Origin of the sequence: Helicobacter brantae (assembly GCF_003364205.1) — a bacterium.
In the GTDB taxonomy this organism is placed as follows: Bacteria; Campylobacterota; Campylobacteria; order Campylobacterales; family Helicobacteraceae; genus Helicobacter_G; species Helicobacter_G brantae.
Window position 1 is genome coordinate 56,204 of sequence record NZ_NXLV01000003.1, and the last position, 56,280, is coordinate 112,483.

General features: G+C 39.3%; 61 protein-coding genes, 6 tRNA genes and 1 other RNA gene (2 of these 68 only partly in view). 37 read left to right on the plus strand and 31 right to left on the minus strand.

Annotation, left to right across the window (positions count from 1 at the left end):
* A protein-coding gene (locus tag CQA58_RS02495) for a trehalose-6-phosphate synthase (RefSeq protein ID WP_115569148.1) crosses the window boundary here: on the plus strand, nt 1–182 show its 3' end. 256 nt of this gene lie to the left of the window's left edge; only the last 182 of its 438 coding nucleotides appear in the window; its start codon lies off the left edge, out of view; its stop codon occupies nt 180–182.
* Here CQA58_RS02495 and CQA58_RS02500 read toward each other — a convergent pair.
* Both CQA58_RS02500 and CQA58_RS02505 read right to left on the minus strand, forming a co-directional pair.
* Entirely contained in the window at nt 174–869 is a 696-nt protein-coding gene (locus CQA58_RS02500) for a hypothetical protein (protein WP_115569149.1), read from the minus strand. The genes CQA58_RS02495 and CQA58_RS02500 overlap by 9 nt on opposite strands.
* A gap of 15 nt (nt 870–884) precedes the next feature.
* Entirely contained in the window at nt 885–1,631 is a 747-nt protein-coding gene (locus CQA58_RS02505) for a HugZ family heme oxygenase (RefSeq protein WP_115569150.1), read from the minus strand.
* A gap of 146 nt (nt 1,632–1,777) precedes the next feature.
* On the opposite strand from CQA58_RS02505, the gene CQA58_RS02510 reads away from it, so the two are divergent.
* Entirely contained in the window at nt 1,778–3,925 is a 2,148-nt protein-coding gene (locus CQA58_RS02510) for a TonB-dependent receptor (protein WP_115569151.1), read from the plus strand.
* Here CQA58_RS02510 and CQA58_RS02515 read toward each other — a convergent pair.
* From CQA58_RS02515 to CQA58_RS02525, 3 genes are all read right to left on the minus strand, one after another.
* The gene (locus tag CQA58_RS02515; protein WP_115569152.1) at nt 3,900–5,087 is read right to left on the minus strand and encodes a hypothetical protein; all 1,188 of its coding nucleotides are present in this window, start codon (nt 5,085–5,087) and stop codon (nt 3,900–3,902) included. The genes CQA58_RS02510 and CQA58_RS02515 overlap by 26 nt on opposite strands.
* Complete coding sequence (locus tag CQA58_RS02520; RefSeq protein WP_115569153.1) at nt 5,077–6,378, minus strand: CoA-binding protein; 1,302 nt, start codon at nt 6,376–6,378, stop codon at nt 5,077–5,079. The genes CQA58_RS02515 and CQA58_RS02520 overlap by 11 nt, the downstream gene beginning before the upstream one ends.
* A gap of 61 nt (nt 6,379–6,439) precedes the next feature.
* Nucleotides 6,440–8,137, minus strand: a complete 1,698-nt coding sequence (locus tag CQA58_RS02525; protein WP_115569154.1) for a hydrogenase small subunit — start codon at nt 8,135–8,137, stop codon at nt 6,440–6,442.
* Nucleotides 8,138–8,382: 245 nt separating this feature from the next.
* Between CQA58_RS02525 and CQA58_RS02535 the strand changes: the two genes are divergently transcribed.
* The 18 genes from CQA58_RS02535 (at nt 8,383) to CQA58_RS02615 (ending at nt 20,781) form a co-directional block, all read left to right on the plus strand.
* Nucleotides 8,383–8,458 (plus strand) — tRNA-Lys (locus tag CQA58_RS02535).
* A 22-nt stretch (nt 8,459–8,480) separates the two neighbouring features.
* Nucleotides 8,481–8,555: transfer RNA gene (locus CQA58_RS02540), tRNA-Glu, on the plus strand.
* A gap of 37 nt (nt 8,556–8,592) precedes the next feature.
* Nucleotides 8,593–8,668: transfer RNA gene (locus CQA58_RS02545), tRNA-Val, on the plus strand.
* A gap of 17 nt (nt 8,669–8,685) precedes the next feature.
* Nucleotides 8,686–8,762, plus strand: a tRNA-Asp gene (locus CQA58_RS02550).
* A 21-nt stretch (nt 8,763–8,783) separates the two neighbouring features.
* Nucleotides 8,784–8,859 (plus strand) — tRNA-Glu (locus CQA58_RS08210).
* A gap of 152 nt (nt 8,860–9,011) precedes the next feature.
* Nucleotides 9,012–9,551, plus strand: coding sequence for a PepSY-associated TM helix domain-containing protein (locus CQA58_RS02555; RefSeq protein WP_115569156.1), 540 nt, complete (start codon nt 9,012–9,014; stop codon nt 9,549–9,551).
* Between the two features lie 10 nt (nt 9,552–9,561).
* A complete protein-coding gene (locus CQA58_RS02560) occupies nt 9,562–10,026 on the plus strand; it encodes a DUF1104 domain-containing protein (RefSeq protein ID WP_115569157.1) in 465 nt (154 codons plus the stop codon).
* Nucleotides 10,027–10,036: 10 nt separating this feature from the next.
* Nucleotides 10,037–10,678, plus strand: a complete 642-nt coding sequence (locus tag CQA58_RS02565; protein ID WP_115569158.1) for a response regulator transcription factor — start codon at nt 10,037–10,039, stop codon at nt 10,676–10,678.
* Nucleotides 10,671–12,026 carry a sensor histidine kinase gene (locus CQA58_RS02570; protein WP_115569159.1) on the plus strand — a complete coding sequence of 452 codons (1,356 nt, stop codon included), beginning with the start codon at nt 10,671–10,673 and terminating at the stop codon, nt 12,024–12,026. Before CQA58_RS02565 ends, CQA58_RS02570 begins: the two co-directional genes overlap by 8 nt.
* A gap of 31 nt (nt 12,027–12,057) precedes the next feature.
* Nucleotides 12,058–12,783 carry a UMP kinase gene (gene pyrH / locus CQA58_RS02575; protein ID WP_115569160.1) on the plus strand — a complete coding sequence of 242 codons (726 nt, stop codon included), beginning with the start codon at nt 12,058–12,060 and terminating at the stop codon, nt 12,781–12,783.
* A 38-nt stretch (nt 12,784–12,821) separates the two neighbouring features.
* Nucleotides 12,822–13,046: a DNA-directed RNA polymerase subunit omega gene (locus tag CQA58_RS02580; protein ID WP_115569161.1), complete on the plus strand. Its 225-nt coding sequence runs from the start codon at nt 12,822–12,824 to the stop codon at nt 13,044–13,046.
* 18 nt (nt 13,047–13,064) lie between these two features.
* Nucleotides 13,065–15,179 carry a RelA/SpoT family protein gene (locus CQA58_RS02585; protein ID WP_245942747.1) on the plus strand — a complete coding sequence of 705 codons (2,115 nt, stop codon included), beginning with the start codon at nt 13,065–13,067 and terminating at the stop codon, nt 15,177–15,179.
* A 15-nt stretch (nt 15,180–15,194) separates the two neighbouring features.
* Nucleotides 15,195–16,403, plus strand: coding sequence for a tyrosine--tRNA ligase (tyrS, locus tag CQA58_RS02590; protein ID WP_115569163.1), 1,209 nt, complete (start codon nt 15,195–15,197; stop codon nt 16,401–16,403).
* A gap of 1 nt (nt 16,404) precedes the next feature.
* Nucleotides 16,405–17,493: a nitronate monooxygenase gene (locus tag CQA58_RS02595; protein ID WP_115569164.1), complete on the plus strand. Its 1,089-nt coding sequence runs from the start codon at nt 16,405–16,407 to the stop codon at nt 17,491–17,493.
* A 4-nt stretch (nt 17,494–17,497) separates the two neighbouring features.
* Nucleotides 17,498–18,622, plus strand: a complete 1,125-nt coding sequence (locus CQA58_RS02600; protein ID WP_115569165.1) for an N-acetylmuramoyl-L-alanine amidase family protein — start codon at nt 17,498–17,500, stop codon at nt 18,620–18,622.
* A gap of 9 nt (nt 18,623–18,631) precedes the next feature.
* Nucleotides 18,632–19,483, plus strand: a complete 852-nt coding sequence (locus CQA58_RS02605; RefSeq protein WP_115569166.1) for a hypothetical protein — start codon at nt 18,632–18,634, stop codon at nt 19,481–19,483.
* Between the two features lie 10 nt (nt 19,484–19,493).
* Nucleotides 19,494–19,863: a transfer-messenger RNA gene (gene ssrA, locus CQA58_RS02610) on the plus strand.
* A 60-nt stretch (nt 19,864–19,923) separates the two neighbouring features.
* Complete coding sequence (locus tag CQA58_RS02615; RefSeq protein WP_115569167.1) at nt 19,924–20,781, plus strand: DMT family transporter; 858 nt, start codon at nt 19,924–19,926, stop codon at nt 20,779–20,781.
* A 44-nt stretch (nt 20,782–20,825) separates the two neighbouring features.
* Here CQA58_RS02615 and CQA58_RS02620 read toward each other — a convergent pair.
* Nucleotides 20,826–20,916 (minus strand) — tRNA-Ser (locus CQA58_RS02620).
* Between the two features lie 117 nt (nt 20,917–21,033).
* Between CQA58_RS02620 and fabD the strand changes: the two genes are divergently transcribed.
* From fabD to CQA58_RS02660, 8 genes are all read left to right on the plus strand, one after another.
* On the plus strand, nt 21,034–21,960 hold the full coding sequence (gene fabD / locus CQA58_RS02625) for an ACP S-malonyltransferase (protein ID WP_115569168.1): 927 nt from the start codon (nt 21,034–21,036) through the stop codon (nt 21,958–21,960).
* A 9-nt stretch (nt 21,961–21,969) separates the two neighbouring features.
* Nucleotides 21,970–22,659, plus strand: coding sequence for a 5'-methylthioadenosine/adenosylhomocysteine nucleosidase (locus CQA58_RS02630; RefSeq protein WP_115569169.1), 690 nt, complete (start codon nt 21,970–21,972; stop codon nt 22,657–22,659).
* 20 nt (nt 22,660–22,679) lie between these two features.
* Nucleotides 22,680–23,111, plus strand: coding sequence for a type II secretion system protein (locus tag CQA58_RS02635; protein WP_115569170.1), 432 nt, complete (start codon nt 22,680–22,682; stop codon nt 23,109–23,111).
* Entirely contained in the window at nt 23,077–23,520 is a 444-nt protein-coding gene (locus CQA58_RS02640) for a hypothetical protein (protein WP_115569171.1), read from the plus strand. Before CQA58_RS02635 ends, CQA58_RS02640 begins: the two co-directional genes overlap by 35 nt.
* Nucleotides 23,521–23,553: 33 nt before the next feature.
* Nucleotides 23,554–24,234 carry an outer membrane beta-barrel protein gene (locus tag CQA58_RS02645; RefSeq protein WP_115569172.1) on the plus strand — a complete coding sequence of 227 codons (681 nt, stop codon included), beginning with the start codon at nt 23,554–23,556 and terminating at the stop codon, nt 24,232–24,234.
* Nucleotides 24,235–24,309: 75 nt separating this feature from the next.
* Nucleotides 24,310–25,917, plus strand: a complete 1,608-nt coding sequence (locus CQA58_RS02650) for an N-6 DNA methylase (protein WP_115569173.1) — start codon at nt 24,310–24,312, stop codon at nt 25,915–25,917.
* On the plus strand, nt 25,905–26,357 hold the full coding sequence (locus CQA58_RS02655; RefSeq protein ID WP_115569174.1) for an acyltransferase: 453 nt from the start codon (nt 25,905–25,907) through the stop codon (nt 26,355–26,357). The genes CQA58_RS02650 and CQA58_RS02655 overlap by 13 nt, the downstream gene beginning before the upstream one ends.
* 10 nt (nt 26,358–26,367) lie before the next feature.
* Entirely contained in the window at nt 26,368–27,342 is a 975-nt protein-coding gene (locus CQA58_RS02660; RefSeq protein ID WP_115569175.1) for a Gfo/Idh/MocA family protein, read from the plus strand.
* A gap of 14 nt (nt 27,343–27,356) precedes the next feature.
* On the opposite strand, the gene CQA58_RS02665 is transcribed toward CQA58_RS02660, so the two are convergent.
* The 8 genes from CQA58_RS02665 to ilvC form a co-directional block, all read right to left on the minus strand.
* On the minus strand, nt 27,357–27,971 hold the full coding sequence (locus CQA58_RS02665) for an outer membrane beta-barrel protein (protein ID WP_170126726.1): 615 nt from the start codon (nt 27,969–27,971) through the stop codon (nt 27,357–27,359).
* A 309-nt stretch (nt 27,972–28,280) separates the two neighbouring features.
* On the minus strand, nt 28,281–29,012 hold the full coding sequence (locus CQA58_RS02670) for an outer membrane beta-barrel protein (protein WP_115569177.1): 732 nt from the start codon (nt 29,010–29,012) through the stop codon (nt 28,281–28,283).
* Nucleotides 29,013–29,098: 86 nt separating this feature from the next.
* Nucleotides 29,099–29,734, minus strand: coding sequence for an outer membrane beta-barrel protein (locus CQA58_RS02675; protein ID WP_115569178.1), 636 nt, complete (start codon nt 29,732–29,734; stop codon nt 29,099–29,101).
* Between the two features lie 55 nt (nt 29,735–29,789).
* Complete coding sequence (locus CQA58_RS02680; RefSeq protein WP_115569179.1) at nt 29,790–30,170, minus strand: DUF1761 domain-containing protein; 381 nt, start codon at nt 30,168–30,170, stop codon at nt 29,790–29,792.
* A gap of 34 nt (nt 30,171–30,204) precedes the next feature.
* On the minus strand, nt 30,205–30,618 hold the full coding sequence (ruvX, locus tag CQA58_RS02685) for a Holliday junction resolvase RuvX (protein WP_115569180.1): 414 nt from the start codon (nt 30,616–30,618) through the stop codon (nt 30,205–30,207).
* Complete coding sequence (locus CQA58_RS02690; protein ID WP_115569181.1) at nt 30,608–31,369, minus strand: DNA-processing protein DprA; 762 nt, start codon at nt 31,367–31,369, stop codon at nt 30,608–30,610. The genes ruvX and CQA58_RS02690 overlap by 11 nt, the downstream gene beginning before the upstream one ends.
* Nucleotides 31,366–31,572, minus strand: coding sequence for a hypothetical protein (locus CQA58_RS02695; RefSeq protein WP_115569182.1), 207 nt, complete (start codon nt 31,570–31,572; stop codon nt 31,366–31,368). Before CQA58_RS02695 ends, CQA58_RS02690 begins: the two co-directional genes overlap by 4 nt.
* Nucleotides 31,557–32,549 carry a ketol-acid reductoisomerase gene (ilvC, locus tag CQA58_RS02700; RefSeq protein WP_115569183.1) on the minus strand — a complete coding sequence of 331 codons (993 nt, stop codon included), beginning with the start codon at nt 32,547–32,549 and terminating at the stop codon, nt 31,557–31,559. The genes CQA58_RS02695 and ilvC overlap by 16 nt, the downstream gene beginning before the upstream one ends.
* 49 nt (nt 32,550–32,598) lie before the next feature.
* Here ilvC and CQA58_RS02705 point away from each other — a divergent pair, with 49 nt between their 5' ends.
* The 8 genes from CQA58_RS02705 to CQA58_RS02740 all read left to right on the plus strand — a co-directional run bounded on the left by CQA58_RS02705 (nt 32,599) and on the right by CQA58_RS02740 (nt 39,817).
* On the plus strand, nt 32,599–34,554 hold the full coding sequence (locus tag CQA58_RS02705) for an RNB domain-containing ribonuclease (RefSeq protein ID WP_115569184.1): 1,956 nt from the start codon (nt 32,599–32,601) through the stop codon (nt 34,552–34,554).
* Nucleotides 34,523–35,551, plus strand: a complete 1,029-nt coding sequence (gene holA / locus CQA58_RS02710; protein WP_115569185.1) for a DNA polymerase III subunit delta — start codon at nt 34,523–34,525, stop codon at nt 35,549–35,551. The genes CQA58_RS02705 and holA overlap by 32 nt, the downstream gene beginning before the upstream one ends.
* A 78-nt stretch (nt 35,552–35,629) precedes the next feature.
* Nucleotides 35,630–36,055, plus strand: a complete 426-nt coding sequence (gene rpsF / locus CQA58_RS02715; RefSeq protein WP_115569186.1) for a 30S ribosomal protein S6 — start codon at nt 35,630–35,632, stop codon at nt 36,053–36,055.
* Between the two features lie 9 nt (nt 36,056–36,064).
* Nucleotides 36,065–36,574 (plus strand): single-stranded DNA-binding protein, encoded by a 510-nt coding sequence (locus CQA58_RS02720; protein WP_115569187.1) that lies wholly within the window; start codon nt 36,065–36,067, stop codon nt 36,572–36,574.
* 11 nt (nt 36,575–36,585) lie between these two features.
* On the plus strand, nt 36,586–36,843 hold the full coding sequence (gene rpsR / locus CQA58_RS02725) for a 30S ribosomal protein S18 (RefSeq protein ID WP_104723826.1): 258 nt from the start codon (nt 36,586–36,588) through the stop codon (nt 36,841–36,843).
* A 28-nt stretch (nt 36,844–36,871) separates the two neighbouring features.
* The gene (locus CQA58_RS02730) at nt 36,872–37,837 is read left to right on the plus strand and encodes a glycosyltransferase family 2 protein (RefSeq protein WP_115569188.1); all 966 of its coding nucleotides are present in this window, start codon (nt 36,872–36,874) and stop codon (nt 37,835–37,837) included.
* Complete coding sequence (locus CQA58_RS02735) at nt 37,809–38,753, plus strand: alpha/beta fold hydrolase (protein ID WP_115569189.1); 945 nt, start codon at nt 37,809–37,811, stop codon at nt 38,751–38,753. Before CQA58_RS02730 ends, CQA58_RS02735 begins: the two co-directional genes overlap by 29 nt.
* Nucleotides 38,750–39,817 (plus strand): glycosyltransferase family 2 protein, encoded by a 1,068-nt coding sequence (locus CQA58_RS02740; RefSeq protein ID WP_115569190.1) that lies wholly within the window; start codon nt 38,750–38,752, stop codon nt 39,815–39,817. Before CQA58_RS02735 ends, CQA58_RS02740 begins: the two co-directional genes overlap by 4 nt.
* Nucleotides 39,818–39,865: 48 nt before the next feature.
* On the opposite strand, the gene CQA58_RS02745 is transcribed toward CQA58_RS02740, so the two are convergent.
* The 16 genes from CQA58_RS02745 to CQA58_RS02820 all read right to left on the minus strand — a co-directional run bounded on the left by CQA58_RS02745 (nt 39,866) and on the right by CQA58_RS02820 (nt 55,171).
* Nucleotides 39,866–41,194, minus strand: coding sequence for an anaerobic C4-dicarboxylate transporter (locus CQA58_RS02745; RefSeq protein ID WP_115569191.1), 1,329 nt, complete (start codon nt 41,192–41,194; stop codon nt 39,866–39,868).
* 48 nt (nt 41,195–41,242) lie between these two features.
* Nucleotides 41,243–42,664 carry an aspartate ammonia-lyase gene (gene aspA, locus CQA58_RS02750; RefSeq protein WP_115569192.1) on the minus strand — a complete coding sequence of 474 codons (1,422 nt, stop codon included), beginning with the start codon at nt 42,662–42,664 and terminating at the stop codon, nt 41,243–41,245.
* 207 nt (nt 42,665–42,871) lie between these two features.
* Nucleotides 42,872–43,297 (minus strand): PaaI family thioesterase, encoded by a 426-nt coding sequence (locus CQA58_RS02755; protein ID WP_115569193.1) that lies wholly within the window; start codon nt 43,295–43,297, stop codon nt 42,872–42,874.
* Nucleotides 43,298–43,299: 2 nt separating this feature from the next.
* Nucleotides 43,300–44,196, minus strand: coding sequence for a tRNA 5-methoxyuridine(34)/uridine 5-oxyacetic acid(34) synthase CmoB (cmoB, locus tag CQA58_RS02760; protein WP_342767773.1), 897 nt, complete (start codon nt 44,194–44,196; stop codon nt 43,300–43,302).
* Nucleotides 44,189–45,187 carry a UDP-N-acetylmuramoyl-tripeptide--D-alanyl-D-alanine ligase gene (locus CQA58_RS02765; RefSeq protein ID WP_115569195.1) on the minus strand — a complete coding sequence of 333 codons (999 nt, stop codon included), beginning with the start codon at nt 45,185–45,187 and terminating at the stop codon, nt 44,189–44,191. The genes cmoB and CQA58_RS02765 overlap by 8 nt, the downstream gene beginning before the upstream one ends.
* 9 nt (nt 45,188–45,196) lie before the next feature.
* A complete protein-coding gene (gene metG, locus CQA58_RS02770) occupies nt 45,197–47,104 on the minus strand; it encodes a methionine--tRNA ligase (protein ID WP_211305702.1) in 1,908 nt (635 codons plus the stop codon).
* A 79-nt stretch (nt 47,105–47,183) separates the two neighbouring features.
* Complete coding sequence (locus CQA58_RS02775; protein WP_115569197.1) at nt 47,184–47,876, minus strand: outer membrane beta-barrel protein; 693 nt, start codon at nt 47,874–47,876, stop codon at nt 47,184–47,186.
* Nucleotides 47,877–48,147: 271 nt separating this feature from the next.
* Nucleotides 48,148–48,825 (minus strand): hypothetical protein, encoded by a 678-nt coding sequence (locus CQA58_RS02780; protein WP_115569198.1) that lies wholly within the window; start codon nt 48,823–48,825, stop codon nt 48,148–48,150.
* Between the two features lie 273 nt (nt 48,826–49,098).
* Nucleotides 49,099–49,818 carry a hypothetical protein gene (locus tag CQA58_RS02785; RefSeq protein ID WP_115569199.1) on the minus strand — a complete coding sequence of 240 codons (720 nt, stop codon included), beginning with the start codon at nt 49,816–49,818 and terminating at the stop codon, nt 49,099–49,101.
* A 215-nt stretch (nt 49,819–50,033) separates the two neighbouring features.
* Complete coding sequence (locus CQA58_RS02790; protein ID WP_170126727.1) at nt 50,034–50,381, minus strand: SMI1/KNR4 family protein; 348 nt, start codon at nt 50,379–50,381, stop codon at nt 50,034–50,036.
* Between the two features lie 7 nt (nt 50,382–50,388).
* The gene (lgt, locus tag CQA58_RS02795) at nt 50,389–51,219 is read right to left on the minus strand and encodes a prolipoprotein diacylglyceryl transferase (protein WP_115569201.1); all 831 of its coding nucleotides are present in this window, start codon (nt 51,217–51,219) and stop codon (nt 50,389–50,391) included.
* A complete protein-coding gene (locus CQA58_RS02800) occupies nt 51,216–51,536 on the minus strand; it encodes a hypothetical protein (RefSeq protein WP_115569202.1) in 321 nt (106 codons plus the stop codon). Before CQA58_RS02800 ends, lgt begins: the two co-directional genes overlap by 4 nt.
* A complete protein-coding gene (locus CQA58_RS02805; protein WP_115569203.1) occupies nt 51,533–52,264 on the minus strand; it encodes a pseudouridine synthase family protein in 732 nt (243 codons plus the stop codon). Before CQA58_RS02805 ends, CQA58_RS02800 begins: the two co-directional genes overlap by 4 nt.
* A gap of 248 nt (nt 52,265–52,512) precedes the next feature.
* On the minus strand, nt 52,513–53,703 hold the full coding sequence (waaA, locus tag CQA58_RS02810; protein WP_115569204.1) for a lipid IV(A) 3-deoxy-D-manno-octulosonic acid transferase: 1,191 nt from the start codon (nt 53,701–53,703) through the stop codon (nt 52,513–52,515).
* A gap of 12 nt (nt 53,704–53,715) precedes the next feature.
* Nucleotides 53,716–54,423 carry a zinc ribbon domain-containing protein gene (locus tag CQA58_RS02815; RefSeq protein WP_115569205.1) on the minus strand — a complete coding sequence of 236 codons (708 nt, stop codon included), beginning with the start codon at nt 54,421–54,423 and terminating at the stop codon, nt 53,716–53,718.
* A complete protein-coding gene (locus CQA58_RS02820; RefSeq protein ID WP_115569206.1) occupies nt 54,416–55,171 on the minus strand; it encodes a Nif3-like dinuclear metal center hexameric protein in 756 nt (251 codons plus the stop codon). Before CQA58_RS02820 ends, CQA58_RS02815 begins: the two co-directional genes overlap by 8 nt.
* A 65-nt stretch (nt 55,172–55,236) precedes the next feature.
* On the opposite strand from CQA58_RS02820, the gene CQA58_RS02825 reads away from it, so the two are divergent.
* Nucleotides 55,237–56,019, plus strand: coding sequence for a CvfB family protein (locus CQA58_RS02825; RefSeq protein WP_115569207.1), 783 nt, complete (start codon nt 55,237–55,239; stop codon nt 56,017–56,019).
* On the opposite strand, the gene CQA58_RS02830 is transcribed toward CQA58_RS02825, so the two are convergent.
* Nucleotides 56,020–56,280 carry the 3' portion of a sodium-dependent transporter gene (locus CQA58_RS02830; RefSeq protein WP_115569208.1) on the minus strand. It continues 1,071 nt past the right edge of the window, so 261 of the gene's 1,332 nt are visible here — the last part of the coding sequence; its start codon lies off the right edge, out of view; its stop codon occupies nt 56,020–56,022. It lies immediately after the preceding gene.

Below are 56,280 nucleotides of genomic sequence, written 5' to 3' on the forward strand. Positions count from 1 at the left end.
TCTTTTTTGTCATCAAAATGGCTTTGCTTCTTTTGATGTTTGCCCTTACGGCTTATTCGGTGTTTGTGGTGTATGCCCTCAAAAGAGCCGATCCATTCAAGAAAAAATCCCACCTTATCGCCCTAGTGCTTTGTGTGGGTATCATCATCTGTGCTAAGGCAATGCAAAGCTTTTCATTCTAAAATATAGCTATATCCACTTTGAGGCAAGATAATGATGCTAAGCTCTTGAGAGGCTTTTTTGAGTGTGATTGTGAGGGGTTGGGTGAGGGGTGTGGGCTCTTTGCCACAATAGGGCTTACCCAACTCATCAAAATACACTCTCCCTCCACCCCTCTCTAGGCACTTTGCCTCTCCACTTAAGCTCATCTCTTCAATCCCATACTTTTCTTTAAGTCTGACATTGGGGTGGGTGTTGTTTTTGCAATAGTCAGATACATTGGTGTTGTTGTATCCGCTTAGACATTGATTGTTTGTAGGCTCCAATGCGATAAAATCCCCACTCATCGGTCGCCCATCGTAGTTTGTGGTAGGGGAGATTCTAGGGGTGTCGTGATAAATGCTATAACTATTTTGTGTGTAAGTGCCTGTGGTGTGGAACTGAATCTGCCACATATTTTTCTGTGGAGAGCTAAGAAGCAAACTCTCATCTATGGAGGGAGAGAGGGATTTGGTTGTGGTGGTGGAAGTGGGATTGAGAAAATGGCGACTATCTTGGAGAGCTAGGTTTTGGGTGTATTTGATGTGATAGAGGAGGTTTTGGGTGGCGTGGTGGAGGGAGTAGTCGTGAGGATTGAGAGATAGAAGTGCAATCAGGCTTAGGATAAAGCAAGTAATCAGTAGTTCTAATAAACTTAAGGCTTCTCTCATAAGAGAGATTATGCCTTATTTGTGAGGGAATTTATGAGGATTATTGCCCATTGCAAATCTCACTTCTCCCCTCTCATCTATATCATAAGCCCCTCCAAAGCCCTTGACATATCGCCCTTCTTTGAAGTGCAATTCAATAAGATGAAAGTCCTGCATTCCTTTGATTGTGTTAAGCCCTCCTGCGTGGGGGTGGCTTAGCTCAAAGCTAGAGAAGATTTTTTCAAACTCACTATCTTTCTCTCTAAACTCTGCCCTTGCTTTGTATCTCAAACGCTTTCTAGCAATCACAGATTTTGCTTTGCATTCATCTTCCAAAAATAGCACCTCAATTTTCTCAGGATTGGCTTTGATAGAGTGATAATGCTCTGCCACTTCGCTGATATAGATAAAAAATCTCCCCTCATATCTAAGAAGTGGGGCATAAGAGGCGATTGCTTGTCCTTCTTGATCCACACTTGCAATCATCACAGAGCCAAAGCTTTCTCTAAAGGATAAAATTTCAGACTTTATTTTATCTTCTTCTATATCTTTCTCCACAGATTGGCAGAGTTCTATGATTGCTTCTTTGAGTTGAGGGATTGTAACTTCTTGAGGGAAATCCACTCGGATTATTTTCTCATCACAGAGGATATCTAGCCCCTTTGTATCGACATTATCCAAAGTGATTTTTTTGATCTCTTTGATTGCTCCAAACCTCTTGGCTAGGGCGATAAGTTCTTTTTGATGATGCTCATTCATATGAGAGATAATTTTTTCAATCATTTTTTACTCCTTTTTTTGATTTTACTCTTTCTTAGTCAAAAGAGAGGGGAATTATAGACAAAAAACATATATTTTGATAATCATTCTTATTTTTATAAATGATTTTATGATTATAATCCACAAAATTTTATTGAAGGATTTTTGAAATGAGAAAATTAGCAAGTGTATGTCTATCTTTTATCTCTTTGGGAGGAGTGGAAACCATAGAGATGCAGACAATCAATGTCAATGCCACTCAATACAAACTTGATGAGCTTAATCGCAACGCTTATTACACCAATCAAGAAATGATAGAGAACAAAGGGTATAGCACATTAGAGCAAGTGATGACTTATATGCCTTTTGTTACCTTTAGCAATAGTGGATTGGGACAAAATATTGACTTAAGAGGGCAGGGTGCAAGTGCCAATGTCAATACTCAAGTTTTGCTTAATGGTATAGGGCTGAATATGCTTGATTCCTCTCATGGTGTCGCACCTCTGAACTCTTTGGGAGTGGCAGAGATTGAGAGCATTGAGATTTTGGCAGGGGGAGGGGCTGTAATGTATGGGAATGGCACAAGAGGAGGGGTGGTGAATATCACGACAAAGAAGCGTTATGAGAGTTTGAGTGCAGAGATTGGAGGAGGGTATGCTTATAGTAATGGAAGCGAGGCAAAACTCAATGCCAAAATTGGAGGAAAGCTCTATGATGAGGGAAGCTCAAAACTCTATGGCAGTGCAAATGGAAGATATGATTTCTCACAAGGCTATCGCAATGGGGATTACTCTCATCTCTACAATCTTGGAGCAAATCTCACTTATGATTTTCTCTCCAATCACTCTCTAAGCCTTGATTTGGGGTATTTTAGAGGAGTGGAGGATACTACACCCTATCTTAGGTTTAGCCAAATCTCCTCTCCTAGCAAAAGTGATAGAGATAAAGCAGGAAATGGAGCAATCACAACCTTGCAAGATAGAGTAAGCACTGCTTTAATCTATGACTACAAACCTAGCACCTCTCATCATCTAAACCTCAAACTCTCTTATCATTACTACAATTCAATCTATGATAAAAACTTGCAAATAATGGATTACAACTACAATGGCTTAACCCTTGATAACACTTCAATTGACCAAAAAGGAAGCTATTTTCAAGATCAAAAGATTGCCTTTCAGACTCGCTATGACTTCAATCACACCAATGGGAAGTTCATTGTAGGGTTTGATAGCATTTATAATCTTGGGGTAAGGAATTTGGATATGGAGATTGATTGGAGTGGGAGTGTGGCAATGGGGGGCATTCCTGTTACAAGTTATTTTCACGCATTGGATTCTTATGTCAAAGCCCAAAAGTGGAGCAATGCTTTGTATGCCATAGAAAAATATGACTTCACTCAAAACTTCTCCCTCACAGGTGGAGCAAGATATGAAGTGGCGTGGTATGGGGGCTATCGCACTTTGAGTAATGATATGCTGATTTCTATGTCTTCGCCCATACCCTCTGTGCCTATCATCTATCAAAAATACAAAAATATCTCTGATTTACGCCACAACTACGCTCTAGAGCTAACCCCAAAATACAGCTTTGAGAATGCAGACTTTTATTTCAAATACGAAAGAGGTTTTCGCTCTCCCAATCCTGACAATCTCACAAGTAGAGGAAGTGGCTCAAAAAGTGAATATATGGATACCAATGTCAAATCTGAAACCTATGATACATTTGAGTTAGGCAGTAGTGCCTTTCTTGGAGAACATACCACGCTTTGGGTTGCACTCTTTTATACTCTTACACATAACGAGATTTACACTCTTGGAAGCCCTCACAATATCAGTGGGTTTGAGATAGGCAATTATGATTTCACACAAAGGGCAGGGGTGGAGATCGCAAGTGAGCAGAGTTTTTTAGATGAGAAGCTCAAGTTTTCTGAGAGTTTTAGCTATGTAGATGCAAGGATTTTGGAGAGTGGGGTGAGTGGGGTAGCCAATAATACTCCAATCCCCTATGTAAGCAATTTCAAGCTTACATTAAGTGGGAGCTATGAGTTTTATGAAGGGTTAAGCCTTTGGATTCAAAGCTCTTTTATTGGAGAGCAAAAAGATACAGCTCAAAACACAATTCCAGCCTACAATCTCACAAATATCGGAATGGATTATAAGCATAAGGGCTTGACTTTGAGCTTTGGGGTGAGAAATGTAGCAGATAGCCTTTATTATGAGTTTTACAACAAAGACAGCAGAGATGAGATTACAGGATATGCCTTTTTGATTGGAGAGGGGAGGAGCTATTTTATTGAGGCGAAGTATAAGTTTTGAGTGCGTATTCTCTGACTTTCACTCCCAAATATTGCACTTTGATTTCCCCTCCATTTTGGGGAATGAGCTGAAGTGAGGGGGAGTTTTTTATCCCATAAAATCTTAGTTGTTCTTGAAGTCTTGGGCTAGTTTGGAGGGCATAAATATCTCTAGCCTTCAATTCTTTGGCAATCTCTTTGGCATAATAGACATTGTCTAAAAAGTGGTGTTTGTCAAACAAAAAAATGATTTTATTCCCTGCAAGGAAAAAGAATTCAAACAAAAGTGGCAAAAGCAAGATATAAAATCTTCGGACATAAGAGCGTCTAAAATCTTTAAGTCTTATCCTTAGATCGTGCATAAAGACTTTGATCATCACAGGCAATCCCACAGCACTTAGAGGCAAAAAGGTATGCAAATCAATCTCTTGACGCAAAGAAAGCAAGAGAGTAAAGAGAATCGAGGTTGCTCCAATATAGAGGATAAGGGTATGCTCTTTTTTGCTGATACGATGATAGAGAGTATAGACATAATACACAAATAGCACAGGAGAGTAAAGCAAGGCCAAAAGTCCAATAGTATCAAGGAAATGTCCGCTTGGAATCCCATTGATTTGGGGATTGAAAAAATACATATTGATTCCAAAACACACTAGGGAAAAAATCAAAGTGTGATTGTGTTTGTGTCTAAAGGCATAGAGCAAAAGGGCTAGGAAAATAATGCTAAAGCTATAATCTAGGAAACTTGCAAGAAAGCAGAGTGGGAAAAATATGGCATTAAATCTTTTGATATGCAAATAGCAAAGCAAGAGGGCCAAAAAGAGGACAAAAACGCTTTTGGATACCAAAATCGCAATGACATTAATCCCAGGGAGCAAGGCAAAAATCCCCACACACAGCAAACTATCAATGGGTTTTTTAAGATAGTGATTGCAGATCCCAAAGACAAAGCAGAGATTTGCTAGGTGTGCAAGTAAAAAAGGCAATCGCAATGCAATGTCGTTTTGTCCAAACCATTGAGTGCTGATATGAGCGATAAATCCTGCAAAATTATCTTGAGAAAAAAAAGACAACGCCTCTCTGTAACTGATACTAATCTCTGAACTCATCAAAAGCAAAAAGAAGCAATCAAGCAACAAGATTGCAAAAAAGCAAATCCATATAGTGCTTTTTTTAGTTTTCATATTTTTCTCTCTCAATCTTAATGCAACGATTTTGAATAAAGCTGATATGGTGAGCTTTGGCAAGTTTTTTACTTGCTTTGTTTTTGATTCCAAGCTGTAACCAAATGGCTTTGACTTTGAGATATTTTACAATCTCTTGGGTTACACTCAAGCATTTATCACTTGCTCTAAAGATGACAACCATATCTATTTTTTGATTGCTTAACTCCTCGATACTTCTATACACCTTCTCTCCCAAAATCTCCTCTTCTTTGGGATAGATTGGGAAGATTTTGTATCCCATTTTTTGCAAATAAGAAGCCACTTGATAACTCTCTTTACTAGGGTTGGGGGAGAGTCCAAAGATTGCAATATTTTCACACTCAAAAAGAAGCTTTTTGATTTTTTTCCCTCTTTTAAGCTCTCTAAAATCTTTGATAAATACAGGTAGGGCAATCAAAAGTCCAGAAACGATAATCAATGCGATACCTAGAGAGGTTTGAGTATCAGGCAAGGAATCCCCAAGCCAGATTCCAAAAAGAAGACTAAAAATAATTTTTGCATAATCAATGGGAGAGATGATTCCTGCAGGTGCAAGCATAAATGCTCTAGTCATAAAATACTGCCCCAAGGTTCCAAAAATCCCCATAAGAGCGATATATAACCATAAATCTTTTGAAATGGGTTCCCACGCAAAAACCTCTAAGGGCATAAAGATTCCAATCCCCAAACACACTAGACTAATCAGCACTGAGATAAATCCAAAGGCCAAAATAATCATTCTCTCCTCAAAATAAGCCTTGCAACTTCTCACGCTCACAAGTGCGATTGCTGAACCCATACCACTCAAAATCCCCACAATAACATTATGCAAAGGGATATTTGAGCTAGGATCACTGATGAGAACAATCCCAAAAAATCCTAAAATTGTGGCGATAAAAACGATGGGGTGCAAAGATTCTTTGAGGAAAAAATAGGCAAAAAACACAGCATAAAGTGGCACGGTTTGAGCAAATGTGGAGGCGATTCCTAGAGGGATTGTGGCGATATTATAGAAGGTGAGAAGCACACTAATCCCTCCTGCAAAAGCCCTAAGGGATAAAAGTCCATAGCCTCCTTTTTTCTCACTTCTTTTAAGTGGAGTGAAGAGAAAAAGCGAGAGGATAAACACGCACATCAAAATTGAGCGAAAGAGCATTGACTGGGTAGCAGAAATATCACTTGAGAGAATCTTAATACACGCATTCATCAGTGAGAAAAACAGCGTTGCTAAAAGCATCGAGAGAATGCCTAAGGAGTTTCTATCATTCATTTTTTACTCTGTAAAATTTTTGCGGGATTTTATCAAATGTTCCACCCCCTTTTCCCCTTTTTTAGGCTAGATAAAACTTTTTACCTCTTCCATATTGCAAGAGCTTCTTGACAAAAAGGCCATTGCTCTTATCGGCAAATACATCACCACAAAGCACGATTTTATCAAATCCACCGACAATATCTCCAAAACTCTCAGCATAGCTATCAATCACCCCATAGCAAAGTCCATAAATATCAAGCCCTCCCACAGCATAGGAGAATAGTGGGTTGATAAATTTTGAGAAATCTACATTGTATTTACCCTCAGCATTGGCTTTGAATTTCATTGCATATTTACTTGCATAGTTGTGGATAAACTCTTCTGCAAGTTTGGGTAATTCTTGGTTTTTGTAATCTCTATTTTCTCCTACTAGGCTACAAATCGCACTAAAGAGATCGCAAAGATTTGAGCTTTCTCTGGGAGTGTCATCTAGAGAGTAAATATAATGTTCTTTTGTGGGGAAAGCTTTGAGGTAGTTGTCTGCTAACTTCCCACCAATTTTTGTTTTGGTTTTGAGGGTTTCAAAGAGGATTCTAGGATTGCACTCAAAAGAAATTTCACTTACCTCTTTGCATTCATCATTTTCAAAAGCAATAAACTTGCTAGGTTTATCAAACCAAAGAGAGATAAGCAATGCTTTTTCAATCTTTTTCTTATGGCAGAATGCTGAAAAAATGCTTTCATCTTGGATTGTTTCAGTGATTTCAAACTCTGCAAGTTTGGGGTGGTATTTGCTATCAGGTGTGAGTTTGGGGATATTGTTTCCCATAGGATCTTCAAATTTCCCCATATTATCCCAAAAGTTTGGCTCACTGCACCCAATACAGCCGTGTCCTGCTTGGATAGGCCAACTCATTTTTGAGTTGAATTTTACCTTTCCACAATTATTATAGACATAAGGACCACGACAACCTACTTTATAAAGACAATATCCTTCTTTTGAGCCTTCATCTCCAAACTCTTCTACAAACTCTCCTGCACCAAATGCACCCTTTCTCTCACAAAGATCATGAACGGTTTTTCCGTGCGACCATAGGGGGCGAGAATAGCTATCAAGCTCAGGAGCTTCTCCCATTAGGGTAAGATAAAGCAAGGTAGTGCAAATATTGGTATCGCTTGGAGGACAGCCTGCGATATTGATTGTCGGTTTTTGCACGATTTCACTCAAAGGCTTAGCTTTGGAAGGGTTAGGATGAGCGACTTGAATCCCACCAAAAGAAGAGCAAGAACCCACAGCGATGACAAACTCAGCTTTTTCAGCTAATTCTCTGCACTCTTTTGCTCCACTATGAGCTTCAGCCCCAAGAGTTAAGAACATATCTCCCTCTTCAGATACACTTCCCTCAACAATAAGAATATAAGGATTGCCCCCAATACTCTCTTTGAGGGTTTGCTTAGTTTGGTGTCCGCTATTTGCCATAAGCATATCGTGATATTGGATTTGCATAAAGTCAATGACAAATCGCTCAAACCCAAAATCAGGACTCATCAAAATACTCTCACTACACCCTGAACACTCCTCCATATGTAGCCAAATGACTCGGTAATTTGATCTTGTAAGAATCTCACAATAGGTATCAAGATGCTCTTTTGGCAATCCCAAAAGTGTAATGGCACTTTTTACCCACTCTTTTTCTTGCTCACTAAAAACTCTTAGAGAACAAGACTGAAGATTTTGCAATCGTTTATTGAGTTTCTCTACTAATTCTTCTTGCATATTTCTGCTCCATTGTGTGATTTATAAACAAAAGTATTTTGAAATGATATATTGAAGTTTGAGAATTTTCATAAAATATACAAAAATTTCTTGCAAAAAATAATCTAAATGTAACCAAATAGAACTTTTTTTGAAGGTTTTTGCATTTTTTATATTTTTTTGCATTTTTCTCTTGACATTTGATTTCAAAAAAAATATAATCGCATTTTTCATTTTCAAATTCAGCTTTCACAAAGGGCTTTTATGACCCGTTAGCTCAGTCGGTAGAGCAACTCCCTTTTAAGGAGTGGGCCGTTGGTTCGAATCCAACACGGGTCACCATTTTTTGATAGTTAAACGCAGTGGCCCCTTCATCTAGCGGTTAGGATACCACCCTTTCACGGTGGCTACAGGGGTTCGAGTCCCCTAGGGGTCACCACTTTAACTTCTTTTCTCTTTTTAAATCAAAGATACTAGGTCGCTTAGCTCAGTTGGTAGAGCGCTACCCTTACAAGGTAGATGTCACAAGTTCGAGTCTTGTAGCGACCACCACTTTGATTCTGCTTTTTGGAGCGGTAGTTCAGTTGGTTAGAATACCTGCCTGTCACGCAGGGGGTCGCGGGTTCGAGCCCCGTCCGCTCCGCCACGATTTCCAAGACTTTTTATTGACCCCTTCATCTAGTGGCCAAGGATACTACCCTTTCTAGGTAGTTACAGAAGTTCAAATCTTCTAGGGGTCGCCATTTTATTGGACTTTTTTTCTAAATCAAAAAAAATTTTTTTAGCATTTCATATAAAATTTATTTTTCATTTCTAAAATTCTTTTCGTGCCTTCACTTGAGTTTTCATAGTTCCTCCAAAGTGAGGGCATAAAAAATTTTTTTAAGGAGTTGTGATGGGTAAGACTTTTAGGCTAATCCACATTTATGTCAGTTTGTTCTTTTTGCCTTTGGCATTGTTTTATGCGTTGAGTGGGGTTTTGTTTTTGTGTGGCTTCAATCAAGATAGCGGTGCAGAAAAAAAATCTTTTTATATTGATTCTCCTTTCGTTGCTGAAAAGATCCCCACTGAAATCAAAGATTTTTTGGAGAAAAACAATCTAAGGCTTCCTAGCAGTTTTGAGGGTAAGAGTGCAAAAGGAGGTGGAGTAATGTTTGGCACTCCAAGTTATAGCGTGACAGCAAAGCAAAAAGGTAATGGAATCAGCGTGGAAACCACAGAGAGAAGTGTGATTGGACTTGCAATGCTTCTTCATAAGGGCAAAGCAAAATGGTATTTTGATCTTTTGGCTTATGGATTTGCACTAGCTTTGGTTATCCTCTATATCTCAGGTCTTATCATCGCAAACCTTAGTAAGATCAAAAATAAAGCGTGGGCAAGTGTGTTTGCAGGAGTGATTGCAATGATTGTTTTAGGATATTTAAGTGTGATTTAGGGAGTAAGAAATGAGAAAGTTTTTGAGTTTAAGCCTTGTTGTAGCAGGGTTGGTGAGTGGAGTTTTTGGTGTGGATTACTCTAAGATGAGTAATGAAGAATTGATTGCTCAAAGTGGAAAATTTGATCCAAAAGAAACTTTGGATTATTTCAAAGAAGTTTTTAAAAGAACAGAGAAAATGAGTGAAGCACAGATTAGAGAATTTAGATTCAAACTCAGTGAGGAGAGAATCAAAGCAGAAGAAAATATGCTTGTAAAAGATTATAGAGCAAGAAAAAAAGCAATCTGTGCTGAATTTCAAAAAGAATTTGCAAACATTAAGCCCAGCAAGGCTCTAAGAAGCATTGCCAAAAGCTATTGCAAAGCTGAGGGCAAAAGAGGAGAAGGTAAAAGGGGTGAGGGCAAATGTCAAGGCAAGGGCAAGGCAAGAGATAGGGGAACTTGTGGTCAATCTTGCAATCAAAAAGCATATTAAAGGATAGAAAATGATTTTACTTTTGGAAGATGAGGTGGTTTTGTGTGAAATGGTTGAGGAATTCCTCATCTCCAAAGGCTTTGAAGTCTTTAGTGTAGATAATGGAGATGACGCATTAGAGCAGGCAATGAGTGGAAAGTATGAGCTTTTTATCTTTGATGTAAAAGTGCCTTTAGGCAATGGGTTTTCAATCTTGCAAGAGCTAAGAAGGCACAAGATTACTACACCAGCGATTTTTACAACCTCTCTTAATACAATTGCAGATTTGCAAGAGGGTTATGAAAGTGGCTGTGATGACTATCTCAAAAAACCCTTTGATTTGGAAGAGCTGTATTTGAGGGTGCAAAAACTTTTGGGCAAAAAAGAGGGGGAAGTGATTGATTTTGGCAATGGAGTGAGATTTGATTTAGCTCAAAAGTTGCTTTATAAAGGAGAATCTTTGCTCCCACTTACCAACAAAGAAAACGAGCTTTTGGCAATGCTGATAGAAAACAAAGGACAATACCTTACCTTAGAAGAGATTTCTTATCGGCTTTGGGGGTATGAAGAGCCAAGCTTTACCTCACTTAGGGTGTATATCAAAAACATTCGCCAACAAATCGGAAAAGATTGTATCCACACCAAAAGAGGACTAGGGTATTGCTATGAATGAAACCAAAAAAACCACTCTAAGTATCCTCTCTGCTTATATGATAAGCACTACAATCTTTTTGAGTGTGATTTTTGGGATGTGGTATCACGGAGAGCTTGATTTGCTCAAAACTCGCTCATTTCACGAAGTCAAAAACTTAAGCAAACGCCTCATTCACGTCTTGGCAAAAAAGGGAAGATATGGATTTTTTGTGCAATCCTTGGAGGGACAGAGAGCGATTTTGCAATCTATTTCCCTAGAATCGGGCTATCTCATCGCAGCTTTCAATAAAAAAGGAGAACTTGTTTATAGCAATATGAAAATCAATCCCCTCTCTATCCCCAAAGAAAATGGTGTCTTTATCATCGATCATCATATCGTTTTGAGCTCTTATGGGAAGCCTGATTTTCTCTACAAAAAAAATCCAAAAGCCCAACAAGAGAGAGAGGCAAGAGATGTCCCTCCTCCAATCCCTGAAAAAGAAGAAGATTCTGTTTTTGGGGCTTATGGAAAGTTTGATTTTTCTAGCAAAAACACAAAAAAAGAGCAACAAGACAAAGCTCAAGAAGATTTTAGAATCATCATTGATGGGGGAGATATAGAATCTTTGCTGTGGAAGTTGCGATTAAAGATTTGGGGGATTTTTGGGGTTTTACTTGTCGCCTCTGGAGTGGTAGGGTTTTTCTTGGTGCGTTTGGCTCTCAAACCTCTCAATCAAAAAATAGAAGAGCTTAATCTCTTCATCAAAGATACCACTCACGAAATCAACACGCCTTTGAGTGTATTGCAAATGAGTGTGGATCGGATTGATAAAAGTAAGCTAGAAGAGAAAGATATCAAAAAATTCAACTCCATTATCGTGGCTTCAAGGACACTAGAGAGTATCTATCACTCTTTGATATACACCTCTTTTGGGCGACTTGAGAGCAAGGTTGAGGAGATTGAGCTCTCAAATCTAATCAAAGAGAGATTGAATTATTTTGAAATGCTCTTTGCACAAAAAAATATCGCTATTTCTGTGGATTTGCAAGAAGTGAGTTTGCAAGCCAATGCCAAAAGCATTTCACTTGTGATTGACAATCTTTTGAGCAATGCCTACAAATACACGCCAAAGAATGGAAAAGTAGAAATCAAAACCTATAAAGAAGGAGAGAGTAGCTATCTTTCTATCAAAGACAATGGCTATGGAATCGCCCCAAAAGACTTGGAGCATATCTACAAACGCTTTACGCGTTTTGATAGCTCTAAGGGTGGATTTGGACTAGGGTTAAGTATTGTCAAAAAGATTTGTGATGAGTTTAAAATCAAGATTGAATGCAAAAGTGAGCTAAAAAAAGGGAGTGAATTTATACTTCAATGGCGTTTTTAAAGGATTTTATTTTAAAATTCTTTAGTTTGTTTTGAAAGGAAGGGTAAAAATGGCAAAGAGAGTATTAGTGAAATTTTCAGGAGAGGCACTAGCAGGTGAGGGTGGCTTTGGGATTGATAGTGAGATTTTGGGATTTATCGCTCAAGAGATTAAGCTTTTGGTTGAAGATGGTATTGAGGTGGGGATTGTGATTGGTGGGGGGAATATTATCCGAGGTGTGAGTGCAAGTGCAGGAGGGATTATCAAGCGAACAAGTGGGGACTATATGGGAATGTTAGCCACTGTGATTAATGCTATTGCAGTGCAAGAAGCCCTAGAGCATATTGGGATTAGCACAAGAGTGCAGAGTGCAATGGAGATTAAAGAGGTGTGTGAGCCCTATATCTATCGCCGAGCTATTAGACATTTGCAGAAAGGAAGAGTGGTGATTTTTAGTGCAGGGACAGGGAATCCTTACTTCACTACTGATACTGCGGCGACTTTGAGGGCAGTGGAGATTGAGGCAAATATGATTATCAAAGCCACAAAGGTTGATGGAGTGTATGATAAAGATCCTGCAAAATTCTCTGATGCAGTAATGTTAAATGAACTAAGCTATGATGACGCACTCAAAGATCATATCAAGGTAATGGATGATACAGCCATTGCTTTGGCAAAGGACAATAAACTCCCTATCGTGGTATGCAATATGTTTAAAGAAGGTAATCTTTTGAAGATTATCAAAGGAGAAGAGGGAATCTGCTCTACCGTGAAGTAAGGATTTTATAGTAAAATAAAAATAAAAAAGGATAGAAAATGAGAACAGAAGAAATCGCAGCAAAAGCATTGGAAAAAACAGGAAATGATCGATATGTGCTTTCAAGCCTTGTATTTGCAAGGACAAAAGAGCTAAGCAATGGAGCTAAGCCACTAGTTGATATGGATTTAAAAGTGCATAAACTTGCAGATATTGCAATGATGGAAATTGCAGAAGAGAAAATCACACTCACTTCCATTGAAAATCCCCACCCAAGAGGATAGGGGACTCTATTGAATCTAGTGCAAACTCTTCAAGGGTGCAGAAGCGTTGAAGAGTCTTGCTCTCTTTTGGCTTCATTCACCACTCTCACTCCCAAGATAAAAAAAGCCATTGATTTTGCCACAGAGGCTCATAAGGGGCAATATCGCAAAAGTGGAGAGCCTTATATTATCCACCCTATTTGTGTCGCAAGTATTGTGGCTTTTTATGGGGGAGATGAGGCGATGATTTGCTCCTCTTTGCTTCATGATGTGGTAGAAGATACACATTTTTCTCTCCAAGAAGTAGAAGTGGAGTTTGGCTATGAGGTGGCTCAAATTGTCGATGCACTCACTAAAATCGTTTCTCTTAGAGATGAGAATATTCCTCAAGGCATTCCCAATACCAAAATGCTCTCCTCAGCCCTTTCATTTCGCAAAGTGCTTTTGGCCTCTATCAAAGACATAAGGGCGATTTTTATTAAGATTTGTGATCGATTGCACAATATGCTGACTTTGGAGTCTTTGAGTGAAGAGAAGCAAAGAAAGATTTCAGAAGAGACTTTGGTTGTCTATGCTCCTATTGCTTATCGATTAGGAATCTCAAGTATCAAAAATGAGCTAGAAGATAGGAGTTTTTACTTTCTTTTCAAAGAGGAATACAAAAAGATTGAATCTTTTTTGGGTGAAAATCGCTTGATTTTGGAGGGTAAGCTAGAAGAGTTTGTGGCAAAACTTGAAAAGCTTTTATTTCAAGAGGGGTTTAAAGAGGGAGATTTTGAGATTCAGCGAAGGCTAAAACGCCCTTATTCAATCTATCTAAAAATGCAACGCAAAGGCGTGGGGGTGGAAGAGATTTTGGATCTTTTGGCTGTGAGGGTGATTGTAAAAAATGAGATAGATTGCTACAAAGTGCTAGGAATCGTGCATCTCCACCTCAAACCCATTGTGGCAAGATTCAAAGACTATATCGCAATCCCCAAAGAAAATGGCTATCAAACCATTCATACTACGCTTTTTGATGAAAATAGTATTTTTGAAGTGCAGATTCGCACATTTGATATGCAAAAGAGTGCAGAATATGGACTTGCAGCTCATTGGAAATACAAAATGGGCAATCAAATCTCTCTTGATTGGTTAAGCAATATTGATTACAAAGATCAAAATATTGCTGAATTTTATGAGCTAGTTAAAAGTGATTTATACAAAGAAGATATCGCAGTTTTCTCTCCTAGAGGCGATGTATTTTCTCTCCCCTCAGGTGCTGTGGCATTGGACTTTGCTTATGCTGTGCATACTGAACTGGGTGAAAAAGCTGTGGGGGCATATGTCAATAATCAAAAAGTAAGTTTGCTAGAGAGATTAAAAAGTGGGGATATTGTGCGAATCATCACAGGAGAAGAGAGAGGGTTAAGGTGCTCTTGGATTGATTTGGTTAAAACTTCCAAAGCCAAAAGCAATCTTAAAAACAACTGCCAAAACAAGCTTAGAGAAATCAACAACAAAATTACTTTGCAAATCCTCAAAACACTATTTAATTTCAATAAAAGTGCTGAGCAAATCTCCCAAACAATCGAGTATCTAGGACTAAAAACCTCTTTGAGCTGTGAGGGAATCAAAGAGCTTTCTAAAAACCTAGTTGAGTTTTTCAAAAAAGAAGGCTCACTTTTCTCAAGACTAAGATATCTGAATTGGGAGATTAAAAAATATGAGATAGAAAATCTCAAAATCCTAAGCCACAAACATATCGATGGGATTTTGTATGATTATTGCTGTTATCCCAAGCAAGGCGATGAGTTAATGGGGATTTTGGAGAATGAAAAAGTCATTATTCATCATCGCTTATGCGAAAAAGCCAAAATAGAAGAAAAAACAAAAATGGTATATGTGGATTGGGTGGGGAAAATTTCTGAGAAATACAAAGTGATTGTTTTGCTTGAAGATACCAAAGGCTCTTTGGCAAAATTCTTGCTTGATTTAGCCAAGCTTGATTGTAATCTTGTAGGGATTTCTTATAAGGGATACAAAGATCAGTTTTTGACGCACTTTGAAATCATCTTGGAGTGTGGAGGAAAAAATATCAAAGAGCTAAAAAATACCTTGATAAACAAGTATAAAATTGTAGAATTTCAGAATATAAAAGATGCGTATCATTAAGGTTTAGGAGAAAGTATGCAAGAGAGGATTAAAGAAGCACTATCTGAGATTATGCGAGGGAGTGCTGAGATTATTGGCATAGAGAGGATTGAGGAGCTAGTCAAGAGGTTTTTTGAGAGTGGAGAGAGGTATATCCTCAAAGCTGGATTTGATCCCACAGCACCGGATTTGCACTTGGGGCACACCGTGGTGCTTCAAAAACTTGCAACTTTTCAAAAATATGGAGCATTTGTAAAATTTCTCATCGGAGATTTCACAGCTTGTATTGGCGATCCCACAGGCAAAAGTGAGACAAGAAAACCCCTCACCCAAGAGCAAGTCCAACAAAATGCCCTCACCTATCAAGAGCAGGTTTTTAAAATCCTAGACCCCTCTTTGTGTGAAGTGGTGTTTAACTCCACTTGGCTTACTCCTTTGGGAAGTGTAGGAATGATAGAGCTTACAGGGAAGTTTTCAGTAGCTAGAATGCTAGAGAGAGATGATTTTACTAAGCGATTTAAAAGCAATCAACCTATCTCTATTGTGGAGTTTATCTATCCTTTGCTTCAAGGCTATGATTCAGTCGCACTCAAAAGCGATATTGAGCTAGGGGGGAATGATCAGAAGTTTAATTTGCTTATGGGAAGGACATTGCAGAGGGCTTATGAGATAGGAAAAGAGCAATCTGTGATGATGATGCCACTTCTAGAGGGGCTTGATGGGGTGCAAAAAATGAGCAAAAGTCTAGGTAATTATGTGGGAATCACAGAAGAGGCTAAGCAAATGTATGCTAAGATTTTAAGCATTTCTGATGATTTGATGTGGAAATATTATGAGCTTTTGAGTTCAAAAAGTTTGACAGAAATTGAGGAAATTAAACAAAATGTGCTAAAAGGCACTTTACACCCCAAAGTTGCCAAAGAAAATTTGGCTTTGGAGATTGTGGAGCGTTATCACGACACAAAAGAGGCTTTTGGGGCAAAAGAGGCTTTTGATCGTGTGTTTAGCAAAAATGAGATTCCTCAAGAGATGGAGAGTTTCACTTTTGGCTCAGGAGAGTGGGTTTGCTCTATTGCTAAGGAGAGTGGGTTGGTTGATTCCACCTCTCAAGCTCGGCGTGAGATTAAAGCAGGGGCTTTCAAAATCAACCAAGAAAAAGTTAGCGATGAAAATCTAAAGCTCCAAAGTGGAGAATATGTTTTTCAAATCGGAAAAAGAAAATTTGCAAAAATTATTATAAGGTGAAATGATGATTGAACTCAAATCATTGAAAATTGGAAAACATACCATTAAATACCCTATTTTTCAAGGAGGAATGGGTGTGGGGATTAGTTGGGATAATCTAGCGGGGAATGTAAGCAAAGAGGGGGGATTGGGGATTATTAGCTGTGTGGGGACAGGGTATTATAAAAAAATGCAATTTGTGGAGAAAATTGTCAATTCCAAACCCTTTGAGGCTATCAATTTCTATTCCAAAAAAGCACTTGAAGAGATTTTTAAAAATGCAAGAAAAATCTGTGGAGATAGCCCATTGGGAGCAAATATTATGTATGCAATCAATGAATATGGGCGAGTGGTAAGAGATGCGTGTGAAGCAGGAGCAAATCTCATCGTTACAGGTGCAGGGCTTCCTACAAATATGCCTGAATTTACCAAAAACTTTCCTGATGTTGCCCTTGTTCCTATTGTCTCTTCAGCTAGAGCATTAAAAATCATTTGCAAACGCTGGAGTGAGCGATATCAAAGAGTGCCTGATGCTGTGGTGGTGGAGGGACCACTAAGTGGAGGACATCAAGGCTTTAGCTATGAGGAGTGTTTCAAAGAAGAAAATCAGCTTGAAAATATCCTTCCTCAAGTAGTGGAAGAGGCAAGAAAATGGGGAAATATTCCCGTGATTGCTGCTGGGGGGATTTGGGATAGAGAAGATATCAATAGGATGATTTCTCTGGGGGCAAGTGGAGTGCAGATGGCGACAAGATTTTTGGGGACTTATGAGTGTGATGCTCCTTATTATCGTGAGCTTATGCCCAAGCTTAGCAAAGAGGATATTGAGCTAGTCAAATCTCCTGTGGGCTATCCTGCAAGAGCGATTAAAACAGGAGTGCTAGAGAGAATCAAAGAGGGAACTGCTCCTAAAGTTAGGTGTATTAGTAATTGTGTTACTCCTTGTCATCGAGGGGTGGAGGCAAAGGCTGTGGGGTATTGTATCGCTGATTCTTTGAGTGCAGGATACAATGGAGATGGCGTGAATGGATTGTTTTTCACAGGAGCTAATGGTTATAGAATCAAAGAGATTATTTCGGTAAAAGCACTTTTCCAAGAGCTAGTAAAGTAGGCTTATGGCAAGGCTTCTTGCATTTTTTTTCGCCCTTACCTGTTGGCTTTACCCAGCAGGTAACCCCAAAGATTTATATATCACTCAAGTTGTGCCTTATGGCAAAAGCAATATCAAAATAACTTTCAACAAAAAAATCACCCTTGCAGACATCAAACAAAAGACTTTCTCCCCTACAAAAGAAGTGCTAGATATCCAAGCCATTCTCTCAACCAAGAGAAGAACCTATCATTTCCCTGACAAAAGCAAAGCACAAATCGCTCAATACAAGCCCAAAATCACAAGAATCGTCCTCACTTCTCCCAAAAAGCTTAGCTATGGAGTGCGTATTGTAGAGAAAAATCTCTATATTGAGATTGATCCCAAAGATAAAGAGGAGGGAGATAAAATCCTCAAAGATCTCCCACTTTCTAAAAAATCTCCAAGCAAAGCACCCCAAACCCCTTCTTCAAAGAAGCGAATCGTTATTGATGCAGGGCATGGGGGGAAGGATTGTGGAGCCATAGGGGTGGTAAAGGTGTGTGAGAAAGTCATCACACTTGATGTGGCAAAACTTTTGGAAAATGAGCTTAAAAAGAGGGGATATATTGTCTATATGACAAGAAGCAAAGATACCTATCTAGGGCTTAGAGAGAGGACACAATATGCCAATGCCAAAAATGCAGATTTGTTTATCTCAATCCACGCCAATTCTGTGCCTAAACGCTCTTCAAAAAATGCCAATGGGATAGAAACTTATTTTCTCTCTACTGCTAGAAGTGAGAGGGCTAAGAATGTGGCTGAGAAAGAAAACAAAGATGATATTGATGCGATGAATTACTTCTCTAAACTCTCTTATCTCAACTCTATGAATACTCATCGCCTCATTGCTTCCAATAAACTCGCTATTGATATCCAAAGTGGAATACTAAGAGAGCTTAAAGCCAAATATCCAAATCTGATTGATGGGGGTGTGAGAGAGGGACCTTTTTGGGTGCTTGCAGGGGCTTTGATGCCCTCAGTGTTGATTGAGATTGGCTATATCTCCCACCCCACAGAGGGCAGAAGAATCAATCATCGTGATTATCAAATCACCTTAGCCAAAGGGATTGCTGATGGGATTGAGGGATACTTTGCCAAAAACCCATAAGGAGAGAATATGAAAGCTAGAGTGGATATCGTTTTTTGTTATGTGTTTTTTTTCTTGTTTGTCTTCACTTCTCTTGCCATTTTGGTTTCTAATCTCTCTTCCACTTTCTCTCAACTCTACTCCCTGCTTACTCAAGATGGGAGGATTTTTGATATTTTTCTGTATTTTTTCTATTTTTCAGGCTTTGCTATCTCTCTTTTTTCTCTTATTCTCTCAAGTTGGAATCACAAAGATGAGGCAAGATATAAGGGGGTAATGCTAATTTTGGCATTGCTTTTTATGTTTGCTTTGACTTTGGGATTATTGTATTCTACTCATCAAGTGGCATTGCTTGATTTGGTCTTTAGTGAGGGGGCAAAGGGAGGGTTTGAGAAAAATCCTTATGCGATTTTTATTTTGGGCTTTTTTTATTGTGCTTTTGTGGTTTTTCCTCTAAGCTATTGGCTTTTGGGATTGAGATTTAGAGCAAATGCATTGGGAAAGTTTCTTGAGTACATCAAACCCTCAATCAATGTCGTGATTTACACGCTTATGGGCTTTGCCCTTCAAGGCTACTATCACAAGGCAAAGCCTATCTATTATCTTGATTTGGCTTGTTTTTTGGTGGGATTTTTGGCTTTGCTTTGGGTGTTTTATCGTTATAGGAAACTTTTTGGGTTTTATGAGATGGTTAATCTCTTTTTGCTGTGTTTGGCAATCGTGTTTTTTGCATTTTCTTCTAGGGTGATTGAGAGTGTGGATTTTGCAGGAAGATATTGTTTTTTTGCTTGTGCTTTTGTGGCGTGGTGTGCTGAGTGGATGATAGGATATGCAGGAGAAAGCAAGGCTTTGGGGAAAAAATCTTCCAAAAAAGCGTTATAATTTCAGCTTTGGGGCTGACTTGGCTTTCGACAGGAGCTAGATAGCTTAGACTGCATGTCGGATGGCATTCCGTAATCCTGCCAGTTTAAAATTAAACGCAAACAACAAAAATTTCGCTCCAGCTTACGCAAAAGTAGCGTAAGTCTAACCAACTCTTCGGAGCCGACTGGGTAGGCGATACTAGCTAACCCACCTAGTCGTCATCACAGCTAGTTGCTTCTATCTCTAACCTAGAGGGATAGATTAAGATTATAGGTTGCGATATAGGGTGTTTTGGGGGTTGAGCCTCTATATTTAAGTTTTTCAACCCTGTCTAAACATGTAGAGGTCTTTGTGGGTTTGGTTTTTGGACTGGGGTTCGATCCCCCACAGCTCCACCAATTATTCTTTTTTGTGCTATATTTCCAACCTTACTTTATCTTACTTTTTATGGAATAAAAATGAATCGCTTTGTTCTTTTGGCAGTTTTGGCTGAAGCATTTATCATTTATGCAAGTGTGCTAGTCAAAGTGGTAGATATGTCGCCAATTATCGTGGGATTTTATCGTATTGCTTTGGCAATGCCTGTGTTTTTTCTCTTGGCAAGATCTCAGATTGGTAAAGTAGCTAGGAAGGATATGTTTTTGATGCTGAGTGCAGGGGTGTTTTTTGGGCTTGATTTGGTGTTTTTCAATGTTGCAATTCACAAGACAAGTATCGCAAATGTCAATCTCTTTGCTTCTTTAGTATGCTTTATCCTTGTGCCTATTGGAGCGATTTTTTACAAAGAAAAAATCAAAGCAGATTTTGTGGTGGGATCTTTGATTGCCTTAGCAGGAGTGTTTGTGCTGATAAAGGGGAAGGGTGGAGAGAGTGTAGCTACGCCTTTTGGGGATTTTTTGGCATTTATGAGTATGGTGTGCTATGGGATTTTTCTCTCTCTTGTGTATGGACTTCGCAAAAAGTATGATACGCCAATCCTTATGGCCTTTGCCTCTATTGGTTCAATTATCACGCTTTTGTCTGTGGGGATTCCAATGGAGGGCTTCTCACTTCCTAAAGATGCTAAGACTTGGTGGATATTGCTATGGATTGTGATTTTTGGACAGCTTTTGGGACAAGGGTTTTTTGGCTATATTATGGGAAAGGTTGATGCACAAGTTTCTTCTCTCATCTTGCTTTTTACTCCGATGATTGCAGCACTGATGGGATATGTGTTTTTGGGAGAGAAGCTAGGGGTGTTTGAGTTGGTGGGAATGATGATTATTATCTTTGGGGTGTATCTTGCTAAAATGAAGAGAAAAAAGAGCAAAGAGTAATCTCAAAAAATTAAAATAGAAAATAAAAAAGGGGGATAAAGTAGTGGCGGACAGAGAGGGATTCGAACCCTCGGTAACCTTGCGGCTACGCATCCTTAGCAGGGATGTGGTTTCAGCCAACTCACCCATCTGTCCAAAGAAAAACGCAATTCTACCTTATTTTTTGATTTTTTTTCTCAAAAATTGCATTAGGGTTGATAAAACAGAGTTTATGCTACACTCTCAAAAATATTTTTACCACAAAGGAAAGAAATGAGATGTGCGTTTATTTTCCCTGGACAGGGAAGCCAAGCAAAGGGAATGGGAAAAGATTTTTATGATAATTTTTCTATTGCAAAAGAGCTTTTTGAGTGTGCTAGTGATACTTTGGGGCTAGATATGAAACACCTTTTGTTTGAGGAAAACGATAAACTTGATCTAACTCAATACACCCAACCTGCAATTTTTTTGGTGAGCTATATCGCTCATAGTGTGTTTCAAAATGAGCTTTCACTCTCTCCTACCCTAAGTCTAGGGCATTCTTTGGGAGAAGTGAGTGCTGTGGCTGTGGCAGGTGGGGCAAGTTTTGAAAATGCCCTTAGGCTCACTCATCAAAGAGGAGGGCTTATGGCAAAGGCGTGTGAGGGGCAAGATGCAGGAATGATGGTAATAGTAGGACTTGCTGATGGTGTGCTAGAGGAGTTTTGCTCTGCTCAGAGAGAGAGTGGAAAAAAGGTATGGTGTGCCAACTACAATGGCGATGGGCAAGTGGTTTTGGCTGGGAAAAAGAGCGATTTAGCCTCTTTGGAAGCTCCTCTTAAAGAGCTAGGAGCAAAGAGGGCGTTACTCCTAGCAATGTCTGTGGCAAGTCATTGTCCATTGCTAGAGAGTGCGTGTGGAGAGTTTGAGGCGTTATTAGAGGAGTATTTAGAGCCAAAAATGACAAATCCAATCCTCTCTAATGCAAGTCTAGAGCTATATGAAGACAAAGCCCAAGCCAAAACTTTGCTAACCCAACAGCTTGTAATGCCCGTGCTTTATAAGCAAAGTATCCAAAAGATTTCAAGTGAGGTTGATGCTTTTATTGAGTTTGGAAATGGCTCTGTGCTAAAGGGACTGAATAAGCGATTGAGTGATAAACCTACATATAACGTCAGTGATGTAGCTACTCTTAAAGAGAGTATTGCAAATTTGAGCTAAGGAGAGAGAATGAGAATCGCGATTTTGGGAGCAATGCGTGAGGAAATCACGCCATTTTTGAAAAAATTCCCCAACTACACTCAAGAAGAAGTGGGGGGAAATACATTTTATAAAATCCCTTATGGGGATTATGAGCTAGTTTTGGCTTATAGCAAGATTGGAAAAGTGCATTCAGCACTGAGTGCAAGCACAATGATTTTGAAATTTGGTTGTGAGAAGTTGATTTTTAGTGGTGTGGCAGGGGGACTAAGCCCTAAGCTAAAGGTGGGGGATTTGATTGTGGCAAATAAGCTTTGTCAATATGATGTAGATATTACAGCTTTTGGACACCCTCTAGGATTTATCCCTGAGAGTAGTGTGTATATCGAGGCAGATTCTCATCTTATCCAAGTTGCCAAAGAGGTGGCAAAAGAGAAGGGAATCAAACTTGAGGAGGGAATTATCGCTAGTGGAGATAGCTTCATTGCAAGTAGTGAGAAAAAGCAATGGTTGATAGAAAACTTCAGTGCAGATGCAGTGGAGATGGAGGGGGCAAGTGTGGCAAATGTTTGTCATCTTCTCAAAGTGCCTTTTTGCATCTTAAGATCAATTAGTGATAGTGCCGATGGTGAGGCAGATGTGAGCTTTGATGAATTTTTGGAGCATAGTGCTCAAGTAAGTGCAGATTTTGTGGAGGCAATGCTAAATAAGGGGGTTTGATTATTTACTAGGAGGAGACTATGAGAAATGCCTTTAGTATGCTAGAGCTTGTGTTTGTGATTGTGATTTTGGGGATTTTGGCAGCCATTGCTATCCCTAAATTTTCTTTCACACGAGGGGAAGCTCAAGCTGTGAGTATTCAAGCAGATATTACCCAAGCTTTGAGTGCGATTCAAAGAGAGGCATTTGTCAAAAATCCTCCAAGCTCTGCAATCAATGGAGATTGGATTTTGCAAAATGCAGGGCTTAGCAAAACACGATGGATTGCTGTGGGCAATGGAGTGAAGTTAGCCAAGAGTGGAGCTGTGGATAGCGAGAATGATTGCGTAACTTTTGAGTTTGTAGATCAAAGAGATATTTTGGTAGAGATTACCCCTAAGCCTAGCTCTTCACTCTGTGCAAAACTACTAGAGAGCATTGAAAACAAAAGATATCCTCTCATCGCAAACTAGGGCTTTTAGTCTCTTTGAGGTGGTGGTTTGCACTATTATCTTATCTCTCTTGCTTTTGATTGCTTTGCCAAAGAGCAGTTCCTTTGCTCATCGCAAATGTGTCTTTGTCTTGCAAGAGAGGTTGCAAAGAAGTAATCAGGCCTTTATGGAGCTTTACAGCTCCAAAGCTCTAAGGGGAGAATCCCCTACTTCAAGTGAGATTGATGAGGCTTTATCAATCTTATTAGAGAGAAGAAGTGGGGAGAATTGCTATTTTCAAAGAAGCACAAAGGGGGTAGATGCCAAGATTGAGGGCAAAACTTTGAGCTTCACTCTCTCCCCACTTGATTTTTCCCATAAGCCCAAAATCTACTGCCAACTTACAAATGAGCTTTGCCGTGAATTTTTGGGGAAAACTTCCAAAAAATAAGTAAAATCTCTCAAAAATTATCAAGGAGAGAGAGTGAAAAAGTTTATTTTGCTGATTTTATCTGTGGGATTGTGTTTTGCAGAGCTAAGGGTGGATACTCAAGAGAAGAAGGTAGATATTGGATTTTTTGTCGGTGGGGGTATAGGGATTGGTGCAAATGCAGTGCAATACAACAATGTATTGCACCCTAATGGAGGATTGTATGAGCAGAATCAAAGTTTTGCTTCATTTGTGGCTTCTGTGAAAGTGGGGGCTTATCATTATTTCAATCCCACTCTTGGATTAAGGGTTTATTATAATCTTGATTTTAATGTCTTGCCCTTAGATGAATATACCTATAATTCAGGATCTTTCACCCCTTATATTTTTTCTGCCTCACATACAATCAATGCTGATGTAATCTACAATGTCTTTTCTCAAAACAATATTGATGTCGCAGTGATTGGGGGAATAGGACTTGGGGCATTGAATGGGGAGGCAATAACAAAAAATGAAAGTGTTTATTATAAAAATCCTTTAAGTGGAGATGGATTTTTGGATTTTGAATTTCGCTTCAATATCGGAGCTAGAGCAATGTTTAGCAAAAAATATGGAGTAGAGTTTATGGCAAAACTCCCTGTAACTCCAGCTACAATGGTTATCAAAGATGGCAATAGCAATGTCAAATACTCCCCCTATTACTTCACGATTGATTTTGTAATGGAGAGATTTTAAGCTCTCCATTGCAAAAAGTTTGAAAACATCTCGTATTTGGCGTTAAAATTTCACAAAAACTTTTAAGGAGGGATTGTGAAGAGATTGCTAGATTGCTTTGATTATATTAAGCGTTATCAGGTTGATATTTTAGAATCTTTACACATCTTTCTTGAGTTTGCTCTGCTCAAAAAACATAATCTTCATAAATCCCTGCTTCTAAAAGCTTTGAGGAGAAAAAAGATTTATCAAGATTGCGTTGAGGTAATGCAAAAATATATCCCCTATTTTATCCCTCCAAACCCTAATCTCAATCTTACCAAAATCCTTAAAAGCCTTGATGAGAGTGAGCTAGATTCTCAAAGTCTAAGTGCCTTTTTTGATGTGATTACCCAAAAAAAGACACAAAACAAGCTCTATTTTTATGCAATGCCAAGTGAGGTGCAAACCCTTATCCTCTCTTTGCTCTCACTCCAAAGGGGGGAGAGCTTGTATCATCCCTGCTATGGGATTGGAAGCTTGTTTTTGCAAGTAGGGGAAGGTGTGGAGGTATATGGAGAGGAGTTAGATGAGCGATTTAGCGTGATTGCAAAGCTAGTATGTGAGCTTTGTGGGAAGAGTGGAGAGAATCTGCTTTCAAATGATATTTTAAAGCAATCAAGCTTTAAGAGTGCAAAGGGTTTTGTCAAGTTTGATGTAATGATTTGTAATCCCCCCTTGCATTCACATATGGGAACTCACTATATCAAAGAAGATGAACGCTTTGGAGGTATGCTATCCAAAAGCTATCCTGAGCTAGTTTTCCTCTCTCACGCCTTAGTGCATTTTGGGGGGAGGGGAGCGTTTTTGCTAAGAAGTCAAATCTTTAAAAACTCCACTTTAGAAAACAAGCTCAAAAGCTCACTAGAGGGGAGGATAGAGTGTATTATCGAGCTACCCAAAAATCTTTTTCCTTTTCAAAATTATGATTTTTGTCTTGTGCTTTTAAGAGAGGGGGCAAAAGAGATTTTATATATCAATGCAAGTGAGTTTTTTATCAAAGAAGGGCGATACAATCGCTTAAGCAAAATTGCTCAAATCCTCTCACTCTATGAGAGCAGAACTTCAAGTGCTTATAGCAAAGTGGTAGGGGGGATTGAAGAGATTTTTGGATATGAGAGAGGAGAGAGGGATTCTAAGAGATTGGGTGAAGTGGTGGAGCTAGTGAGGGGGCAGAGGGTGTATGGAAGCAACAAAGATGAGGAGATTGAGTATTTTGAGGTGGGGGTGAGTGATTTTGCACCTTTGGGATTCACTCATCATTTTAGCAATCTAAGAAAACAAGGCAATAGAGAAAAAATCCAAAAATACACCCTCAAGCCCTATGATATTCTCATCGCTCTAAGGGGAAATTCTCCCAAAATTGCCCTGCTTCCCCACTCTCTTCCCCTGCCTTGTATCGCAAATGTAGGGGTTTTGGTGCTGAGGGCAAAGAGTGAGGAAGTGGCAAAGGGATTGTATGGATATTTATTTTCTAGTGAGGGGGAGAGGGCATTGCAGGGGGTGTGTGATGGAATCCTTGATATTACCAAACTTACTCAAATGCCCTTGCCCAAAGATTTAAGCACCTACTCTCATCTTGAAGAGATTAATCTTTTGGCTCTTAAGCTTGAGAGGGTAATGGAGGAGATTTCAGTGCTGAAGGAGAGGAAGTGCAAGTGTTAAAAAGTGGGATAGTCAATGTCAAATCTTCAAATGGAGTAAAAGTCATTGAGCCTTGCAATCTTTATGGTTGTGAATTGTGTGAAGATGTGTTTGTAGGACCATTTGTGGAGATTCAAAGCGATGTGAGGATAGGGGCAAGGAGTAGGATTCAAAGTCATAGTTTTATCTGCTCTTTGGTAGAAATCGGAGAGGATTGCTTTATTGGACACGGAGTAATGTTTATCAATGATCTTTTTTCTGAAGGACACCCCTCAAAGAGTTCAAGTCAGTGGAAAAGCACAAAAATAGGAAATAATGTCAGCATTGGTTCAAATGCGACGATATTGCCTGTGAATATTTGTGATGGGGTTGTGATAGGGGCAGGGAGTGTGGTAAGTAAAGACATTGTAGAGCGTGGGGTGTATGTGGGCAATCCTGCAAAGAAAATTAGAGATTTATAGGAGAGAGTAAGTGAGAGTTGCGATTATTGGATATGGATATTGGGGGATAAATATTGCTAGGACGATTGAGAAGCTCAAAGAGAAGGGAGTGGGGTTTGAGATAGAGACAATCTTTGATATGGATAGCTCAAGGGTAAGGGAAGCTCAAAAGCTTTATAGCTTTACCCCATATGAGAGTTTTGAAGCGATTTTGAGGAGTGATAAGATAGAAGCTCTTTTTGTCATCACGCCCCCTCACACACACTACTCTATCGCCAAAGAGGGGATTAAAGCTAGAAAACATATCTTTGTAGAAAAACCTTTGACAACCAATGTCAGAGAGGCGTGTGAGCTCTATGATTTGGCAGAGAGAAATGGTGTGATTTTGCATTGCGATCATGTGTTTTTGCACTCTCCTGCTGTCAAATATCTCAAAGAAAATATCCATACTTTTGGGGATATTGTCTATATCAATTCAAGGCGTATCAATCTTGGATTGTTTCAAAGCAGTGTTGATGTGATATGGGATTTGGCAATTCATGATTTGAGTATCATTGATGCACTCATCAAGCTTGAGATTAAAAAAGTCAGCACTTTTAAGCGAAAATATCAAAGCTACCCCAATGACGCACTAGCCAATATCAATATCGAGCTAAAAAGTGGGGTAATTATCACGATTAATGTCTCTTGGCTAAGTCCTGTAAAAGTCAGAGAGATGATTATCGGAGGGACACAAAAAAGTGCAGTCTATGATGATACCAAGAGAGAAAAAATCAAGATTTATGACTCAGGAGTGGTTATCAAAGATGAGCTAGACAAAAATAGCCTTTATGCCAAAATGGTGGAATACAAGCTTGGAGAGGAATATATCCCAGAGCTTCCAAACTATCTCTCACTTGATAAATCCATTGAGTGCTTCTATGAGTGTATTTTGCAAAAGACTCAAGAGGATAGAGAGCATACTTTGAGGGTGATTGAGGCGTTGGAGGTGATTACAAAAATCTAATCCCTCCTAAAACCTTAAAAAATATATTTGTAGCTAAGCAATCCTTGAATTCTATTGTAGTAGAAATCATATCCTATATCAATATTTCTTCCTCCTTCTGCATACCCAAATCGAGTGCTAATCAAGGTTAGATTGAAGGGGATTTGGGCTATCACCTCAAAACGATGGTGTTTGTTGAAAAGTGTTGAAAACCCCAGTCTGAGCAAAAGTGAATTAAGATAGGTTTTGTTTGTGATAGCCAAATCTTTATCAAGTATAGGGGGCATAGCCTTGAAACCAAGCTTGATTTCTCTGCTTGGCATCAGAGAACTAAAGTCATATCCCAATCCACCAATGAAACCCACTTGTATTTTTTCCTCACTCACTAGGTTGGTAATCGTATCAAAGATAGAACCTGCTGAGAGAATCTGCATAGAGATTTTTCCCAGTTCATTGTGTTTTCCTTGTGTGTAGCCATATCCTCCATAAATCCCCCAACGGATTCCAAATCGCTGTGTTTCACCAAAGAAATGCTCTGTTCCTAAAATGAGATTTGCTACACCACCATTTTCTACAATACTCTCTTTCCAATCTTTGCCTACAACAACATTTCCTTTTGTTGTGTATTCAAAAATAGATTCGCTCCTCATATATCCACCCTCAATTCCCATATAAAATCTTCCCAAAGTGTACTTGAACAAAGAAAAAAGCCAATTGCTATGAGCTTTTTGATATTTCTTGCATTTGTTTTCATTTAGATTCCTTACAAATGATTTAAATACAAAACAAATAATGGTTTGTATCAACTTCTATAAAGGATGACAAAAACTTCAAGAAAGTGCATAAGAATTTAGAAAGGTTAAATCAAAATAGAATAGATAATGATAAAAAGTAGCAAATAATAATAACTAAGAAATGTAGTGTTACAAAAATGCACAATTTTACACCCCCTTTAATTCCTAGAATACATATTTATAGCCAAGTAGCACTTGAATGTATTTGTATTTAAAAGTGTATTTTCTATCATCTTTTGCACCATTCCATTGTTGTCCCTCCATTATAAAGTGTTGAGAGTGCTTCTCAAGATAGATGGGGATTTTTGTCAAAAACTCAACTCTGTGATGATTGTAAACTAAAGCACTAGCCCCTATTCGGATTGAGAGGTTGTTGATATGAGTTTTATTGCTTACAAGCATATCTTCTTTGGGTAGGGTGCTTGCTGCTCTCTCTCCGATAGAGATTTCTTTGTTGGGTTTAAGGAGGGTAAAATCATATTCTGCTCCCACAAATAACCCCACTGTGAGTTTTTCTGTAACATAAAAATTGAAAATAGAGTCAAAATTTACCCCAAGACTTAGAGTGCTAAGGGTGATATCTCCCCATTGGGAATCTTTGCTTTGAGTAAGTCCATAACCTCCCAATACTCCCCACCTAATCCCATAATAGTTTTTCCAAAAGAAATGTTCTGTCCCCAAAATAAGACTGGTTACTACCCCATTGCCTACAAGCTCTTTATCCCAGTTTTCTTCTCTACCTGTGGTTGTGTTCCCACTATTATCCTCATAAATATAAGTAGAGTAATCTCTCATATATCCACCCTCAACCCCTATGTAAAATCTCCCCCAAACCAAATTCACAAAAGATAAGAAAACAAAAAAGATGATAGTTGGGAATGTGTTTTGATACTTCATATCCTTCTCCTTTTACTTTTTGGAGCAAGGATATAAAGAAAGTACTAATAAAAAGTAATAAAAATATTATCTTTTATATTTTGTCTTTAGAATACATATTTATAAGCAAGTAATCCTTGCACATATTCGTATTTGAACTCATATTTGCTTGGAGCAATTTTCTTGTCGTGATCTTGGACATATACAGGCACTTTAGCAAGAAGCTCAAGTCTGTGGTGGTTGCCAAAGAGTGTGCTAAGTCCTACACGTAAGGCAAGGTTATTGCTTTGAGTTTTGTTGTTTACGCCAAAAGGTGCTTCTTTGCTAGGTTTTTGTATGATATAGTCATACTCCACACCCATAAACATACCTGTCATAAAGTCTTCTTTGGCATAGAAGTTGAAAAACATATCAAAGTTTGCTCCAGCCCAAAAAGTTGTCAGTTTGCTCTCTCCAAACTCACTATCTTTGCTTTGACTTGCTCCATATCCTCCAAAGATTCCCCATCTCACTCCATAGTAATTTCTCCCAAAGAAATGCTCTGTCCCTAAGGTGATATTTCCTACTAGCCCATTACCTAAGACTTTTTTCTCCCATTCTGTTTTGCTTACCCCTTTTTCCTCATACTCATACACTGAGCGATCTCTCATATATCCACCCTCAACCCCTATATAAAATCTTCCCCATAGCAAACTTGATGAAGTCAAAAACGCCAAAAGTGCAACTTTTACATATCGTGTCATCTTTTCTCCTTAACTCAAAAATTAGGGAGGAGATTATAGAGGAAAAAATGCCACTTTAAGCTAGAAAATACACCAAGACAAAAATCATCACCAAATCTAGGGCTTGATAGCCAAACTCCACAGCAATGGCTTTGGGACTTCTTTTGGCAAAATAGAGGTTTTGGATATGCACACTTGCAATCAAAAAGATAAAAATCCCACCCAAGAGAGTGTATTGAAAGAGATTGCTAGAGAGTTTGAGGGCGAAACTTGCACTTAGCACTTTTAAAAGACTTACAGAGAGATTGATTGCAAACACTCCTAGAAATAGAGCAAGTTTGCTAGTATTGGGGTTTTGCTGATGATTTACCCCCTCACACCAAATCTTCCCAAAGAGTTTGGGAGAAAACCATAATCCCCCAAGAAAAAAGGACAATAAAGTAAGCAAAATAATCATTGAACTTCCTTGTGATTGGAAAATAAAGGCGGGATTATAGCACTCCTAGATAACGCTCTAATATGATAAGAGCTGAGAGGCTATCTAGCTCTCCATTTTTGATTTTTTCACTCCTTTCTTTTTTGCCTAGAGTTTTCAATCTCTCCATTGCCTCAACTGAGCTATATCCCTCATCAATATAGATAACTTCCCCTCCAAAATCTAGCAAGGAGATAAAATGTCTAATGCGTCGCTCCATTTCGTGAATCTCCTCTTCTCTCTGACTTTTGGGGAGTCCGATAATGAGCTTGGTGATTTGTCTTTCTTTTAAGAGGGTGCTAAGCTCTAGTGAGGCTTGAGTGCGATTTTTTCTGAGGATTGGAGGGAGGGGGAGGGCGATTCCTTGTGTGTAGATTGCAACTCCAATGCGTTTAAGCCCAATATCGCAAGAGAGAAGATTAGCAGACATAAATTCGTCCATTTTCAATCTTAATTTTCCCCTCTACCTCGTATTCATAGAGTTTATCTCCAAACTTTTGATAAGCCACTTCAAAGCCCACAGGATTGTAACAAAAGCTCAAAATCTCATCATCTTGAGGACAAAACAATGTCCCAAAATGCTCTTTTATCCATTCTTGAAGATTATAAATGGCTTGAGCTTTTTTGTCTTGAAGCAAAGAGTTTGTCCCCTCACTCTCTCCAAGACGATGAGGCAAGACATAGATAGGCTTATTGAGAGAGAGGGCGATTTTGGCACTCTCCATTGAGCCACTTCCCAGATCAGCTTGAGGAATGATGACAATATCGCTCAATGCAATCACTAAGCGATTTCTCTCTAAGAAGTGATAAGGCTTTGGAGAGGGGTTGTTTTCATATTCACTCAAAGCTAGGGCTTTTTCATAGATTTGTTTGATGATTGAGGCATTGGTTTTGGGGTAGGGAGAATCTAGACTTGAGGGAGAAAACATAATCGTTCTTGGCATTGCACCAAGATGAGCGATGATATCCACTCCCAAAGCTCCACCACTGACAACCACTCCCCCACTTTTGGCAATCAACTCAGAGAGATTGTGGGTGAGGAGTTTGGTATAGGGATTGGGTTTGCGAGTGCCTACGATTGCGATTTTTTTGGGAGCTTGGAGCAAGGAGAGATCTCCTTGAGCAAAGAGAGTTTTTGGAGGGCTTTTGAGAGAGAGGAGGGGATGTGGGATAGGAATCATTGAAGCTCTATGATTTGCTCTTGGGGAGTGGTGGGAATATCTTGAAGTTTGAGCTTTGGCATTTGCACCTCTTCTTCCACTGCTTCTTGTGTGCTTTGCTTCTCTTGAAGTGGAACTTCTTCTTGAATGCGTTCAATCTTTGGCGAACCACACCCCACAAAAAACAACAATGCTAAAAATGATAATCTTAGTGTGTAACCCATGGCATTAATCCTCTCATTTTCTTTCCAACCTCTTCTATTTGGGATTTTTGAAGTATTTTACGCTCTCTTCTTAGCTTGGGGAAGTGAGTGTCCCTCTCTTTGAGAAAACTCTTTGCAAATTCTCCACTTTGGATTTTTCTTAGAATCTCCCTCATCGCCTCTTTACTCTCTGCTGTAATGATTTGCTTCCCTGCCATAATATCTCCAAACTCTGCTGTATTTGAGATATGCTCTCTCATTGATTGCAACCCATTAGCATAGATAAGATCAGCGACAAGTTTAACCTCGTGCAAACATTCAAAATAAGCAATCTCTTCAGGATATCCTGCCTCTACCAAAGTCTCAAATCCTGCACGAATAAGAGCGTCCAATCCTCCACAAATCACGCTTTGCTCTGAAAACAAATCGCACTCACACTCATCTTTGAAACTGCTCTCAAAAATCGCACTTCTTCCACTCCCCAACCCACACGCATATTCCAATGCGATATTTTTCGCCTCTCCTGAATGGTTTTGCTCCACTCCTATAAGGCTCACAATCCCTCTTCCTGCCACATATTCATCTCTTACAGCCTTTCCTGCACCTTTAGGTGCGACCATAATCACATCGACAAATGGAGGAGGGGTGATTTCTTTGAAATGGATACTAAATCCGTGAGAGAAAAGCAAGACTTGATTTCTTTTGAGATAGGGTGCGACTTCATCAAAGACTTGTTTATGCCATTCATCAGGAAGCAAGAAGGCAATCACATCACACTCTTGTGCCACTTCTTGCAAAGTGCAAACTTCAAATCCTAGCTCTTGGGCTAGGGGGATTGATTTTGAGACACTTTTGAGGGCGATTTTTACTTTCAATCCGCTATCTCTGAGGTTGAGAGCTTGTGCTTTGCCTTGAGCTCCAAAACCGATAATCCCTATGGTTTTATCTTTGAGCAAAGAGGTGGTTAAATCTTTTTGTGTATAGATTGTAAGCGACATAGCAAACTCCGAGTTTTTTGGGGTGGATTATAACTCAAAGTGTATAATTTTGAAAAATTTTGGGGCTAAGAGTATGGAAATAAGAGAATTTTTGGAGCGTTTGTGTAGTGGGATTAAAGAGATTCCCAAAAAGCACCACGCACTTTTTTATGCATTGCAAAAACTTGATGTGATTGTCAAAAAGACTAAAACTTTTCAGCTCAAAGAGGGGTATGCCATAGGAAGTCTTGATGTGGTAAGAGAGGATTTGGTGTTTCTCAAAAGCTTTTCCCCCACTCACCAAAAAGACTTTAAGCTAGTGAGAGTGCATAGAGGGCTAGTGAGTGGGGATATTGTGCTAGTTAAAACAATATCCAAAAGCACAAAAGCTAGATTAGTTAGTTTGCTTTATACTCCAAGTGTGCATACTTTGGTGTATTTGGAAAAAGTCAAAGGAAAAATCTGTGCCTTAGAGCTTAAAAGCACCCAAGATAAGCCCCTCACTATCTCTCTAAAAGCAAGACAAAAGGCTCTGGGCTCTCTCCCTCCTCACGCAGTTTTGAGGGTAGATGTGAGAAATGGAGAGATTTTGGAAGTTTTGGGTGTGCTAGAAGATGAGAGAATTGATGAAAAAATTGTCTTGCAAAGCTATGGGCGGGAAGAGGGATTTTCTCCTGAGAGTTTGCAACTAGCCCAAAGCTTTGGAGATGAGGTGTATCCCTCACTTTATCCTCAACGCAAAAACTTGCTCTCTCTCCCCTTTTGCACCATAGATCCAAGTGATGCCAAAGATCACGATGATGCGATTTATTTTGATTGTGAGAATTTGAAGCTTTATGTGGGGATTGCTGATGTGGGTGAGTATGTCAGTAAAGATAGCCCACTAGACAAAGAGGCAAAGATGAGGGGATTTAGCGTATATTTCCCCCACAAAAGTATCCCTATGCTTCCTAGAGCTTTGAGTGAAAATATCTGCTCTTTGAATGAAAAAGAAGTGCGTTTAGCCCTTGTGTGGGAGATAGCTCTGAGTGAGAGTGGAGAGGTGAGGGGGAGTAAAGTCTATGAAGCACTCATTCAAAATCATTGCAATCTCTCCTATGAAGAAGTTGATGAGCTTTTGAATGGAAAAAGGACAGAGAAGATTCCAAAAAATATACAAGAGAGTATTTTGGGATTCTATCCTCTAGCTAAGAAGATAAAAAAGCAACGCCTCAAAAAAGGACATACATTTTTTGGCGATGAGGTTAGGCTAAGATTAGATGAGAATCAAAGCTTAGAGAGTGTGAGGGTAAGCAGTGAGGGGGAGAGTCATTGCATCGTGGAGGAAGCAATGCTACTAGCCAATATAGAGAGTGCTAAGATTTTGCAAGGCTTAGAGGTGGAGGGGATTTACAGAATTCACGAAGAGATGAAAGAAGATAAACTTTTTGAGCTTTTATCTCATCTAAGAGGACTAGGATTTGAGGGTAAAGAGAGGGAGGTGCATACGCTCATTTGTCATATCCAAGAGTGGAGCAAAAAGGCAGGGATAGAAAAAGAGGTGGATAAGATGATTATCAAAGCCCAAAATCAAGCAATGTATTCAAGTGAGAATATAGGGCATTTTGGTTTGGGATTTGAAGTCTATACGCATTTTACCTCTCCGATTCGGCGGTATTCGGATTTGTGTGTGCATCGTTTGATTAAAGACACTTTGGTGGGTGGAAAGCGACTAAAGTATTTGAGTGAGGAGTATCCAAGCCTTGCAAAAAGCCTAAGTGAGAGTGAAAAAATTGCTTCCAAAATGGAAATGGATTACAAAGATAGGAAATTTGCTCACTGGGCAGATAGGCACAGGGGAGAGGAGATAGAGGCGATTGTGATTGATGAGCAATACCCCTTCTTGCTCCAAGCCCAAGAGAAAATCATAGGTGCAAGAATGGTTTGTCAAGATAAAATACACGCTGAGAAATTTGAGAGATTGAGAGTAAAAATCCTCTCAAGCAATCTTGCAAATGCAAGAATTTATGTGGAAGTGGTGGATTAAAATGTATAAAAAAGACTTAGATTTATATTTGCAAAAAAGCACCCCTCAAGCAAGTTTGCTCTATGGGGAGGAGAATTTTTGGATAGGGTATTACTCCAAGCTGATTGCCCAAAGAATCACCACACCTGAAAATATAATGACATTTTATTATGGCGACTATAATTACTCTCAAGTTTTTGATTTGCTCAATCAATCCTCTCTTTTTGGGGACAGCACGCTTGTAGTTTTAAAAATAGACAAAAAAATTTCCAAAAAAGAGCTAGGCAATTTTTTGGAAGCGATGAAAAAAAACCCCAACAACTCTTTGATTATCGAATTTTATAAAAGCGATTCAAAAAGTGTGGGAGAGTATGGGAGAGATTTCAAAGAAATGGCAGGGGCATTCAAAGGAGAGGGGGTGGTGGAAGTAAGGTTTTTTGAGCTTAAGGCAATGGAGGCTCAAACTTTCTTGGTGCAAAGAGCCAAAGAGCTAGGAATCAATATCCACCCAAGAAACCTCTCACGCCTTCTTGAGATGCAAAATTGGGATCTCTCTATCGCCCTCAAAGAGCTAGAGAAATTCACACTTTACTCCAAAGAGATAGAAGAAGATGACATTCTTAGGCTGTGTTCGGATTTGGGGAGCTTTGAGGTGGAGGACTTAATCCAAGCGTTGCTAAGGAGAAAAGATGTGATGAAAATCTATGCACGACTTGAGGAGGAGGGGGTAGATGATATGAGCCTTGTGAGTGCAATTAGCTCACATTTCTATAAGCTCTTTTTGATTTTCTCCTATATGAGGGCGTATGGTAAAGTCGAGATTAAAGAGGCTTTGGGATATGTTTTGCCCAATCATATTGCTGATTCTTTGACGCAAGAAGCCCTAGCAGTGAGAGAAGATCAATATAGAAAAATCTTTGAGGTTTGTTTGCGATGGCGACAAACTATTATGAGTGGAAAAGCAAAAATTCTCAATCCTTTGATAGCTTTGGGAGAATTTCAAGAAATTTTACGATAGAATCAAAAGCTTTTTATTCACTAAAAAGACCTTGCTTGACTTTGACAAAAAGTTGGGCGGAAACCATAAGGAGTTTTTATGAAACATTACGAAACGATGTTTATCATCAAGCCTACTCTTGTAGAAGATGAGATTAAATCAAAAATCGAATTCTACAAAGAAGCAATCATCAAGAATGGCGGTGAGATTGAAACTTGCCTAGATATGGGTATGCGACATCTTGCTTATGAAATCAAGAAAAACAAAAGAGGGTATTACTTTGTAATCTACTTCAAAGCTGAGCCTTCTTTGATTTTGGAGCTTGAGCGACTTTACCGAATCAACGAAGATATTTTGAGATTTATCGTTGTGAAGTATGAGAGCAAAAAAGAGCAAAAAGCGTGGGAGATTTTGGTAGATAAAGCTAAAAATCCACAAAAGTATGTCAAAAAACCTGCAAAGAAAGAGGAAGCTCCTAAGGCAGTAAAAGCTGAAGAGAGTGTAGAGGAAAGCACAGAAGCTTAAGGTTGGAATATGTATAATAAAGTGATCTTAGTAGGAAACCTAACCCGAGATGTAGAGTTGCGTTATATGCCAAGTGGGAGTGCTGTTGCTACAATGGGAATGGCGACTAATCGTCGTTACCGAAAGCAAGATGGCTCACAAGGTGATGATACTTGCTTTATTGATGTGAAACTTTTTGGACGCACTGCTGAAGTAGCCAATCAGTATTTACGCAAAGGAAGCAAGGTTCTCATCGAGGGGAAGCTTACCTATGAGACTTGGAGCGATCAAAGTGGTGTGAAGCGAAGCAAACATACTGTGACTGCTGAGAGTATGCAAATGCTTGATACGCGTCAAGAAGTTGGAGGTTATGAAGCTCCTATGGGTGAGCCTTATCAAGCTCCTCAAAGCTATGCTTCTCAATCTCAATACACACCACAGCAATCCTATCAAGCCCCTCAGCAAAACACTTATGCTGAGAATCACTATCAGCAAAATATTCCTGAAATCAATATTGATGATGAAGATATACCATTCTAGGAGAAGTTAAAATGGAAAAGAAAAAATATTCAAAAAGATATTGCCGATACACAGAGGCAAAAATCGACTTTATCGACTACAAAGATGTAGAGATGTTGAAGCACTCTCTCTCTGAGCGATACAAAATTATGCCAAGACGCCTTACAGGAAATACAAAAAAATGGCAAGAGAGAGTTGAGAAGGCAATCAAAAGAGCTAGACATATGGCTTTGATTCCTTATATCATCGATCGCAAAAGAGTTGTAGAGCACCCATTCAAGCTCTCTTAATCCCCTCTCCCCCTTTGTGGGAGGTGAAATGAATCCCCTAGTCAGCGTAATTATCCCTATCTATAATGTTGCCCCCTATCTCAGAGAATGTCTTGATAGTGTCCTATCTCAAACTTATTCAAATCTGCAAATTATTTTAGTCAATGACGGAAGTAGCGATGAGAGTGAGAGCATTGCCAAAGAGTGTTTGAGAGATAATCGAGTAGAGCTAGTGAGTGTGCTTAATGGAGGATTGAGCTATGCTAGGAATATTGGCTTAGATAGAGCTAGAGGAGAGTATATCTATTTTATAGATAGTGATGATTATATTGATTTGGGTTATATTGAAGAGCTAGTGAGTGTGGCTAGGGAGTTTGGAGTGGAGTTTGTGTGTAATGACAATATTGCTCCTTTTGGATTGGGGGAAGTCAAAGAGAGACCAAAATCTTCTCCACAACTCTTAATCCCTGATTCTCAAAACATTGCCTTGGGTGGAGCGGTGTGGAGGTGTCTATTTGCAAAATCCTTGCTAGAGCGAAGTGGGGTGAGGTTTTTGGAGAGGAAGATTTATGAAGATGAGGGGTTTTTGTATATGATTCTTCCCTTTCTCTCAAGCTTTGCACGTTTTAGCGGATTGCCTTATTTCTATCGCCAAAGAGAAAATAGCATAATGAGTAATCATAAAAAGTTTAGAAGCTATGATTTGCTTGATGTGTTTGAAGCCATTTATCGCTTCTATCAAGAGAGAGGATTTATCCAAAAGTTTAAACCCCCATATTATTTCCTCTACTCTTGCTCTATTGGATATGAGAATGAGAGAGAGTATTTAGCAAGAGCCAAAAAACTTGCAAAATCCTTGCATATCCCCCCCCCCCATAAGGGAAAGATAATTTATGCTTTTTTATATTTGCCTCCTAGAGAGTTTGTCGTTTTTTTGAAGTTTTATAATAGAATCTCTTCAAAAGCTATTAGAGTGAGGAGTTTTCTTGCAAGAAAGATTAAGTTTTGGAAGTGATTTTGGAGAGATTATCTATACCCTCTATCATCCTAAGAACCCCAATGGGGCTATCGTGCAAATTGCTCATGGAATGATTGAGGAGAGAAGCAAATACGAAGAGTTGGCACTAGCTTTGAGTGAGTGTGGCTATGTGGTGGCGATAAATGATCATCGCGGACATGGAGAGAGTGTGGGGGGAGTGAGTGGGGAGTATGAAGTGGCGTGGGGAGAAATGGGAGAGAGGGGCTTTGAGAGGGCAGTGGAAGATATGTACTCACTCACAAAGATTTTGAAAAATCGCTTTAGCGGGTATGCTTTCTTTTTGTTAGGGCATTCTATGGGAAGTTTGCTCTCAAGAGTGTATCTGCAAAGATATGAGAGTGAGTTAAATGGACTAATTCTTATGGGGACTCCCTCACCCAATCCTCTAGCAGGGTTTGGAGTGGTGTTGTGTGAGATATTTAATAAGCTAGGATTTAATGCCATAGGTTTGAAAGTGATGAATCTGCTCACACTTGTGGGGTTTAACAAAAAGTTTAGAAAAGAAAATCCAAGCAATCCTCCCTATGCGTGGCTAACGCGTGAGCTAGAGAGTGTTAGAGTGTATAAAGAGAGAGGAGATTATCAATTCTCTTTTACTCTCAATTCTTTCAAAGGGCTTTTTGGGGGAGTAAAGCAAGTCTTTTCTCCCTATCCTAATGTGAAAAATACAGCTTTGCCTATAATGTTTATGAGTGGAGATGATGATCCTTGTGGAGAATTTGGGGCTGGAGCATATAAGGCTTACAAACACCTCACCTCTCAAGGGTATAGCAATGTTGAGCTAAGGCTTTATAGTGGAGCAAGACACGAGTTGCTACTAGAGAGCAATAAAGAGAGGGTGATTAGAGAGATTGTGGAGTGGTTTGAAGGAATAGACAGGGAAGAGAAGTGAATCCTCCATTGCTTTCGGTAATCTTGCCTACATACAATCGAGATTATTGTGTTGGGCGAATGATTGATTCAGTTTTGGCACAAAATTTTAAAGATTTTGAGCTAATTATCATTGATGATGGGAGCAGTGATGAAACTCCAAGAGTATTGCAACGCTATGATGATAGGCGTATTGTAGTGCTAACTCAAAGCAATCAGGGAGTTTCAAGTGCAAGGAATTTGGGATTATCTCAAGCAAGGGGAGAATATATTACTTTTGTAGATAGTGATGATTATCTTTTGCAAGGATTCTTTGAGGATATTGCAGGTTGGTTGTCCAAAGAAAAGAGTGATATTTTGGTTTATGAGGGAGAATTTGTTGAGAATTTTACAAAAAAGACTGCCCCAATTTTTTGGGAAAGGAAAGAGTATTGCCCTAAAGAGGCAGTGAAGGGAGGAGAGTTTTTAGAAGAGTTTTGTCTTTATGGGGGTAATTCTTGGGCGTGTGCGAAAGTGTTTAGAAGAGGTTTTTTGCAAAAGTATTCTTTGAGTTTTGATGAGAAAATCTCTTATGGTGAAGATATGCTTTTATTGCTTCAATGCTATGAGTTGGCACAATCAATTAGGGCGATTCAAAAGCATTATTATGTCTGTGATCGAAGAGATGAGGCAAGTCTATCTCAAAAACAAACCCTGCATATCAAAAAGGTTGATGATTTGTTTCAAGCCTACTACCAGCTCAAAAAAAGTACACATCATATTTCTTGTATTGCACTCAATTATATTAAACACTCAAGACAATGGTTAGCTAAACAGCCCCTATCTTATCAAAATAAAATAGATATTTGCTCTCTTCATAGTGATTGGAGAGGAGAGAGGGAGGGGGTAATGGAGGAGATAGAATCTTGGCTTATATCAAAACATAGGTGGGGATTATTAAGAGTGTTTTATATCCTTTTCCCTAAACTTTGTTGGGGGATTGGGGCTTATTATTTTTTGTATCCCAAAACCATTGGTTTGACTAGAAGGATAGCAAAAAAACTCCTCTCTCCTTTTTGGAGTAGAGGGAGTTTGAATAAAAAATAAGCTAAAAAATTTAAAAATAATAAAAACCCATTAAGAGGGTTTGTCTCCTTAGAGCATCATAGGTGCTAGGAGGAATCCTAGTGCCACACTTAGTCCGATAGCTAAAAGCCCTGGGATCATAAAAGAGTGATTGAAAACATATTTTCCAATCTTTGTGCTTCCTGTATCATCCATTTGTACTGCTCCTAGAAGTGTAGGATAAGTAGGCAGGATAAATAACGCACTCACTGCTGCAAATGAAGCCACGACGATATAAGCATTTTCTGTATGTCCGCTACTGATTCCTAGTGCTGCAATTACCGCAGGCATCAAAGCCTTAGAGGTGGCAGCTTGAGAGTAAAGAAGCATTGAGCCAAAGACAAGTCCCACTGCAAGGAGATAGGGATAATCTGTTACGATAGCAGAAGCGTAAGTTTTAATCTCCTCAATATGAGCTTTGACAAATGTATCTCCAAGCCAAGCCACGCCAAGCACACAAATACAAGCTACCATTCCACTTTTAAACACACTGCTTTCAGGGATTTTCTCAGGGGAGACTTTACAAAAGAAGACAATCAAACTTGCCACCACAAGCATAAAGCTCATAATCGCCCCATCTCGTGGCAAAATCACAGGATCAATCAGTCCAATGTTTTTAGAAATTGCACACGCATAACTCACTACACACAACACTCCCAAAGCGAAAAAATATACAGAGCGTTTTGCCTCTTTGCTAATACTTCGCTCACTTTGAGGTTTGGGTTTGGCTACAAGTCCTTGAGCTAGTCGCTCTTGATAAATCTTGTCTTTGCTAAGATCAAGAGAGCTAAAAGTGCTAACGATAAAGGCTGTAAGCATACACGCACTAAAGGTGGTGAGAATCCAAATCCCTAGCAGTGTAAGATAGCTCATTCCAAAAGGCTCTAACACCCCTGTCATATACACAACAGCTGCTGAGATAGGGGAGGCAGTAATAGCAATTTGAGAGGCAACCACTGAGATACTTAGAGGGGCTGAGGGTTTGATATTGGCACTTTTTGCCACATCGACAATCACGGGCATCATTGAAAACGCCGTATGTCCCGTCCCTGCAAAAAGTGTGAGGGCATAGGTGATAATGGGAGCAAGATAGTTGATATATTTTGGATTTTTTCTCAAAATCCTCTCTGCTAAATCTACTAGATACTCCATTCCTCCTGCGACTTGCATTGCTGAAATTGCTGCGATGACTGAAGCGATGATGAGGATAACATCAGTAGGGATAGCTCCCGGTTTTAGCCCTAATCCAAGAGTGAGAATCACCACCCCAATCCCTCCTGCATAGCCAATGCCAATCCCACCCATTCTCACCCCTACAAAAATTGCTCCAAGCAAGACGATAATCTCTAAGGCAAGCATATTTTCTCCTTTGTGTTTTTGTGTTTACTTCCACCCCCCTTTTGTAATCTAGCGTTGCATTTTTTGCTTATCTTCGCTTGTCATATGAGGCTTTAGCATATTCTCAGGCTTAAAGATTTCATCAAGTTGTTCTTGAGTGAGAAGCCCTCTCTCCAAAACAATTTCTCTAACCCCTTTGCCTGTTTTTAGGGCTTCTGTGGCGATAGAAGCTGAATTTTCATATCCGATATAAGGATTGAGTGCTGTAACGATTCCAATAGAGTTGAAAACATAGTTTTTGCATACTTCCTCATTTGCCACAATTCCATCAACACACTTACTTGCTAGGGTTCTCATCGCTTTGCCTAGCATTTCCATTGAGTTAAAGAGTGCATAGGCTAGGACTGGCTCCATAACATTGAGTTGAAGCTGTCCAGCTTCAGCAGCAAATGACACGGTTACATCATTACCAATAACCATAAAGCACACTTGATTGGCAACTTCAGGGATTACAGGATTGACTTTACCGGGCATTATGGTGCTTCCAGGTTGCATTTTTGGCAACACAATCTCTCCAATCCCTGCCCTTGGCCCTGAGCTTAGAAGTCTTAAGTCATTGCATACTTTTGAGAGTTTGACTGCTACACGCTTTAGCACACCACTCACTTGCACATATGCTCCATTATCTTGAGTGGCCTCGATAAGGTTTCCTGCTGTAATAAATGGCTTACCTGTAACTTCTTGAAGTTTTTTCTCCACCACTCTTGCATAATCAGGGTGAGAGTTCATACCTGTTCCAATCGCTGTCCCACCAAGATTCATCTCTCTAATAAGATTTCTAGCCTCTAGCACCCTATCAATATCTTCCCCAATCATAATAGAAAAAGTCTTAAACTCTGCCCCCAAAGTCATAGGCACGGCATCTTGAAGTTGGGTTCTTCCCATTTTGAGAATATCTTTGAACTCTTCAGCCTTTCTATCATAAGAGGCTTGGAGAAATTTCATACTCTCTGCTAAATCTGTCAATCTATCATAGATTGCAATCCTCATTGCTGTGGGATATGCGTCATTTGTGCTTTGGCTTAGATTGACGTGATCGTTGGGGTGGCAATATTTGTATTCACCTTTTTTGTGTCCCATAAGCTCAAGGGCAATGTTTGCGATAACCTCGTTTGCATTCATATTGGTGCTTGTCCCTGCCCCTCCTTGAATCATATCCACCACAAATTGATCATTATACTTTCCACTCATCACCAAATCACACGCTTGGCAAATATAATCCTTAAGCTCATCGCTTAATAGTCCTAGCTCATTGTTTGCCAATGCGGCTGCTTTTTTGACTTGTGCTAATGCCACAATAAAATTAGGGAAATTCTTTAACCTATCGTGAGAAATGTCAAAGTTCTCTAACGCCCTAAAAGTCTGCACTCCATAATATACATCTTCAGCAATCTCAAGATCGCCCAAAAAGTCGTGTTCAATTCTTTTCATTTGTTACTCCTTGTGTTTTTTTGAATTGACATAGTGAGAGTGTAGTGCTTTATGGTTTAGCTTACATTACTTTTTTAGTTTTTAGTTTTGGAGAAAATCAAAAAAATATACCAAATGTTACACATTGGATTCAAAAAGCTACTTCTTTAACTTTTTGAACTATTTTTTAAGGTTTTATATCAAATTCTCAGTTAAAAAATTTTTAAACTACTCTTTAAAGTTGAGTTTGAAGAGTTGTTTATCAAAGACAGCGATATGAAAAGTGGCTTCAAAAATTTTAATATCTAGCAGAGTTCCTCTAACGCTAATTTCAAATTTTTTGGCATTGGACTGCTTAATGGTTGCCAAAAACATCATCTCTTGCTCAAACTCCACAGGGGCTAGAAACTCCACTTCAGCACCGATTGTGATTGCGTGAGGTTGATTGACTAGACACATTGCTGCATAATTCCCTGCATTGAAAATAAAGCCTGAATGAATAAGATTGCTCTCATCACTAATCATTTGCTTGGTTGGGACAAATTTTGTAATCACTTCTTCATAAGTCATTTTGATGATACTTCCACACATTTCAGATTTGAGTGAGGTGCAAGTTTGAAGCTCAATATTGCTTTGTTCAAAATTTTCTTCCATTGCTATTTCCTTTTGAGTTTAAAATATCCACGAATAGGGGCTTGATACCCTTCAATTGTCTTGTTTGGGTCGTTGGGAGAGAGAAAATCCTCTAAACTCATTGATTCAATCCATTGGGTTTTTCTCTGCTCATTGCTTTGAGTTTGCTTACTTTCTAATAGCTCTACACTCTCAAATCCTGCTCTCAAACACCACCCCTCTAGTGCCAAAGGAGAGGGGATAAAATAAGCATTACTCATTTTAGCATAGCTTATTTTTGGACATAGTGCAATCTCCTCATTGCTTTGCAAAATCAAAGTATCCAAAATCACTTCCCCTCCACTTTTGAGCGATTTTGCTAGGGTTTTGAGTGTGGAGATTGGATCGGTGCGATGATATAGCACACCCATACAAAAAATCACATCAAATTTTTGAGGGTAAAACTCCAAATGCTCCACTCCCAGCATTTCATAGAGAATCGGAGTTTGGGCAAAGTGGTTGAGAAAATCAAACTGACATTTAAAAAGAGCGTAAGGATCAAAGCCTATGATACTTTTTGGGGAATGGGAGAGAAATTTAAACATATAATATCCATTATTGCACCCAATATCTGCAATCTCTTTGCCCTCCAAATCAAGATAGGGAGCGATAAGATTGTATTTGATTGAGCTATCCCACTCACTCTCAATCCTAAGACTTCCTATCTCAAATGGTCCTTTCCTCCAAGGCTTAAGTGCCAAAGCACACTCTAAAATCTCCCTCTCTTGCTCCAAATCTATCTCTTCAAACCTTAACCTCACACAATCTTCTAGCTCTAAATGAGCTTTGAGGTTGGGAAGAGCATTGATTTTTTCAATCAGAGGAGCAATATTTTTGGCTTGAAGCCTTTTTCTTGCCTCGCTCCTTGCACTCTCAATCATCAAAAAGCCCTGCACCCTCTTGTGCTTCTGTGAAGTGTTGAGTGATAAAGTCCTCTCCCACTCCCAAAATCATTCCAAAATGATAGTTTTCCTTAAGAGAGCATAGAAGCTCTTCTTCACTCTCATATCCTACGCATTGGGCGATTGAGGAGAAGATTTCTAAAAATTGAGTAGGGACAAATAGCAAAACTTTCGCCCATTTGGCATTGTGGAGGATATAGGCACTATATTTCTTGAAACTCTCCAAATCCCTCTCAGCGATCAATACCCTACCACTTTGTCCAAATCTGCAGAGATTCCCCCTTGCATCGATAAAATGAGGTTTGAAATAAGGAATGCTTTGAAAATGAGCTAAAGTGAGGGCAATCTCTTCGGATTGACAAAGCACAATCACAGAAGCAAGTTGCTCCAAAAATAAGCTAGGGAGTGGGAGGGTGTAGCGTTGAGAATCAAAGTAGATTTTGCTATCAAAGAGAGTGTAAGAGAGGAGTTTGAAGGGTTTGTGCTCTACATAAGAGCCTTGTGTATATTCAAGTGAGATTTCTAAGAGTTGAGGGTTGCAAGTGATGATTTTGCCAATAAGAGGGTTTTGGGTGGCTTCCAAAAGATCAGCATACCCTCCACTCACCAAAGCCACTCTTTCATCTATGATAATCTCTTGTGCGATAGAAAACTCAATATCATCAAAGAAAATTACACCAATTTGCTGTATCAAAAGCCTATGTCTTATAAAGCGAGTCATTGCCTCTTGGAGCAAATCCACCCTAATCCACGCCACTTCATTATCAATCATTGGCATATCCCCATCTTCAAAGACGATTCCATACGCCCCTAGAGCGATTGCTTCTTTGGCACTCTCAGGAGTGGTAGCGATAAATAAACTCCCCCTTTGCACTCTAGCAAGGTTGGCTGTGATATTCTCAAAGCTTGAGAGTGGTGGGTTGTTTAGAAGTGTGCCGTGAATGATTTCTACAATTTCATTGATTCTCAAATCTCTTCCTTAGCCGATTTTACTTCCATTTTTTCGTTTTTCTTGAGGGATAATGAGCTTTAATCCATTCTCATCTTTGACAGAGAGGATCATTCCCTCACTCACTAGCCCCATAAGTTTGGCAGGTTTGAGGTTGGCAACGACACATACTTGTGTGCCGACTAAATCTTGAGGGTTGTAGTATTGAGCGATTCCTGAAATGATTTGTCTAGGTTTTTCTTCTCCCAAATCCACTTGGAAAAGAAGTAATTTCTCACTTCCCTCAACATTTTTGCACTCTAGCACCTCTCCCACTCTCAAATCTGAGAGGAAAAAATCATCGATTTTGATAAGAGGGTTTTTCTCCTCTACTTTTACCTCTGCCTTTTTTTCTTCCACTTTTTCTTCCTTTTCTTTTTTCTCCACTCTTGGGAAAAGAGGGGTGATTTTTGTAATCTCAAAACGCTCTTGATAATGATTTTGGATAATCATCTTCTCAAAACTGCTTGGAGCAATCTCTATTCCTAAACTATCGGCAATTTTTTGAGCTGTTGTTGGCATAATGGGAGCAAAAAGCAGAGTTCCTTTAAAAAGAGCATTGCACAAAAACACCAAAAGTGCTTCAGTTTTCTCACTCTCTCCATTTTTGATAAGACTCCACGGCTCATAGCGTGCAATCATCGTGTTTGAGAGAGAGAAAATCTTCCAAACTTCTTCTAGGTAGCGATGAAATTGTGCATTTTCCACTAATGGCAGGGCTTGAGCGATGAGGTTTTCTAGCTCATTTGCCTCTGTGGGGAAAAACTCTTTGGCTTTGCTAGAGTTTAATGAGAGAGAAAAATACTTCTCACTCATTCCAATCAAGCGATTGAGGAGATTGCCTAAATCATTGCTAAGTTCAGAGTTGATTCTATCAACCAAAGCATTGAGTGAGAAATCCCCATCTTGTCCGAAAGGCACTTCACGCAAGAGAAAAAATCTAAAAATATCATTGCCAAACTCATCGCTCACTTCTTTGGGGTTGATGACATTACCGATACTTTTGCTCATCTTTTGCCCCTCATTGAGCCACCAGCCGTGAGCGTAGATTTTTTGAGGAAGTGGCAATCCCAAAGAGAGCAAGAATGCAGGCCAATAAATAGCGTGGAATCGCAAAATATCTTTTCCTACTAGATGAATGCTTCCTTGCCAAAAAGACATATTCTTCTCATCTCCCCCATATCCCAAAGCACTCACATAGTTTAGCAATGCATCAAGCCATACATAAATGATATGCTTTCTCTCCCCCTCTTTTTGGTTAGGAATCTCAATCCCCCACTCAAATGTCGTGCGAGTGATAGAGAGGTCATTTAGTCCATTTTTGACGAAATTTATCACTTCATTTTGACGATAGCTTGGAAGAATAGGATTGCTCTCATACCACTCTAAAAGCTTGTCTTGGTATTTTGAGAGGGCGAAAAAATAGCTCTCTTCTTTTACTCCACTTGTGCTTTTGCCACAATCAGGGCAAAACTTCCCCTCTTTGAGCTGAGTGGGGGTAAAAAAGCTCTCACAACTCACACAATACTGCCCCTCATACTCTCCTTTGTAGATATCTCCTCTCTCTCGCATTTTCTCAAACGCTAATTGCACGGCTTTGATATGGTAATCATCAGTTGTTCGGATAAAGTGATCGTAGTCTATCCCAAACTCATTCCATAACTCTCTAAACTTCCCACTTACCTCTGTGGCGTATTGCATAGGGGTTTTGCCTCTTGCACTTGCACTCTGCTCAATCTTCTGCCCATGCTCATCTGTGCCTGTGAGGAAAAAGGTTTCATCTCCTCTTAGGGCATAAAAGCGTTTGAGAAAGTCAGCGATAATCGTGGTGTAAGCGTGTCCGATGTGAGGCACATCATTGACATAATAAATCGGAGTGGTGATATAGCGTTTCATCATTGCTTCCTAAAAAATAAGAATTAAATATCAAGCATTATATCCAAACTCCTTAAAGTGGGGAGGGATTTAAAATCCCTCTTTAGAAGAGATAGGAATATCCAAGTGAGAGATAGTCAGAGGATTTGATTTTGATTTTGTAAGCAATCTCATCACCACCTGCAAACGCTCTTAGCATATCTCCCTCAGTAGCTCCACTATAAGCGACTCCAAACTTGCAATTTATCTCAAATTGATGAGAGCCACAGTAGTAGTGAAGTCCAAGTTGAGGGAGAAAGGCGTGAATCATCATATCATCATAAGCATTGCTTGTATTGACTTCAGAAGCAACCTCTCCATAGGAATTGCCCAATATCGCTTCTGTATTTTTGTAGTAGCTAAACCTATATCCAATCCCTGCACTTAAGCCCAGTGTATGCTCCCCACTCTCCAAAAAATCCCATAAGAATTTTATATCTAAGCCCACTTTGATAGGAAGATAAGAGGCCTTGAAGATATAGGAAGCATCTTGTGGGTCTGAGGGGTCTTGTGGGATAAATTTTGCATAGGTTTCTCCACTGATAGGGACTCCTGCTCCGATATAAAGACTTGCACTCATTCCATAGGCTTGTTTTACCCCTAGAGCTTCTTTGTCAAAATAGTATTGATAGCCAAGCTTAATGCCTCCATCAAAAGAGAAGTTATCTGTGCTTATAGAGTGATTGATAAAATCTGTCGCAAGATTGCTTTGCATAATCAAGCTATCATTGCCTAAATTTGCTTCAATCCCTAGCATAAAGCCATTTTTAGATTTGGAATGTTTTTGGGGTGTTGTGGGGGATTCTTGTGAGATTTGTGAGCTTAGTGCCTTACCCCCCCCCCCATAGTGGCTAGAGAATCATCATCTTGTGCGTAAGTATAGGATAGCAACACACTTGCTAAAACTAGGCTAATGCCAAACTTTTTATCCATATTTTACTCCTTGTTAAAAATTTACTTGAATATTTTACATAAAAAATTTGCTGAGTGAGAGATTTTTGAGTGAGAGGGGATTACCCTCTCTTAGACTAGAATCGATAGGAATATCCAAGTGAGAGATAATCAGAAGCCTTGATTTGAGTTTTTACTTTTCCGAAATTATCACCCTCAATTACAATATCATCACTTAGTGTGCTACTTGATGAAGTCATAATTCCTCCAAAGCGATATTTAAGTGAGAATTGATGATTGCCATAATTATAAGCTAGTCCAATCTGTGGAGCGAAAGTGTGAATCATTTGATTGCTTATTTTGGTATTTCCCATATTTGTGTTTAGGTTATCTACCTTATCTTGTGCAATCATCTCTCCGTCTTTTGCGATTAGATAGGTAAAGCGATACATTGCCCCTGCAATCAGTCCTAAAGTATGCTCTCCACTCTCCCAAAAATCCCAAAGAAAATTGACTTCAAAACCTGTTTTTATGGGGGTATATGAAGTATTAAGCTGATAAAAAAGCAAATCGATTGGGTAGTCGTCAAGTCCTATTGCAAATTTCCCATCAGTGGGAATTCCTGCTCCGATATACAAAGAAGTGCCGATTCCAAACTTTTGACTTTCTCCAAAATAATGCTGATAGCCAAATGTAATGCCTCCATCAAAAGCAAAGTTATCCACGCTATAAAAAGTTTCTCTTATAAACAATGCTTTTACAATTGAGTGCTGATTGATTTGCAAACTTCCAAAATTTGCTTCAATCCCTAGCATAAAGCCATTTTTAGATTTGGAATGTATTGGAGGTGTTGTGGGAGATTCTTGTGAGGTTTGTGAGCTTAGTGTCTTACCCCCCCCCCCATAGTGGCTAGAGAATCATCATCTTGTGCGTAAGTATAGGATAACAACGCACTTGCTAAAACTAGGCTAATGCCAAACTTTTTATCCATATTTTACTCCTTGTTAAAAATTTACTTGAATATTTTACATAAAAATCTTGCCAAGTGAGAGATTTTTGAGCTAGAGAGGGGATTGCCCTCTCTTAGACTAGAATCGATAGGAGTATCCAAGTGAGAGATAATCTTTGGAGATAAAGGCTGAATCATAGTTGTATATTCCATTCCACAAATCCCCATCAGAGCTTGAAGTATCTTGCTTGACTGCATTCTCAATCCCTCCAAAATCTAGGCGAAAATTGAGTGAGAATTGATGAGAGCCATAATAGTAGTGAAGCCCAATTTGAGGATAAATATTGTGAGAAATCATATCTTTCAAGGGTTGGCTAAACACATCGCCTTGAGCAGGTTGTCCATTAACCACACCGACTGCTTGAGCGTTGTTGTCGTTTTTTATGCTCTTGTAGTAGTTCATTGTATATCCAATCCCTGCACTTAGTCCTAGTGTATGCTCTCCACTCTCCCAAAAATCCCAAAGAAAATTGATATCAAGTCCAAAATTGATAGGGAGAAATTGAGAATTGTATTTGAAAGTTTGCTCCCAATTTTGAAAATTAAACTGAGTGTATTCAATAGTGTTGTTTATGGGAATCCCTGCCCCAATACACACGCTTCCTCCGATTCCATAGGCTTGTTTTACCCCTAGAGCTTCTTTGTCAAAATAATGTTGATAGCCAAATTTGATTCCTCCATTGAAAGAAAAATTAGAAAGTTTTCTTTCTTCTCCTAAGACTTGTATATCGATGCCATAGCGAGGGGTTTCTTTTGTGATGAGTGTTGCTTCTCCAAGATTGATTTCAATCCCTAGCATAAAGCCATTTTTAGATTTGGAATGTTTTTGGGGTATTAGAGGGGTTTCTTGTGTGGGCTGTGAGTTTAGTGTATTACCCCCCCCCCCATAGTGGCTAGAGAATCATCATCTTGTGCGTAAGTATAGGATAGCAACGCACTTGCTAAAACTAGGCTAATGCCAAACTTTTTATCCATATTTTACTCCTTGTTAAAAATTTACTTGAATATTTTACACTAATTATCTTCTTCACTCACACGCTTTTCAAACTCTTTAAACTTCTCAAACCACTCAGCAAAACTCTCTGCGATTTTGTGCCGATAGGAGAAATCCACATTATACACCCCTCCATCTCGGCAACTTAGCACCACTAGGGTATTGAGATACTCATCAAAATGGATCATTAAATCATCATTATTGAGAAGTGGGTGATCTCTGTATCGCTCTGTAGCTCCTATCACACAGGGATAATCTCCAATATCCTCAAAGCTCTCAAGATAGCCAAACACATCATAATACTCGCCATTATAATACCCCTCACGCTCAAGCCATTGAGCGTAATCGCTTGGGAGTTTGACTCCCAAACACCTCTCAACGATTTGGGTTCTGCTTGGCATAGGCGTAAAAAAGTAGCACCAAAGACGCTCCAAGCATTGCAAAGCTTAGAATCTGTCCCATACTAAAAATCCCATAATATCCCATTTGGCTATCAGGCTCACGATAAAACTCTGCGACAAATCTCATCAGCGAATACCCCAAAGCATACACCCCAATCAATGCCCCATCAAATCGCAAAAACCTCTTAGCCACCCACACAAACACAAAGACGACAATCCCTTCCAAAAACGCCTCAATAAGCTGACTAGGGTAACGCAAAGCTCCATTGATATAGATCCCAAAAGGCTTCCAAAAGCTATCACTCTCAGGAATCACCCTTCCATAAAGCTCGTGATTGAGGAAGTTTCCAATGCGTCCAAACACATAGGCAAGGGGGATACTTAGAGCCATTAAGTCAAGATATTGTAAGAAATTTTGCTTTTTTATCTTTGTATAGAGGTAGCTAGAGAGCAAAAAGCCCACGATTGCTCCGTGATAGCTCATCCCTGAGATTCCCACAAATGCACCATTTGAATCAAAGGGGTTGAAAATCTGCCAAGGGTGAGTGAGATACTCCCACCTCTGTGGAGAATACACTAGCACATACCCTAGCCTTGCTCCCAAAATCACGCCAAGCTCGGCAAACAAAAAGTAGTTTTCTAGCTCTTTTTTGGAGATATTGCAAAACCTTGAATCTTTGCGGAAATATTGAGCAAACCACAATGCACTCAAAAGTGCCAAAATATAAGCAATCCCATACCAATGCACTTTGATAGAAAATAGCTCAAAGGCTACGGGGTTGAAGTGAGAATACCATTCATTCATACAGACACCTTTTGATATTTGACATTAAATTTCTCAAGTAAGTATAAATCTTCTAGCATTCTAAAGCAAGAGTAATGCAAAACTAGAAGGTGGATTTCATAGCTATCGATTTTTATAAATTTTAGAAGTAAGCCTAGAATGTTCATATCAATGTTGGGTTGCTCGAAACTCACTACTACGCTTTTGCTCTGGGGGTATTGGGTGAGGGTAGAGCAAAAAAAGTTTTTAAACTCCATTCTATCTCGCTGAGGCTTGTATTTGCCTGTGCAGGTGATTTTGATTTGATTATCCTCTAGGAGCTGGGCTTCAAGTTTCATTGCATTAAATCCTTGAAAATTTTTGGTATTTTTGAGGTAATTTCATAATCAAAAAGTTTGATTTTGTGAGCGTGGAGCATTAGGCGTTTGGCATTGTTCCCTCCATAGAGGGTATCTCCAAAAATGGGGTGGTTGATGCTTTGGCAATGCACACGGATTTGATGAGTGCGTCCTGTTTTGATGATAGCTTGGATTAGGGTTTTTTTGCCACTGACTTGAAGAGGGGAGAGATGAGTGAGTGCAGGAAGCCCCTCTTTGCTGATTTTGCTTTTGGCAAAGCCTTTTTTTATCGTGAGGATTGGGCGATTGATTTCAACCTCTTCGCTTAAGATTCCATTGACGATAGCTAGATATTCTTTATAAACATTTTGTTTTTTAAACTCTTCTTTTGCCCTCTTGTGAAACTCGCTTCCCTCTTTGATAAGCAAAATCACCCCACTTGTCTCTCTATCAAGTCGATGAAGCAAACTCCAATCTTTGAAAAACTCGCACAAATCATAGCTTTCTACAAAGGCAGGTTTCTCCACTGCAAGGAGATTGTCATCTTGGAAGAGAATTTCAGGCTTACTCACCCTCTCCACTACAAATACGCTTTTCTCACTCAACTCTCCCCTAGCGATATTTAAGCGTTTGCCATTGACACTCACTAACCCTCTATCAATCAATGACTTAGCTTGTGCGTTTGAAATCCCCTCTTGAAGGGCAAGAAGTTTATAGGCTTTTTGCATTGCTTTCCTCTATGTAAAAATCAAGGTTGAATTTTATCGTTTTTGAGTTGTTGATTTGGCTAGAAACTTTGTGTGGAGTGTATATCCTTGATTGACTTGCACTCCACTAAGGCGTTTTGCACTCCCAATCCCAAGAAAGGGAGAGCTAATATGACACTGCTAATTATAGCTTTACCATTATGCCTTATTTTGACAAACGCATATTAGCAGTTGGAGGGGTTTCCCTCCTGTTGTATTTTCCTTAAAAATCAGTTTTGAATTAGCAAAATCAAATCCTCAAGCTTGTTTTGACTCTCTTTAATATTAGTTTTTGGGAGAGCCTTGTAATCCTTGAGCTTATCTGAAAGCTCATTATCTTCTGCTAGCTCATAGCCCTCTATGAGAGAGAAGAGGGCGTTTTGGTTATAAATATGCTTTCCACTTAGAATGGGAGCGTGGAAGTAGGCAGGTTCTAGGGGGTTATGCCCTCCCACAGGGACAAAGCTCCCACACAAAATCACACAATCAGCGATTGCATAAAAGTTGTTAAGCTCTCCCATAGCATCTACTAGCACCACATCTCCCCAAGATTGCCTAAAAGTGGAAAAAGTTTTGTCGTATTTTTGAGAGAACTCAAGGCAGAGTTTTCTCACTTCCTCAAATCTCTCAGGGTGGCGTGGGACGATGATAAGTGTGGCATTGAGATTGAGGGGGAGAAAGGATTGCAAGATGAGTTTTTCCTCATCTTTGTGGCTTGAAGCACACAAAATCACATCTCTATCTTTGGTGTAGGTGTGAGTGATTTGAGGGGTGGAGAAGATTTTGAGATTGCCAAAAAAGGAGACATTTTTAGCTCCTAAATTCTCTAATCTCTCCTTATCTATCTCACTTTGAGCCAATACACAATCCACTAGGGCAAAAAGTGAGGAGTAAAACCATTTTGCCCTCATATAGCTTTTGAGTGAGCGATTTGAGATTCTAGCATTGAGTAGCATTGTCTTTGCTCCCACGCTTTTGCCTACCCAAAAGAGCATTTTCCAAAGCTCGGCTTCTGTAACGATGAGGGTATGCAAAGAGCGTAATGAATTTTTCCAAAGAGGGAGAAAGATTTCAAAGGGCAGGTAGTGAGTGATGAAATTGTTAGGATAGCTCTCTTGGAAGCTTTGAAGATAGGCAAAGCCTGTATTTGTCGTGCAAGTGAGTAAGATTTTTGCATTTGGCTCTTTTTGGATAAGGGCTTTAAGAATGGGTTCATAGCTTTTGCTCTCTCCAAAGGAGCAGGCGTGAAACCAATATTTTGGCTCAAACTCAACTCTAAAATGGCGTAGAAAAAATCGTGAGGGGATAGAGTGAGAGTATTTTTTTTTGAGCGATAAAAGTGTCAAAAAAGGAAGTGAAATAAGATAAAGAAAGCAAAGAAGTAGAAAATAGCCAAGAGGGAAAGAGGGAGATTTTTCCATCTTTGGGGAGTTTTAGTCCTCTTGGATATAGAGGATTCTTCCACAATGAGGGCAAGTGGTAATATCATCGCCCTTGAGAACCTCTGTATAAACACGATCGTTGATTTTGATAAAGCACCCACCACAAGCTTGTTTATATACAGGCACAACGCTTGTGTTTTTTGCCCATTTTCGGATTTTTTCATAGAAAACAACGATTTTTTGATCCATTTTATCTACAAGTAGAGATTTTTTCTTAGAAATCACTTCTTGCTCTTTTTTGATTTCTTCTAGCTCTGAAGCGACTTCTTTTTCAATCTCTACAATATCAGCTTGAATGCTTTGAATACTTGCTTTAGTTTGCTCAATTTTCTCATCAACAGAATTGAGAAGCCCCTCAATGCGTGTGATTTCAGAGTTTTGATAAGTGATTTGCTCTCTTGCTAACTCTTCTTCAATATTGAGAGCTTTCAGCTCTTTTTCTGTCTTGACTTCTCCCATTTTTTTGCTAATGTCCTCAAGTCTAGCACCAAGAGTTGCAATGGTTTCATTGCATTTGAGAAGCTGAAGTCTATGACTTTCTTTTTGCTCTTCCAAAGAGAGGATTTCTTGCTCTTTGACTTCTTGCTGATAGAGCTTTGAGTTTAGCCCTTTTTTGATTTGCTTGATTTTTGGCTCCATAAGATCGATTTCTCTATCAAGCAAAGAGACATCAATGAGTTCTTTTAGATACTTATTCATCTGTTTTCCTTAAAGATTGTGTCAATGGATTTTCTAAATCGCTTATTATAGCTTCATACCCAAAATTTTTCAAATCCTTATGCAAAATTTTTGAAAAATATTTCTCACTCTCATAATGTCCCACATCAATGAGGGAGATTCCAAGACTTTTGGCTTCCATTGCATTATGGTATTTTATATCCCCTGTGATGAGGCAGGAGCGTGAGTGTGGAGTGATGAGAGGGAGGGCAGAGCAACCACTACCACACACGATATACACTCTCAAAATCTCTTCTTGAGTCTTTAGATAGGGAAGAGTAGGGGAGGAGAGGGAGGAGTGGATAGAGGAGAGCAGAGCGTGAAAAGGGGTGGGGGCAATCTCTTGCATAAGGGTAAATTCAATTTTTTGCAAATCCCTAAATCCCAAAACTTCAGTTGCAAAATAGTGATTGAGATGAGTGTGATCAAAGTTTGTATGCATTGCAATGAGAGAGCAATTTTTGGCTAGAAGGAGTGAGAGAATATTGCTAGGATAGGTGCTTGTATCAAGATTTTTTAGAGGAGAGAAGATGAGAGGGTGGTGAGTGATGATGAGTGAGTCTCTCTCTACTTTTTGAGCTAGGTGGGTATCTACCTCCAAAGAAAGATAGATTTTGCTTACCTCTTGCTCCATATTTCCTAGATTTAAACCACTATTATCCCATTTCTCTTGCAGGGCAAATGGGGAAATCTCATCGCAGATTTGATAAATTTCTCTAACTTTTGGCATATCAACTCACTTGTGTATAAAATATTGATTATTATGCCAAAGAGTTTTTGTATTTAGGAAAAGTAATGGTTGGAACTTATGTGAGTTTGGAAATCAAAAAAATGCTTCCCTTTGGTGCGATTATGGGAGATGAGGAGATTTTGCTTCCTAGAAAATATGTGCCAAAAGAGGCGTTGATTGGAGATAGGTTAGAGGTATTTGTCTATACAGATAGTGAGGATAGAATCATCGCTACTACACTTAAGCCCTATGGGACTTTGGGGGAGATTGTGGCATTGGAGGTGGTGGATATTCTTAGCAATGGGGTTTATCTTGATTTGGGGATTGCTAAAGATATTTTCTTGCCACTCAAAAACCCCTATGCCCTCAAAAGAAGTCAAAAAGTTGTCGTAAAAATCGAGAAAGACAAAGAGGGGCGACTTCTTGCAAACGCTCATCTCAAACTCTTGCCCTGCAAAGACAGAAGCAAAACCTATCAAGAGCTTCCTGCCCTCATCTCTCGCAAAACTCCTTTGGGGTTTGAATGTGTGGTGGAGGGGAAATATCAAGGTTTGCTCTACTCCTCTGAAGTCTTTGCTCCACTAAAAATAGGAGAGCAAGTGAGGGTAAGTGTCAAAAAAGTGCGAAATGATGGAAAGCTTGATCTTAAACTCACTCAAGAAGATGAGGCAGAGGTTTTGCTAAAGATTCTAAAAGAGAGGGGAAACACTCTTGCACTTAGCAATGAGAGCGATCCTCAAGAGATATATAAAATCTGTGGTATGAGCAAAAAATCTTTCAAAAGAGCTGTGGCAAAGCTAGGGGATAGGCTAGAGAAATCTCAAGAGGGGATTACCCTCTTAAGGTAGTTATTTGAAAAATGGTGCAAGTCCAATGACTGCGATGACAAGAGGTGCAACAAAAGCGATGATGATATACCAAATCTCAAAGAGAGTGGGGGAGAGATAATCTTTTGTATATTCTCTCAATCTCTTTTTTCCAATTACATAACTTGCAAAGATAAGGATAAAGAATCCACCCAAAGGCATAATGACTTTTGATGTGGCATTATCAAAAATATCAAACAAACTCATTCCACCGATACTGAAAATCGCACCATAATCAGCTGT

What these genes read in the sequence shown, in the direction of transcription:
- CQA58_RS02500 (WP_115569149.1), bottom strand. Translation starts at nt 869, where the DNA reads ATGAGAGAAGCCTTAAGTTTATTAGAACTACTGATTACTTGCTTTATC.
- CQA58_RS02505 (WP_115569150.1), bottom strand. Translation starts at nt 1,631, where the DNA reads ATGATTGAAAAAATTATCTCTCATATGAATGAGCATCATCAAAAAGAA.
- CQA58_RS02510 (WP_115569151.1), top strand. Translation starts at nt 1,778, where the DNA reads ATGAGAAAATTAGCAAGTGTATGTCTATCTTTTATCTCTTTGGGAGGA.
- CQA58_RS02515 (WP_115569152.1), bottom strand. Translation starts at nt 5,087, where the DNA reads ATGAAAACTAAAAAAAGCACTATATGGATTTGCTTTTTTGCAATCTTG.
- CQA58_RS02520 (WP_115569153.1), bottom strand. Translation starts at nt 6,378, where the DNA reads ATGAATGATAGAAACTCCTTAGGCATTCTCTCGATGCTTTTAGCAACG.
- CQA58_RS02525 (WP_115569154.1), bottom strand. Translation starts at nt 8,137, where the DNA reads ATGCAAGAAGAATTAGTAGAGAAACTCAATAAACGATTGCAAAATCTT.
- CQA58_RS02555 (WP_115569156.1), top strand. Translation starts at nt 9,012, where the DNA reads ATGGGTAAGACTTTTAGGCTAATCCACATTTATGTCAGTTTGTTCTTT.
- CQA58_RS02560 (WP_115569157.1), top strand. Translation starts at nt 9,562, where the DNA reads ATGAGAAAGTTTTTGAGTTTAAGCCTTGTTGTAGCAGGGTTGGTGAGT.
- CQA58_RS02565 (WP_115569158.1), top strand. Translation starts at nt 10,037, where the DNA reads ATGATTTTACTTTTGGAAGATGAGGTGGTTTTGTGTGAAATGGTTGAG.
- CQA58_RS02570 (WP_115569159.1), top strand. Translation starts at nt 10,671, where the DNA reads ATGAATGAAACCAAAAAAACCACTCTAAGTATCCTCTCTGCTTATATG.
- CQA58_RS02580 (WP_115569161.1), top strand. Translation starts at nt 12,822, where the DNA reads ATGAGAACAGAAGAAATCGCAGCAAAAGCATTGGAAAAAACAGGAAAT.
- tyrS (WP_115569163.1), top strand. Translation starts at nt 15,195, where the DNA reads ATGCAAGAGAGGATTAAAGAAGCACTATCTGAGATTATGCGAGGGAGT.
- CQA58_RS02595 (WP_115569164.1), top strand. Translation starts at nt 16,405, where the DNA reads ATGATGATTGAACTCAAATCATTGAAAATTGGAAAACATACCATTAAA.
- CQA58_RS02600 (WP_115569165.1), top strand. Translation starts at nt 17,498, where the DNA reads ATGGCAAGGCTTCTTGCATTTTTTTTCGCCCTTACCTGTTGGCTTTAC.
- CQA58_RS02605 (WP_115569166.1), top strand. Translation starts at nt 18,632, where the DNA reads ATGAAAGCTAGAGTGGATATCGTTTTTTGTTATGTGTTTTTTTTCTTG.
- CQA58_RS02615 (WP_115569167.1), top strand. Translation starts at nt 19,924, where the DNA reads ATGAATCGCTTTGTTCTTTTGGCAGTTTTGGCTGAAGCATTTATCATT.
- fabD (WP_115569168.1), top strand. Translation starts at nt 21,034, where the DNA reads ATGAGATGTGCGTTTATTTTCCCTGGACAGGGAAGCCAAGCAAAGGGA.
- CQA58_RS02630 (WP_115569169.1), top strand. Translation starts at nt 21,970, where the DNA reads ATGAGAATCGCGATTTTGGGAGCAATGCGTGAGGAAATCACGCCATTT.
- CQA58_RS02635 (WP_115569170.1), top strand. Translation starts at nt 22,680, where the DNA reads ATGAGAAATGCCTTTAGTATGCTAGAGCTTGTGTTTGTGATTGTGATT.
- CQA58_RS02665 (WP_170126726.1), bottom strand. Translation starts at nt 27,971, where the DNA reads ATGAGGAGCGAATCTATTTTTGAATACACAACAAAAGGAAATGTTGTT.
- CQA58_RS02670 (WP_115569177.1), bottom strand. Translation starts at nt 29,012, where the DNA reads ATGAAGTATCAAAACACATTCCCAACTATCATCTTTTTTGTTTTCTTA.
- CQA58_RS02675 (WP_115569178.1), bottom strand. Translation starts at nt 29,734, where the DNA reads ATGACACGATATGTAAAAGTTGCACTTTTGGCGTTTTTGACTTCATCA.
- CQA58_RS02680 (WP_115569179.1), bottom strand. Translation starts at nt 30,170, where the DNA reads ATGATTATTTTGCTTACTTTATTGTCCTTTTTTCTTGGGGGATTATGG.
- ruvX (WP_115569180.1), bottom strand. Translation starts at nt 30,618, where the DNA reads ATGTCTGCTAATCTTCTCTCTTGCGATATTGGGCTTAAACGCATTGGA.
- CQA58_RS02690 (WP_115569181.1), bottom strand. Translation starts at nt 31,369, where the DNA reads ATGATTCCTATCCCACATCCCCTCCTCTCTCTCAAAAGCCCTCCAAAA.
- CQA58_RS02695 (WP_115569182.1), bottom strand. Translation starts at nt 31,572, where the DNA reads ATGGGTTACACACTAAGATTATCATTTTTAGCATTGTTGTTTTTTGTG.
- ilvC (WP_115569183.1), bottom strand. Translation starts at nt 32,549, where the DNA reads ATGTCGCTTACAATCTATACACAAAAAGATTTAACCACCTCTTTGCTC.
- holA (WP_115569185.1), top strand. Translation starts at nt 34,523, where the DNA reads ATGCAAGAATTTATGTGGAAGTGGTGGATTAAAATGTATAAAAAAGAC.
- rpsF (WP_115569186.1), top strand. Translation starts at nt 35,630, where the DNA reads ATGAAACATTACGAAACGATGTTTATCATCAAGCCTACTCTTGTAGAA.
- CQA58_RS02720 (WP_115569187.1), top strand. Translation starts at nt 36,065, where the DNA reads ATGTATAATAAAGTGATCTTAGTAGGAAACCTAACCCGAGATGTAGAG.
- rpsR (WP_104723826.1), top strand. Translation starts at nt 36,586, where the DNA reads ATGGAAAAGAAAAAATATTCAAAAAGATATTGCCGATACACAGAGGCA.
- CQA58_RS02730 (WP_115569188.1), top strand. Translation starts at nt 36,872, where the DNA reads ATGAATCCCCTAGTCAGCGTAATTATCCCTATCTATAATGTTGCCCCC.
- CQA58_RS02745 (WP_115569191.1), bottom strand. Translation starts at nt 41,194, where the DNA reads ATGCTTGCCTTAGAGATTATCGTCTTGCTTGGAGCAATTTTTGTAGGG.
- aspA (WP_115569192.1), bottom strand. Translation starts at nt 42,664, where the DNA reads ATGAAAAGAATTGAACACGACTTTTTGGGCGATCTTGAGATTGCTGAA.
- CQA58_RS02755 (WP_115569193.1), bottom strand. Translation starts at nt 43,297, where the DNA reads ATGGAAGAAAATTTTGAACAAAGCAATATTGAGCTTCAAACTTGCACC.
- cmoB (WP_342767773.1), bottom strand. Translation starts at nt 44,196, where the DNA reads ATGATTGAGAGTGCAAGGAGCGAGGCAAGAAAAAGGCTTCAAGCCAAA.
- metG (WP_211305702.1), bottom strand. Translation starts at nt 47,104, where the DNA reads ATGATGAAACGCTATATCACCACTCCGATTTATTATGTCAATGATGTG.
- CQA58_RS02775 (WP_115569197.1), bottom strand. Translation starts at nt 47,876, where the DNA reads ATGCTAGGGATTGAAGCAAATTTAGGCAATGATAGCTTGATTATGCAA.
- CQA58_RS02780 (WP_115569198.1), bottom strand. Translation starts at nt 48,825, where the DNA reads ATGCTAGGGATTGAAGCAAATTTTGGAAGTTTGCAAATCAATCAGCAC.
- CQA58_RS02785 (WP_115569199.1), bottom strand. Translation starts at nt 49,818, where the DNA reads ATGCTAGGGATTGAAATCAATCTTGGAGAAGCAACACTCATCACAAAA.
- lgt (WP_115569201.1), bottom strand. Translation starts at nt 51,219, where the DNA reads ATGAATGAATGGTATTCTCACTTCAACCCCGTAGCCTTTGAGCTATTT.
- CQA58_RS02800 (WP_115569202.1), bottom strand. Translation starts at nt 51,536, where the DNA reads ATGAAACTTGAAGCCCAGCTCCTAGAGGATAATCAAATCAAAATCACC.
- CQA58_RS02805 (WP_115569203.1), bottom strand. Translation starts at nt 52,264, where the DNA reads ATGCAAAAAGCCTATAAACTTCTTGCCCTTCAAGAGGGGATTTCAAAC.
- waaA (WP_115569204.1), bottom strand. Translation starts at nt 53,703, where the DNA reads ATGGAAAAATCTCCCTCTTTCCCTCTTGGCTATTTTCTACTTCTTTGC.
- CQA58_RS02815 (WP_115569205.1), bottom strand. Translation starts at nt 54,423, where the DNA reads ATGAATAAGTATCTAAAAGAACTCATTGATGTCTCTTTGCTTGATAGA.
- CQA58_RS02820 (WP_115569206.1), bottom strand. Translation starts at nt 55,171, where the DNA reads ATGCCAAAAGTTAGAGAAATTTATCAAATCTGCGATGAGATTTCCCCA.
- CQA58_RS02825 (WP_115569207.1), top strand. Translation starts at nt 55,237, where the DNA reads ATGGTTGGAACTTATGTGAGTTTGGAAATCAAAAAAATGCTTCCCTTT.